This is a genomic window from Flavobacterium geliluteum, assembly GCF_017948595.1.
GTDB classification, from domain to species: Bacteria; Bacteroidota; Bacteroidia; order Flavobacteriales; family Flavobacteriaceae; genus Flavobacterium; species Flavobacterium flavipigmentatum.
Window position 1 is genome coordinate 1 of record NZ_JAGFBV010000012.1, and the last position, 57,671, is coordinate 57,671.

At 34.9% G+C, this 57,671-nt stretch carries 54 protein-coding genes and 3 tRNA genes (1 of these 57 running past the window's edge); 30 read left to right on the forward strand and 27 right to left on the reverse strand.

Going from position 1 to position 57,671, the window contains the following annotated elements; all coding sequences use genetic code 11:
* A partial coding sequence (locus J3495_RS08830) for an ISAon1 family transposase (RefSeq protein WP_210666195.1) occupies positions 1-819 on the forward strand: 819 nt, incomplete at its 5' end.
* 172 nt (positions 820-991) lie between these two features.
* Here the strand turns inward: J3495_RS08830 and rpsT are convergent.
* The 5 genes from rpsT to proS all read right to left on the reverse strand — a co-directional run bounded on the left by rpsT (position 992) and on the right by proS (position 3,262).
* A complete protein-coding gene (gene rpsT / locus J3495_RS08835; RefSeq protein ID WP_041517133.1) occupies positions 992-1,243 on the reverse strand; it encodes a 30S ribosomal protein S20 in 252 nt (83 codons plus the stop codon).
* A 155-nt stretch (positions 1,244-1,398) separates the two neighbouring features.
* A tRNA-Glu gene (locus J3495_RS08840) sits at positions 1,399-1,470 on the reverse strand.
* 43 nt (positions 1,471-1,513) lie between these two features.
* Positions 1,514-1,585: transfer RNA gene (locus J3495_RS08845), tRNA-Glu, on the reverse strand.
* A gap of 48 nt (positions 1,586-1,633) precedes the next feature.
* Positions 1,634-1,705 (reverse strand) — tRNA-Glu (locus J3495_RS08850).
* A gap of 78 nt (positions 1,706-1,783) precedes the next feature.
* Positions 1,784-3,262 carry a proline--tRNA ligase gene (gene proS, locus J3495_RS08855; RefSeq protein ID WP_210666196.1) on the reverse strand — a complete coding sequence of 493 codons (1,479 nt, stop codon included), beginning with the start codon at positions 3,260-3,262 and terminating at the stop codon, positions 1,784-1,786.
* A 101-nt stretch (positions 3,263-3,363) separates the two neighbouring features.
* Between proS and J3495_RS08860 the strand changes: the two genes are divergently transcribed.
* From J3495_RS08860 to J3495_RS08880, 5 genes are all read left to right on the forward strand, one after another.
* A complete protein-coding gene (locus J3495_RS08860) occupies positions 3,364-4,374 on the forward strand; it encodes a hypothetical protein (RefSeq protein ID WP_210666197.1) in 1,011 nt (336 codons plus the stop codon).
* A gap of 47 nt (positions 4,375-4,421) precedes the next feature.
* Positions 4,422-5,927: an OmpP1/FadL family transporter gene (locus J3495_RS08865; protein ID WP_210666198.1), complete on the forward strand. Its 1,506-nt coding sequence runs from the start codon at positions 4,422-4,424 to the stop codon at positions 5,925-5,927.
* Between the two features lie 216 nt (positions 5,928-6,143).
* On the forward strand, positions 6,144-7,457 hold the full coding sequence (rimO, locus tag J3495_RS08870; protein ID WP_210666199.1) for a 30S ribosomal protein S12 methylthiotransferase RimO: 1,314 nt from the start codon (positions 6,144-6,146) through the stop codon (positions 7,455-7,457).
* Between the two features lie 41 nt (positions 7,458-7,498).
* Positions 7,499-8,035: a hypothetical protein gene (locus J3495_RS08875; protein ID WP_210666200.1), complete on the forward strand. Its 537-nt coding sequence runs from the start codon at positions 7,499-7,501 to the stop codon at positions 8,033-8,035.
* A 35-nt stretch (positions 8,036-8,070) separates the two neighbouring features.
* Complete coding sequence (locus J3495_RS08880; protein ID WP_210666201.1) at positions 8,071-8,976, forward strand: N-acetylmuramoyl-L-alanine amidase; 906 nt, start codon at positions 8,071-8,073, stop codon at positions 8,974-8,976.
* A 281-nt stretch (positions 8,977-9,257) separates the two neighbouring features.
* On the opposite strand, the gene J3495_RS08885 is transcribed toward J3495_RS08880, so the two are convergent.
* Together J3495_RS08885 and J3495_RS08890 are read right to left on the reverse strand one after the other, a co-directional pair.
* Positions 9,258-10,325 (reverse strand): outer membrane beta-barrel protein, encoded by a 1,068-nt coding sequence (locus J3495_RS08885; RefSeq protein ID WP_210666202.1) that lies wholly within the window; start codon positions 10,323-10,325, stop codon positions 9,258-9,260.
* A 679-nt stretch (positions 10,326-11,004) separates the two neighbouring features.
* Positions 11,005-11,418, reverse strand: coding sequence for a DUF1573 domain-containing protein (locus J3495_RS08890; RefSeq protein WP_210666203.1), 414 nt, complete (start codon positions 11,416-11,418; stop codon positions 11,005-11,007).
* 162 nt (positions 11,419-11,580) lie between these two features.
* On the opposite strand from J3495_RS08890, the gene J3495_RS08895 reads away from it, so the two are divergent.
* Genes J3495_RS08895 through J3495_RS08905 form a run of 3 tightly spaced genes read left to right on the forward strand, consistent with a single transcriptional unit; the run spans position 11,581 to position 14,344 of the window.
* Positions 11,581-12,843, forward strand: a complete 1,263-nt coding sequence (locus J3495_RS08895) for a sensor histidine kinase (protein WP_210666204.1) — start codon at positions 11,581-11,583, stop codon at positions 12,841-12,843.
* Complete coding sequence (locus tag J3495_RS08900) at positions 12,840-13,526, forward strand: response regulator transcription factor (RefSeq protein WP_210666205.1); 687 nt, start codon at positions 12,840-12,842, stop codon at positions 13,524-13,526. The genes J3495_RS08895 and J3495_RS08900 overlap by 4 nt, the downstream gene beginning before the upstream one ends.
* Positions 13,527-13,579: 53 nt before the next feature.
* Positions 13,580-14,344, forward strand: coding sequence for an MBL fold metallo-hydrolase (locus J3495_RS08905; protein ID WP_210666206.1), 765 nt, complete (start codon positions 13,580-13,582; stop codon positions 14,342-14,344).
* Here J3495_RS08905 and J3495_RS08910 read toward each other — a convergent pair whose 3' ends face one another.
* A complete protein-coding gene (locus tag J3495_RS08910) occupies positions 14,345-16,549 on the reverse strand; it encodes a B12-binding domain-containing radical SAM protein (RefSeq protein WP_210666207.1) in 2,205 nt (734 codons plus the stop codon).
* Positions 16,550-16,682: 133 nt separating this feature from the next.
* Positions 16,683-17,960 carry an MFS transporter gene (locus J3495_RS08915; RefSeq protein ID WP_210666208.1) on the reverse strand — a complete coding sequence of 426 codons (1,278 nt, stop codon included), beginning with the start codon at positions 17,958-17,960 and terminating at the stop codon, positions 16,683-16,685.
* A gap of 111 nt (positions 17,961-18,071) precedes the next feature.
* Between J3495_RS08915 and bshC the strand changes: the two genes are divergently transcribed.
* Positions 18,072-19,661 carry a bacillithiol biosynthesis cysteine-adding enzyme BshC gene (gene bshC / locus J3495_RS08920; RefSeq protein ID WP_210666209.1) on the forward strand — a complete coding sequence of 530 codons (1,590 nt, stop codon included), beginning with the start codon at positions 18,072-18,074 and terminating at the stop codon, positions 19,659-19,661.
* Positions 19,662-19,771: 110 nt separating this feature from the next.
* Positions 19,772-20,191 (forward strand): nucleoside-diphosphate kinase, encoded by a 420-nt coding sequence (locus J3495_RS08925; protein ID WP_035640013.1) that lies wholly within the window; start codon positions 19,772-19,774, stop codon positions 20,189-20,191.
* A 91-nt stretch (positions 20,192-20,282) separates the two neighbouring features.
* On the opposite strand, the gene J3495_RS08930 is transcribed toward J3495_RS08925, so the two are convergent.
* Both J3495_RS08930 and J3495_RS08935 read right to left on the reverse strand, forming a co-directional pair.
* Positions 20,283-20,579 (reverse strand): DUF721 domain-containing protein, encoded by a 297-nt coding sequence (locus J3495_RS08930; RefSeq protein ID WP_210666210.1) that lies wholly within the window; start codon positions 20,577-20,579, stop codon positions 20,283-20,285.
* Complete coding sequence (locus J3495_RS08935; RefSeq protein WP_210666211.1) at positions 20,560-21,000, reverse strand: lipocalin family protein; 441 nt, start codon at positions 20,998-21,000, stop codon at positions 20,560-20,562. The genes J3495_RS08930 and J3495_RS08935 overlap by 20 nt, the downstream gene beginning before the upstream one ends.
* 264 nt (positions 21,001-21,264) lie before the next feature.
* On the opposite strand from J3495_RS08935, the gene J3495_RS08940 reads away from it, so the two are divergent.
* Complete coding sequence (locus tag J3495_RS08940) at positions 21,265-22,329, forward strand: serine hydrolase domain-containing protein (RefSeq protein ID WP_210666212.1); 1,065 nt, start codon at positions 21,265-21,267, stop codon at positions 22,327-22,329.
* A 106-nt stretch (positions 22,330-22,435) separates the two neighbouring features.
* On the opposite strand, the gene J3495_RS08945 is transcribed toward J3495_RS08940, so the two are convergent.
* The 11 genes from J3495_RS08945 to J3495_RS08995 all read right to left on the reverse strand — a co-directional run bounded on the left by J3495_RS08945 (position 22,436) and on the right by J3495_RS08995 (position 30,683).
* Positions 22,436-22,615: a hypothetical protein gene (locus J3495_RS08945; RefSeq protein WP_210666213.1), complete on the reverse strand. Its 180-nt coding sequence runs from the start codon at positions 22,613-22,615 to the stop codon at positions 22,436-22,438.
* A 7-nt stretch (positions 22,616-22,622) separates the two neighbouring features.
* Positions 22,623-23,576 carry a signal recognition particle-docking protein FtsY gene (gene ftsY / locus J3495_RS08950; RefSeq protein WP_210666214.1) on the reverse strand — a complete coding sequence of 318 codons (954 nt, stop codon included), beginning with the start codon at positions 23,574-23,576 and terminating at the stop codon, positions 22,623-22,625.
* 270 nt (positions 23,577-23,846) lie between these two features.
* Positions 23,847-23,999 carry a DUF4295 domain-containing protein gene (locus J3495_RS08955; RefSeq protein WP_072961632.1) on the reverse strand — a complete coding sequence of 51 codons (153 nt, stop codon included), beginning with the start codon at positions 23,997-23,999 and terminating at the stop codon, positions 23,847-23,849.
* A gap of 70 nt (positions 24,000-24,069) precedes the next feature.
* Entirely contained in the window at positions 24,070-24,252 is a 183-nt protein-coding gene (rpmG, locus tag J3495_RS08960) for a 50S ribosomal protein L33 (protein ID WP_007805817.1), read from the reverse strand.
* A gap of 27 nt (positions 24,253-24,279) precedes the next feature.
* Positions 24,280-24,516 (reverse strand): 50S ribosomal protein L28, encoded by a 237-nt coding sequence (gene rpmB, locus J3495_RS08965; protein ID WP_007805815.1) that lies wholly within the window; start codon positions 24,514-24,516, stop codon positions 24,280-24,282.
* A 71-nt stretch (positions 24,517-24,587) separates the two neighbouring features.
* Positions 24,588-25,841, reverse strand: coding sequence for a CinA family nicotinamide mononucleotide deamidase-related protein (locus J3495_RS08970; RefSeq protein WP_210666215.1), 1,254 nt, complete (start codon positions 25,839-25,841; stop codon positions 24,588-24,590).
* A gap of 213 nt (positions 25,842-26,054) precedes the next feature.
* Complete coding sequence (locus J3495_RS08975; RefSeq protein WP_210666216.1) at positions 26,055-26,399, reverse strand: Hpt domain-containing protein; 345 nt, start codon at positions 26,397-26,399, stop codon at positions 26,055-26,057.
* A complete protein-coding gene (locus tag J3495_RS08980; RefSeq protein WP_210666217.1) occupies positions 26,399-27,010 on the reverse strand; it encodes a fumarylacetoacetate hydrolase family protein in 612 nt (203 codons plus the stop codon). Before J3495_RS08980 ends, J3495_RS08975 begins: the two co-directional genes overlap by 1 nt.
* An 86-nt stretch (positions 27,011-27,096) precedes the next feature.
* Positions 27,097-27,867: a 3'-5' exonuclease gene (locus J3495_RS08985; RefSeq protein WP_210666218.1), complete on the reverse strand. Its 771-nt coding sequence runs from the start codon at positions 27,865-27,867 to the stop codon at positions 27,097-27,099.
* A 218-nt stretch (positions 27,868-28,085) separates the two neighbouring features.
* Positions 28,086-29,435, reverse strand: coding sequence for a dihydrolipoamide acetyltransferase family protein (locus tag J3495_RS08990; RefSeq protein WP_210666219.1), 1,350 nt, complete (start codon positions 29,433-29,435; stop codon positions 28,086-28,088).
* An 84-nt stretch (positions 29,436-29,519) separates the two neighbouring features.
* Positions 29,520-30,683 carry a glycosyltransferase family 2 protein gene (locus tag J3495_RS08995; RefSeq protein ID WP_210666220.1) on the reverse strand — a complete coding sequence of 388 codons (1,164 nt, stop codon included), beginning with the start codon at positions 30,681-30,683 and terminating at the stop codon, positions 29,520-29,522.
* 203 nt (positions 30,684-30,886) lie between these two features.
* On the opposite strand from J3495_RS08995, the gene J3495_RS09000 reads away from it, so the two are divergent.
* Entirely contained in the window at positions 30,887-31,861 is a 975-nt protein-coding gene (locus tag J3495_RS09000) for a T9SS C-terminal target domain-containing protein (RefSeq protein ID WP_236025424.1), read from the forward strand.
* Between the two features lie 66 nt (positions 31,862-31,927).
* On the opposite strand, the gene J3495_RS09005 is transcribed toward J3495_RS09000, so the two are convergent.
* Positions 31,928-33,562 (reverse strand): T9SS type A sorting domain-containing protein, encoded by a 1,635-nt coding sequence (locus tag J3495_RS09005; protein ID WP_210666221.1) that lies wholly within the window; start codon positions 33,560-33,562, stop codon positions 31,928-31,930.
* 481 nt (positions 33,563-34,043) lie between these two features.
* On the opposite strand from J3495_RS09005, the gene J3495_RS09010 reads away from it, so the two are divergent.
* The 3 genes from J3495_RS09010 (at position 34,044) to J3495_RS09020 (ending at position 37,285) form a co-directional block, all read left to right on the forward strand.
* On the forward strand, positions 34,044-35,906 hold the full coding sequence (locus tag J3495_RS09010; RefSeq protein WP_210666222.1) for an ABC-F family ATP-binding cassette domain-containing protein: 1,863 nt from the start codon (positions 34,044-34,046) through the stop codon (positions 35,904-35,906).
* Positions 35,907-35,971: 65 nt separating this feature from the next.
* The gene (locus J3495_RS09015) at positions 35,972-36,436 is read left to right on the forward strand and encodes an FKBP-type peptidyl-prolyl cis-trans isomerase (RefSeq protein ID WP_210666223.1); all 465 of its coding nucleotides are present in this window, start codon (positions 35,972-35,974) and stop codon (positions 36,434-36,436) included.
* A 69-nt stretch (positions 36,437-36,505) separates the two neighbouring features.
* Positions 36,506-37,285 (forward strand): O-methyltransferase, encoded by a 780-nt coding sequence (locus J3495_RS09020; protein ID WP_210666224.1) that lies wholly within the window; start codon positions 36,506-36,508, stop codon positions 37,283-37,285.
* 51 nt (positions 37,286-37,336) lie between these two features.
* Here J3495_RS09020 and J3495_RS09025 read toward each other — a convergent pair whose 3' ends face one another.
* Positions 37,337-37,993: a DUF6565 domain-containing protein gene (locus J3495_RS09025; protein ID WP_210666225.1), complete on the reverse strand. Its 657-nt coding sequence runs from the start codon at positions 37,991-37,993 to the stop codon at positions 37,337-37,339.
* A 312-nt stretch (positions 37,994-38,305) separates the two neighbouring features.
* Between J3495_RS09025 and J3495_RS09030 the strand changes: the two genes are divergently transcribed.
* The 7 genes from J3495_RS09030 (at position 38,306) to J3495_RS09060 (ending at position 47,998) form a co-directional block, all read left to right on the forward strand.
* Complete coding sequence (locus J3495_RS09030) at positions 38,306-38,992, forward strand: ABC transporter ATP-binding protein (RefSeq protein WP_210666226.1); 687 nt, start codon at positions 38,306-38,308, stop codon at positions 38,990-38,992.
* 130 nt (positions 38,993-39,122) lie between these two features.
* Positions 39,123-39,692 (forward strand): cob(I)yrinic acid a,c-diamide adenosyltransferase, encoded by a 570-nt coding sequence (locus J3495_RS09035; RefSeq protein ID WP_210666227.1) that lies wholly within the window; start codon positions 39,123-39,125, stop codon positions 39,690-39,692.
* Between the two features lie 174 nt (positions 39,693-39,866).
* Positions 39,867-40,088, forward strand: a complete 222-nt coding sequence (locus J3495_RS09040; RefSeq protein WP_007138072.1) for a DUF2795 domain-containing protein — start codon at positions 39,867-39,869, stop codon at positions 40,086-40,088.
* 87 nt (positions 40,089-40,175) lie between these two features.
* Positions 40,176-43,517, forward strand: a complete 3,342-nt coding sequence (secA, locus tag J3495_RS09045) for a preprotein translocase subunit SecA (protein WP_210666228.1) — start codon at positions 40,176-40,178, stop codon at positions 43,515-43,517.
* Positions 43,518-43,683: 166 nt separating this feature from the next.
* The gene (locus J3495_RS09050) at positions 43,684-44,061 is read left to right on the forward strand and encodes a hypothetical protein (RefSeq protein WP_236025425.1); all 378 of its coding nucleotides are present in this window, start codon (positions 43,684-43,686) and stop codon (positions 44,059-44,061) included.
* A 100-nt stretch (positions 44,062-44,161) separates the two neighbouring features.
* Positions 44,162-46,321 carry a TonB-dependent receptor gene (locus J3495_RS09055; RefSeq protein WP_210666229.1) on the forward strand — a complete coding sequence of 720 codons (2,160 nt, stop codon included), beginning with the start codon at positions 44,162-44,164 and terminating at the stop codon, positions 46,319-46,321.
* Positions 46,322-46,411: 90 nt separating this feature from the next.
* Positions 46,412-47,998 carry a PepSY-associated TM helix domain-containing protein gene (locus J3495_RS09060; RefSeq protein ID WP_210666230.1) on the forward strand — a complete coding sequence of 529 codons (1,587 nt, stop codon included), beginning with the start codon at positions 46,412-46,414 and terminating at the stop codon, positions 47,996-47,998.
* 62 nt (positions 47,999-48,060) lie between these two features.
* On the opposite strand, the gene J3495_RS09065 is transcribed toward J3495_RS09060, so the two are convergent.
* A complete protein-coding gene (locus tag J3495_RS09065) occupies positions 48,061-48,738 on the reverse strand; it encodes a TrmH family RNA methyltransferase (protein WP_210666231.1) in 678 nt (225 codons plus the stop codon).
* Positions 48,739-48,856: 118 nt separating this feature from the next.
* Between J3495_RS09065 and J3495_RS09070 the strand changes: the two genes are divergently transcribed.
* The 4 genes from J3495_RS09070 to J3495_RS09085 all read left to right on the forward strand — a co-directional run bounded on the left by J3495_RS09070 (position 48,857) and on the right by J3495_RS09085 (position 53,972).
* A complete protein-coding gene (locus tag J3495_RS09070) occupies positions 48,857-49,378 on the forward strand; it encodes a GNAT family N-acetyltransferase (protein ID WP_210666232.1) in 522 nt (173 codons plus the stop codon).
* A gap of 4 nt (positions 49,379-49,382) precedes the next feature.
* Positions 49,383-50,072, forward strand: coding sequence for an SIR2 family NAD-dependent protein deacylase (locus J3495_RS09075; RefSeq protein WP_210666233.1), 690 nt, complete (start codon positions 49,383-49,385; stop codon positions 50,070-50,072).
* A gap of 79 nt (positions 50,073-50,151) precedes the next feature.
* Positions 50,152-51,498, forward strand: coding sequence for an adenylosuccinate lyase (gene purB, locus J3495_RS09080; RefSeq protein WP_210666234.1), 1,347 nt, complete (start codon positions 50,152-50,154; stop codon positions 51,496-51,498).
* 236 nt (positions 51,499-51,734) lie between these two features.
* Positions 51,735-53,972: a cation:proton antiporter domain-containing protein gene (locus J3495_RS09085; RefSeq protein ID WP_210666235.1), complete on the forward strand. Its 2,238-nt coding sequence runs from the start codon at positions 51,735-51,737 to the stop codon at positions 53,970-53,972.
* A gap of 71 nt (positions 53,973-54,043) precedes the next feature.
* Here the strand turns inward: J3495_RS09085 and J3495_RS09090 are convergent, their stop codons facing one another.
* Both J3495_RS09090 and J3495_RS09095 read right to left on the reverse strand, forming a co-directional pair.
* Positions 54,044-54,682: a peroxiredoxin gene (locus J3495_RS09090; protein ID WP_210666236.1), complete on the reverse strand. Its 639-nt coding sequence runs from the start codon at positions 54,680-54,682 to the stop codon at positions 54,044-54,046.
* 111 nt (positions 54,683-54,793) lie between these two features.
* Positions 54,794-55,705, reverse strand: a complete 912-nt coding sequence (locus tag J3495_RS09095) for an AEC family transporter (protein ID WP_210666237.1) — start codon at positions 55,703-55,705, stop codon at positions 54,794-54,796.
* Positions 55,706-55,821: 116 nt separating this feature from the next.
* Here J3495_RS09095 and J3495_RS09100 point away from each other — a divergent pair, with 116 nt between their 5' ends.
* From J3495_RS09100 to meaB, 3 genes are all read left to right on the forward strand, one after another.
* Positions 55,822-56,229, forward strand: a complete 408-nt coding sequence (locus J3495_RS09100) for an Rrf2 family transcriptional regulator (protein WP_210666238.1) — start codon at positions 55,822-55,824, stop codon at positions 56,227-56,229.
* Between the two features lie 56 nt (positions 56,230-56,285).
* A complete protein-coding gene (locus tag J3495_RS09105; RefSeq protein WP_210666239.1) occupies positions 56,286-56,927 on the forward strand; it encodes an NAD(P)-dependent oxidoreductase in 642 nt (213 codons plus the stop codon).
* A 144-nt stretch (positions 56,928-57,071) separates the two neighbouring features.
* Positions 57,072-57,671, forward strand: partial view of a methylmalonyl Co-A mutase-associated GTPase MeaB gene (gene meaB / locus J3495_RS09110; RefSeq protein ID WP_394369566.1) — the 5' portion only. 516 nt of this gene lie beyond the right edge of the window; only the first 600 of its 1,116 coding nucleotides appear in the window; its start codon is at positions 57,072-57,074; the stop codon falls past the right edge of the window.

A 57,671-nucleotide genomic window follows, 5' to 3' on the forward strand; every position in this document is an offset into this window, starting at 1 on the left:
TTATCCATAGATGAAACCTCCCTTTCCAATGGCGAGCTCTATACTATTTTAACCAACAAATCCGGTAAAGGTAGAAAAGGCGCCATAGTGGCTATGGTTGCAGGAACTAAAGCAGAAACAGTGATTGCCGTTATTGAAAAAATGCCTCTTCAACAACGAAATCTAGTCAAAGAAATCACTTTGGATATGGCCGGAAACATGGGATTGATAGCTAAGAAGTGTTTTGTTAATGCTACCCGGGTTACAGACCGATTCCACGTTCAAAAGCTAGCTACAGAAGCCCTGCAGGAAATCAGGATTAAATATCGCTGGGAAGCCATCGATCAAGAGAATGATGCTATTGAAAAAGCCAAAAAGTCAAAAGTAAATTTCGAATCTAAAATACTCTCAAATGGAGATACCCTTAAACAATTACTAGCCAGAAGTCGCTATTTCTTGTACAAAACCAAATCGAAATGGACTCAAAATCAAACAGAACGGGCTGCATTATTATTTGAATTGTATCCCGATATTCAAAAAGGATACAATCTAACTCAAGAGCTCCGTGGTATCTTCGAGAATACAAAAGATAAAATCATTGGTTTTGCAAAATTGGCCAAATGGCATGAAAAAGTAAATCAATCCGGGTTTAAGTCTTTCGGTACAATCTCTCGTACCATTATGAATCATTATCAAACGATATTGAACTATTTTGACAACAGAAGTACTAATGCTTCTGCAGAATCATTCAATGCTAAAATAAAAGCATTCAGATCAAAATTCAGAGGTGTGAGGAATGTGGAATACTTCCTTTTTAGACTCACTACTATTTATGCATAATTTTTATAACTCCACAGGTTTTCGTGTTGATCCCAATTAGACATCTAGCAATCAATTAAACAATGAAAGCCGCTATTGCTTTCACCATTTTCTATTAAAATATATCAGTTTTATACAAATAAAAAAAGTCCTCAAAAAGAGGACTTTTATATATTTAGGAAATTGTAATTAATTACAACTTAGCAACATGTTTTGTTAACTTAGACTTCAAATTAGAAGCTTTGTTATCATGAATGATGTTCTTTTTAGCTAATTTATCAATCATAGAAATTACAGTTGATAATTTTGAAGCAGCATCAGATTTATCAGTAGCCAATCTTAATGCCTTGATAGCATTACGAGTAGTTTTGTGTTGGTATCTGTTTAATACTCTTCTTTTTTCGTTACTTCTTATTCTTTTTAATGCTGACTTATGATTTGCCATTTCTTTTTAATTTTAGATGTAATAATTATTATAAATACTAGTTAAAAAAGAAAAACCTCCCACAATTGTATAACAATCACTTTGGTTTTAACTAATAAAACAAAAACAGAGACACCAATTTTTATTTTACAAAACTTATTTACAACTAATTTCAGTAGTCCGTAAGGGAATCGAACCCCTGTTACCAAGACGAAAGCCTGGAGTCCTAACCCCTAGACGAACGGACCATTCTCGTTCTAAGTTTTCTTCAAACTAAATAATTGAAGATAGTAGCCCGTAGCGGAATCGAACCGCTCTTACATGGATGAAAACCATGCGTCCTAACCGATAGACGAACGGGCCATTTTTTTAAACATCAAGTTAAATAACTTAATTTGCAATAGAAATTAGTAGCCCGTAGCGGAATCGAACCGCTCTTACATGGATGAAAACCATGCGTCCTAACCGATAGACGAACGGGCCCTGCTTCTCTAATGCGGATGCAAAGATACATCTATTTTTAAGATGCACAATAGCTGATGCAAAAAAAATTATTTTTTTTTAATACGCCTTAGCAAACAACACTCTTTTTGAAGAAGGATTACCAGTAAATACACAGGTTCCCACCTCTTCAACACCATCCAAAGGAATGCAACGAATGGTTGCTTTTGTCAGGTCTTTTATCTTTTCTTCGGTAGCAGCCGTACCATCCCAATGAGCCGATACAAAACCTCCTTTTCCATCCAGAATTTCTTTAAACTCCTCAAAACTATTTACTTCGGTAACGTGAGAATTACGATATTCTAAAGCTTTATTAAACAAATCTGCCTGAATCGTTTCCAGCAACTCGTTTACATAATTTACAATTTCTTCTTTAGAAACCACTTCTTTTGATAAAGTATCACGTCTCGCAACCTCAAAAGTTCCGTTTTCTAAATCTTTTGGACCAACCGCAATTCGAACAGGAACCCCTTTCAATTCCCATTCAGCAAACTTGAATCCTGGTTTTTGAGTTGTTCTGTCATCATATTTGACCGATATTTTTAATTTTTTCAATTTCGCTGTCAACTCATTAACTGCAACAGTAATTTCGGCCAGTTGCTCATCCGTTTTATAAATAGGAACAATGACCACTTGTATCGGAGCTAAATTTGGAGGCAACACCAATCCCTGGTCATCAGAGTGCGTCATTACCAAAGCCCCCATTAAACGAGTCGAAACACCCCATGAAGTTCCCCAAACGTGTTCTTGCTTTCCTTCGGCATTAGCAAACTTTACATCAAAAGCTTTTGCAAAATTCTGTCCTAAAAAGTGGGATGTACCCGCCTGTAATGCTTTTCCGTCCTGCATTAAAGCTTCGATACAATAGGTTTCATCAGCTCCAGCAAAACGCTCCGTTTCGGTTTTTATACCTTTTACAACCGGAATCGCCATAAAATTTTGTGCAAAATCAGCGTAAACATTCATCATCTTTACAGATTCCTCAAGTGCTTCGGCTTTTGTTGCGTGTGCCGTATGCCCTTCCTGCCATAAAAACTCGGCTGTTCTTAAAAACAAACGCGTACGCATTTCCCATCGCACAACATTCGCCCATTGATTAATCAATAAAGGCAAATCTCTGTATGATTGTACCCAACCTTTGTACGTTGACCAAATAATAGCCTCACTTGTTGGGCGAACAATAAGTTCTTCCTCTAATTTAGCATTTGGGTCAACCATCAATTTTCCGGGTTTATCAGGGTCATTTTTTAATCTGTAATGCGTTACAATAGCACATTCTTTTGCAAATCCTTCGGCATTTTTTTCCTCAGCTTCAAACATGCTTTTTGGCACAAATAAAGGAAAATAAGCGTTCTGATGTCCTGTTTCTTTAAACATTCTATCTAACTCTGCTTGCATTTTTTCCCAAATAGCATAACCGTATGGTTTTATGACCATACAGCCTCTAACTCCCGAGTTTTCAGCTAAATCTGCTTTTACAACCAGCTCATTATACCATTTTGAATAATCTTCGGATCTTGTAGTGAGGTTCTTGCTCATATTGAATAGTTTGGCACAAATTTTGTTTTAATAATTTTAACTAAATAGTTTGACAAAACTAACTATTTTTGTAATGTCCAACAATAAAAAACACCACAGATATGAAAACTTATACTTCTCTCCGCCAAAATTCATCTCATTTGTACATTATTGTATTAGTGAGTTTTTTAGTAACGTCATGTGGTTCTTATCAAAATACTTCATACTATGATAGTGACGGTGTTTACGGAGGAACAACAAGGACCTATGCTCAAACAACGACCAATAAAAACGACCAATACACAGACTATTTCAGATCGTTGCAAGACGAAGAACAACCAACGGAAATTTTTACAGACGTAGACAACTATAGTAATTACAATGCCGAAAATGACAGCACAGTAGTAGCTAAAAGCTACCCGGCTTGGGGAAGCAGCAATACCGAAGTTGTCATAAATACATACCCAACCTCTTCATGGTCATGGGGAATGTCTATGGGATGGGGATTTCCTGGTTATGGCTTCGGCGGATGGGGATATCCTGGTTACGGATGGTACGGTGGCGGAAACTGGGGTTACCCTGGTTTTTGGGGACCTGGATACGGCTGGGGCTGGGGTTATAGTGGTGGATTTTACGGAGGTTATTATGGAGGCGGTTACTATGGAAGACCAGGTTATGGGTACGGCTACAATAACTATTCATACGCGACAGGCCGAAGAGGTTCAGCAGGATATTACGCAGGAAGAAACTATTCTTCTAACAGAGGCACTGTAAGCAACAGAAGTTACACTTCTAACAGAAGCAGTTATACTACCAACAGAAATTACACATCTAACAGAGGTTTTACTGACAGAAGAGGATCTGGTATGGATAACAGATCAAGTAATTCAACTTTTACCAACAGAAGAAGCACTGGTCAGGGACAAAATAGTACTTATGATTATTCTAACAGAAGATCATCAAACACAACTACAACAAACAGAAACTACAACAATAGCAGCAATAGTAATTCTTCCAGAACCTACTCTCCTAGCCCATCGCGCTCTATGAATAGTGGCGGCGGAGGCAGCATGAGATCATCAGGTGGCGGCGGTGGCGGAAGATCATCAGGCGGTGGTGGTGGAAGAAGATAATTTTTCCCTTTTGTGTAATACCATAATTAAAATTAAAACTTAGCCAAATGAAAAAAATATTTCTCCTTATTGCAACAGGACTAACTTTTAGCGTGTCTTATTCTCAAGAAGTTTATGATGCTGTACGTTATGCGCAAGATAATTTAACGGGAACTGCCCGATTTAGAGCCATGAGCGGTGCATTTGGAGCTGTTGGCGGAGATTTATCCTCTACAACGGTCAATCCCGCTGGTTCTGCTATATTCAACAATAACCAGTTTGGACTTACACTTAGCAACCAAAATACCAAAAACAACTCTAATTATTTTGGCACGAACACAAGTGACAAAGACAACTCGTTTATATTGAATCAAGCAAGTGGTGTTTTTGTTTTTCACGACAGCAACCCAAGTAACAGTTGGAAAAAAATTGCTATTGGAGCCAGTTACGAAAACACAAACAATTTTAATAATAATGTTTTTTCTGCCGGTACAAATCCTACCAATTCTATTGATGATTATTTTTTAGCTTTTGCTGATGGAGTTCCGCTTGGGGTAATTAAAAATTCGTATTACGATGAGCTCAACTACAAAGAACAACAAGCGTACATGGGATATGAAGGTTTTGTTATTAACCCCGTTGCTCCACTTGACAATAACAACACTCAATACAACTCTAATGTACCAGCAGGAGGAAATTACTATCATGAAAACGAAATTTATACCAGAGGTTATAACAGTAAATTAAGTTTTAATATAGCTACTTCTTATAAAGACCGTCTTTACTTTGGAGCGAATTTAAATGTTCATATTACCGACTACAGAAGATCCAGTAGTTTTTACGAAGACAATAACAATCCGTTAACTCCAGAAGAAACTATTTCTAATTTACGTTTTAACAATGAATTGTACACGTACGGTAATGGTTTTTCTTTTCAATTAGGAGCTATTGCAAAAGTTACAGAATCATTTAGATTAGGATTGGCATACGAGTCAAATACTTGGTACGAACTTTTTGATGAAACTTCGCAAACTTTATCTACCACAAGACAAGCAGATGGCGGACAACCTATAAACAAATTTGTAAATCCTAACGTAATTAACGTATATGAATCTTATACTTTGCAAACTCCGGGAAAAACCACTTTTAGTGCGGCTTATGTTTTTGGAAAATCTGGCTTAATTAGCATTGATTACGCAATAAAAGATTATGGAAACACCAAATTTAAACCCACAAGCGATGAAGGTTTTAGAGGAATCAACAATCAGTTAAGTAATCAATTGACAAGCAATGGCGAACTGAGAATTGGTGGAGAGTACAAAATAAATAAATTGAGTTTGCGTGGTGGATATCGTTTTGAAGGAAGTCCGTACAAAAACGCCACAACAAGTGGAGATTTGACCGGTTATTCTGGCGGTTTAGGATATAGTTTTGGAGCTACAAAACTAGACTTGGCTTATTCGTATGCCGAAAGAAAATCGAATGAAGGATTTTTCGCGACTGGATTTACAGACGGTGCTAACATAACCTCGAAGCTTACGAATGTTTCGCTGACATTATTATTTGAATTGTAATTAAGAATAAATAGATGAATGGAAATTTCCGCTTAGTGTTGCTTAGCGGATTTTTTTTAGCCCTGATAGAAGGGAAAATCCTTTTTTATTGCTTTTTCTGCAATAAAAAAGATTGGAATGATAGCAGGAATAGCTCCTGAAAAAAACACTAAAACAAACCTAAAGGAGCGGTGTTTGAATAAAAAAGCGTAATTTTGCACTCCAATTTATAAAAGTATGAGAACCAAGTCTTTAAAAAAGAACAAAATTAACGTAATCACTCTTGGGTGTTCGAAAAATGTATATGATAGCGAAGTCTTGATGGGACAACTTCGTGCCAATGGAAAAGAAGTAACACACGAGGCACCAGCTGCAGAGGAGGGAAATATTATCGTAATTAACACATGCGGGTTTATTGACAATGCCAAAGCAGAGTCTGTAAACATGATTTTGGAATATGCTGATAAAAAAGAGAAAGGACTGGTTGACAAAGTTTTTGTAACCGGATGTTTATCTGAGCGTTACAGACCTGATTTAGAAAAAGAGATTCCGAATGTAGATCAATATTTTGGCACAACAGAATTGCCTCAATTATTGAAAGCTTTGGGAGCCGATTATAAACACGAATTGTTAGGAGAACGTTTAACTACGACTCCAAAAAATTACGCTTACCTAAAAATTGCCGAAGGTTGTGACAGACCTTGCAGTTTTTGTGCTATTCCGCTGATGCGCGGTAAACACGTGTCGCAGCCTATTGAAAAATTGGTTAAAGAAACAGAAGGTCTGGCAAGAAACGGAGTTAAAGAATTGATTTTAATTGCGCAGGACCTTACTTATTACGGTCTTGATATTTATAAAAAGAGAAATCTGGCAGAACTTCTGGAAGCTTTGGCAAAAGTAGAAGGAATTGAATGGATTCGTTTGCATTATGCCTACCCAACTGGGTTTCCGATGGATGTACTTGAATTAATGAAACGTGAGCCTAAGATTTGTAATTATATTGATATTCCGTTGCAGCATATTTCAGACTCTATTTTGAAATCGATGCGTCGTGGTACTACTCAGGCCAAAACCACACAATTATTGAAAGATTTTCGTGCTGCTGTTCCCGGAATGGCCATTAGAACGACTTTGATTGTAGGATATCCTGGCGAAACACAAGAAGATTTTGAGATTTTGAAAGATTTTGTTCAGGAAATGAAATTTGACAGAATGGGATGTTTTGCATACTCTCACGAAGAAAACACACATGCTTATTTATTGGAAGATAATGTGCCAGATGATGTAAAACAAGCCAGAGCCAATGAAATTATGGAATTACAATCTCAAATTTCATGGGACTTGAATCAAGAAAAAGTAGGTCAGATTTTTAAATGTATTATTGACCGAAAAGAAGGCGCTCATTTTGTTGGCAGAACCGAATTTGATAGTCCTGATGTAGACAATGAAGTATTAATAGATGCCTCGAAACATTACGTAAAAACGGGAGAATTTGTTAATATTAGAATAATAGAAGCAACAGAATTTGATTTATACGGAGAACCTGCTTAAATTTACGATAAAGAATAGCTAATCAACATAAAAACGCAATTATGAAACCAATTCAATCACTATTTCTTCTTGTTTTTGCTTTGTTGAGCATCAATACAGTTTGGGCTCAATATGGAAATGGCTATAATAATAATGGCTACGGAAGAGGTGGCGCAATGGGAATGGACAGAAGCATGATGCAGGGACAACAAAGTGCGCCAAGCAAGCCTAAAGAAATTCCTGCTGAAGAAACCGCTGCTAAAATTGTAGAACAAATGAAACCAGAGGTAAATCTTGATGAATTGCAAGCAATTGCCATTACCAATGTTATGGCAGACAGCATGAGAGAGCAAGGCATTCTTTTGAAAAATGAAAGCAGCACCCAAGATCAAAAATTAGAGCAAATCAATGCTCTTAGAGAAGAAACTAATAAAAAAATAAATGCTTTCTTAAATCCTGACCAAAAAGAGAAATTTACTGCATTTATGGCTAATTTTAAAGAAGTAAAAAAGCCGAAATCTAAAAAGAAAAAAGACTCTAAAAAAGATATAAAAGAAGATATTAAGGAAGTTAAAGATGCAACCAAAGAAACCGAATAATTGCTACTTACTCACTTAAAAAAAAATGTATAAACATGACAAAACATTTTTATTACCTGATTACTGCACTTATTATCACTTCGTGCGCAACAAAAAACCCTCATAAAATTACCGAAAAAGTATACGATCAGCAACTTAAAACTTTAGAACAACAAATAACAAGCAAAGAAGTTCAACCAATACCTGCTGTGGCGCCGCTTAGCATAGATTCTCTTTACGCACAACAGCTTCATATTGTGCGAGATTCAATTTCGAAGACAGGATCGACCGCTTTATTAAATGGTATCAGTACAGAATGGATTGGAACCGTTAATTTTAATTTAAGAAAACCAAGTTTTGTCATCATTCATCATACTGCTCAGGATTCTCTAGAGCAAACCATCAATACTTTTACAAAAGTAAAAACACAGGTTAGTGCGCATTATGTAATTTCTGAGAATGGTAAAGTGGTACAAATGCTAAACGATTATTTACGAGCTTGGCATGCCGGAAACTCGACTTGGGGAAAAACAACCGATCTTAATTCGACTTCTATCGGGATTGAATTGGACAATAATGGATTTGAGCCTTTTTCTGAAGCACAAATAAGCAGTTTGGTAGCTCTTTTAACGAAATTAAAAAAAGATTACAACATTCCGACTCAAAATTTTATTGGTCACGCCGATATTGCTCCCGGAAGAAAAACAGATCCGAGTGCTTTGTTTCCGTGGAAAACTTTGGCCGAAAAAGGTTTCGGAATTTGGCAAGATGACGTTTTAGAAGAAGCGCCCTTTGATTTTAAAATTGAGCCTGCTCTACGTATTATAGGTTACAACACAAAGAACCTTACTGCAGCAATTATGGCTTTTAAATTGCATTACATTCAAACTGATACTACTTCAGTATTAGATAGAAAAACAATCGATACCATCTATTCTATCTACAAAAAGCAGCTTCAATAAAACGTACTAAAAAATATAAAAAACACCTTTCTAAATTAGATCAGAAAGGTGTTTTTTTTTTACGAAACATCTAACTTTTACTTTTTGTAAATTCTGACTCAAACAACCTAAAATTCTATAAGTTTACGTCATTACATCATTCTTTTCGGGACTCTTGATCAAACAAAATTCACTACCAATCTATTTTGGTCACTTTACAATTGATGTCAATAAAAAAGCTGCCTAAACATTATTATGTTTCGACAGCTCCAAAAAAAAAAAAAAAATATCAATCTTTGTCTCTAGAAAGAGTATGTTGTTGCAAGTAATCCGAAAAATGATCCGCCAGCTGGTGCACTATCAGTATCTAAAAAGATATCTTCTGAAGCAGCATCATAACGTAACTCAGGGATTATTGTTAATTTACCTACTTTATAATTTAATGATATTGTATTCGCAAAAACACTGGAACCATCTAATGTGCCTAAACCAATAGCATCTTTTCCATCAAAATATTCTGCTCTGTAAGCCAAACTTAAACTTGGTTTGAAAGCATAGCTGGCATATCCTACTACTGAAAACCAATCGCCATCTAACTCACTGTCAAAATCATTTTTAGTTTTTGCATAAGTTGCATTAAAACCTAATGAAAATGCATCTGTAATAGTTTTTGAAGCCACAAAATCAAACTGAGTTTTGTTGTCATCAAAAGCCGGATTACCGCTTCCTGTTGTAAAATTCAGATAAGCACTTCCTGTCTCACCAATATACCCGATTTGCCCCACATACGTTTTTTGTTTTGTACCGGCATCCATCGCCGACTTAAAATCGGTTGGATTTGTAATACCCAACATTGCTGTAAATTTGCCCGAAGTATATTGTGCTTTTATCCCCGTATTAAAAAACGGACCGTATGAGAATGCGTACGACATACTATAGTTTTTGTTATCTACTGCATCAACTAATTCGTACCCAATATGAGTGCCAAAACTACCCGCTATTACTTTAAATTCATCAGAAATTTGATAAGTGAAATATAATTGTTTTATTAAAAATTTTGCATTGATATCTTTATCTGTTGTTTCATTATATGAAAACTCTCCTGCTCTTTTTCCAAAACCCAAATCTACAAATACAGATGCTTTTCCAAATGTGTGTGATGCTTCTATAGAAGCCATTCCTAGTTCAAAAGAATCTTGTGAGTTTGTAAAACTCGTCAAACCATTCATTTGTTTGGCAAAATCATACTTATAGTAGGCATCCGCAGACCCTGCAAAAGTGGTCGCTGGCGAAACTGCCGTTTCTTCTTCTTGGGCGATAGCAAAAGAACTTGTTAACATCGCGGCAAAAATGTGTAATACTTTTTTCATGTTTTAATTGGTTTTTAGTTAATATTGGTTCTGGTTAGTTAATCCTTCTTATATCTAGTGACAGTATAAATCATTATTTAAAACATTATTTTTTATTCCTAAAAACACCACCATTTTCATTAGCGAATTTATTAACTTTTGTATCATCACAAGAATCCAAAAGTACTTTTTTGATGATTTGATGCAAGAATTATGGATTACAAAAATTTAGTATTCAATAATCGTTATTTCATATTATTTAGGATTTGTTTTTGAAAATTCAATAACTAAATTTCATAAAAAACATATAAAAATTTAGGGTTATAATTAAAAAATAAGATTATTTAAACACAAAAAAGCCTTTTTAAAATTATAAAATTCCATTTTACCCTAAAAAAATATGGGGTATAATTTTAATTAATAAAAAATTGATTAAAATAAAACAGATTTAATTAAAACATAATTTACATTTTACCGAAGTTAAAATTCTTACAAAAAAATATCCTTCAAATTACAAAAAAAGGATCCTTAATTAGTACTATACAAATTACCAAAAACAAAAAAACTGCTCTAAACAGAACAGATTTCGTTTTAACAAAATGCAAAGCACATTTTGAAGATTACAATAATTTAAAATCAAAAAAACTCCGAACGCATAACGCATCCGGAGTTTTCACCTTTATATAATCAACCTTATATCTTAGATTACGGTTCCTTTTAGAGTAAGCACTTTGGGCGTAGCCTCTGCATTTGTAGTAACTGTAACTGTTTTTGTAAAGGCACCCTTATTTGCTGCATTGTAAGTAGCCGTGATTTTTGCTGTTTTTCCAGGAAGAATCGGTTCCTTGGTATAATCTGTCGCCGTGCAGCCGCAAGAGCCAACCACATTGGTCACTACAATCGCTGTATTTCCAGAATTCTTAAATTCAAAAACAATAGCTTTTGGTTTTCCTTGCGGAATTTCACCAACATCAACACTTTCTGTTTTCCAGACAATAGCTGTACCCAAAGTTGTGTTATTCTTCTTAGCAATCAAATATTCTACCGGTGAGATTGTCGCAAAAGACATTAATCCCAAGGCCAAAGCCAACATTGTAATCTTGATCATTTTCATAGTTATTTATTTAATGGTTAAAGTTCTTGTTATTCTCTATAGCAAAAGTACTTATGACCTTCTACAATCGCTGTTAACCGCTTTCAAATGTTTGTTAATGACTTGTTAATGGGAGTTTTTAAATCTATTTTTGATTAATATTGCACTTCTAAATCCTTTTGTTTGAAAATAAATAAACTCAATAGCATCATTATTCTCGGACTTGTAGCCATCATAGGAATATTGATTGCACAGTTATTGTGGACAAAAGAGGCTTTTACTTTAGAGCAAAAAAAGTTAAGCCAGAAAACACATATTGCTTTGCTGGAAGTTGCCAAAAAACTATACGAAGGCACTAATCATGAATTACCCGCACAAAATCCGGTGCAAAAAATAGCCAATGACTACTATATTGTAAACATCGACAATGATTTTGAACCTGATATTCTGGAATTTTATCTAAAATCTGAGTTCAAAAAAATGAATATTACGACAGATTTTGAATACGCCATGTACAACTGTCAAAGCGACGAAATGATTTATGGCAATTATATTTCGCTATCCGAAAAAAGCAAAGCAAAACAGTCTGTTTATTTTCCAAAACATCAAAATTTGATTTATTATTTTGCTGTGCGATTCCCAAACGAAACAAGTTATCTTTTTAGTTCGATGCGTTTTTGGTTTGTACTTTCGATCATGCTTATTTTTATTCTGTTAATTTATGTGTACTCCATTTTTACGCTTTTGCAGCAAAAAAAATACTCGGAATTGCAGCGTGATTTCATCAATAATATGACTCATGAGTTCAAAACACCTTTATCTTCTATTCTCATTGCCTCTAAATACTTGATCGAGCAAAATCCGATTAAAGAAGATAAAAAATTGCATACTTATACGGACATTATTATCAATCAGAGTAATAAATTGAATAGTCATATCGAAAAAATTCTGAATGTTGCCAAATCAGATTATACAGCATTAGAATTAAAAATCGAAAGCGTCCTGATCGTACCAGTTCTCGAAGAAGCCATTCAAAACATTCAATTAAAATATCCTGACGCTAACATTACAATCGAATCAAATACTGATGATCATCAGATAGCAACCGATATTTTTCATTTTTCCAATTTAGTGTATAATTTACTCGACAATGCCGTAAAATATTGTGATTCTCAACCCGAAATTTTGATTCGGATTACAATCGAAAATCAAATTTTAAAATTAGAATTCATCGATAACGGGATCGGAATTACAATTAAAAATATTCCGTTTATATTTGATAAATTTTACCGCATTCAAAACTCAAAAAGCAACGAAGTCAATGGATTTGGACTCGGTTTGTACTATGTAAAAAAGATTTGCACCTTACAAAGCTGGAAAATTGCGGCCTCAAACAACAGCGTAAACGGAACTACGATTACTTTATCAATTCCTTATAAAAAATGAAAAAAATCAGAATTCTTTATGCCGAAGACGATGAAACGTTATCTTTTTTAACCAAAGACATTTTGGAGCAAAACAATTATGAGGTTGTACATTGCTGCGAAGGAAAATCAGCTTTCGAAACTTTTAAAAAAGAAGATTTTGACATTTGCATTTTTGATATTATGATGCCAAAAATGGATGGCTTTGAATTGGCAACCGAAATTAGAAAACTCGATAATTATGTCCCTATTATTTTTCTATCAGCTAGAACTTTAAAAGAAGATCGCATAAAAGGATTGCGTTTGGGCGCCGATGATTATCTCGTAAAACCTTTCAGCATTGAAGAATTGCTCTTAAAAATTGAAATCTTCTTAAAAAGAGTGCAAAAAAATATTACTCTTGAAAAATCGCTTTATGAAATTGGAAAATACCAATTTGATACTAAAAATTTTATTCTTTTTAATGATCATGAAAAAATTGGCCTCACTCAGCGCGAATCAGAACTCCTCAAATTATTTCTTGACAACAAAAATAAAGTTTTAAAAAGAGAACAGATTCTGATGTCATTATGGGGAACTGATGATTATTTTATGGGACGAAGTCTGGATGTTTTTATTTCACGTTTACGAAAAATTCTAATTAGCGAAAGCGGAATCGCAATAGAAAACCTGCACGGAATTGGATTTCGATTTTCAATGGTGTAATAATTTTTCATTATCACTATTTTTCGTAAATTTAATATCTAATTATTTCAAATATGAAATTACATCATTTACGAAACGCTACTTTAATCATAGAAACAGAAGATCACGTAATTTTGGTAGATCCAATGTTGGGAAAGAGAAAAACGATTGCTCCTTTTACATTATTTCGCTACCCACCTAAAAGAAACCCTTTGGTGATGCTGCCTCGCAATAGCAAAGATATCCTAAACCGTGTCACACATTGCTTGATAACTCATTTACATCCTGATCATATTGACAAAAGAGGAGAGATTTTTTTAAGGAGAAAAAACACTCCAGTAATCTGTAGTACCAAAGACGAAAAAGCGTTACTAAAAAGAGGCTTAAACATCTCTCAAACCTTAAATTATGGTGAAGAACAATTTTTTTTAGAAGGTAAAATTACAGGAATTCCAGCCATTCACGGTTATGGATTTATTGCAAAATTGATGGGCAATGTGATGGGTTTTTATATTGAATTGCCTAACGAAAAATCAATTTATATAAGCTCCGACACCATTTTTACAAAACATGTAGAAAAAATTTTAATCGAAAAAAAACCAGACATTGCTGTTGTCGCCTGCGGAACAGCAAGACTTGACATCGGACAACCTCTTTTAATGAAAATGGATGATATCTTAAAATTTGTAGCACTGGCACCCAATAAAGTGCTTGCAAATCATCTCGAAGCTCTCAACCATTGTCCCACAACCCGGGAAGAATTGAAACTGGCACTTGAAAAAAACAATCTTCTCGAAAAAGTTGCCATTCCGCTTGACGGAGAAAGTGTTGATTACTAATTATAAAACCAGCAAACCAAATTCGCGTAACGTATTAATGGGTTTCGAATACCAAAATAGTTCGAAATCCTCTAATTGCATTTCAAAATCATTTTTTACTTCTTGAAAAGTATAATTTTTTGTATTTGAAATAGCAGTTTTTTGTAAAATTTGAACCAGCCATTCACCCTCACTTTTATTGGTTTGAATAACAAAACTTTCTTTTTTATCATGAAAAGTCAGCGCCATCATTTCCCAGGTTTGACCTTTTTTTGATTTTGTAAAATACTCAACAAGTGGCTTTCCGCCCAGCCAAACCACTTTTGTATTTGGTTTTGTGTCGAAGTGGTTTTGTTCTTCAAGCGCATTAAAAATAAAATCGGGATGAATTTTAGTCTTTGGAATTTTAAAATCAAACCAATCTTGCAACTCATAATCAAAACAGATACCGTGCATGAAATTAAAAAGTGATTTTTTTAGTCCGAAACTAAATTTATTGTGGTCAATACCAGTAGCATCGGTATAATCAATATCATTATTGGCAAAAGTTCCGATAATTTCGGTTGTTTTTGTCACGCCAAATTTCTCCGGATACAACCCAACAGGACTGTGCGCTGTCATTGCAAATTGATGCCAAAAACCAGATTGCAAAACGCCCGCTTCAAACAACTGACGCACCATTTCGAGACTATCTACCGTTTCCTGAACCGTTTGTGTCGGATAACCGTACATTAAATAAGCATGTACCATAATCCCTGCTTCTGTAAAATTGCTCGTCACTTTTGCTACTTGTTCAACTGTAACACCTTTGTCAATTAATTTCAGTAAACGATCAGAAGCTACCTCTAAACCGCCCGAAACAGCAATACAACCGGAAGCCTTTAAGAGCAAACACAGATCTTTAGAAAAGCTTTTTTCGAATCGAATGTTCGTCCACCAGGTTACCGCTAATTTTCGACGAAGAATTTCCAGAGCCAAGGCACGCATCAAAGCTGGCGGCGCTGCTTCATCGACAAAATGAAAGCCATTTTGTCCCGTTTGAAGCATCATTTCTTCTATGCGATCGCAAAGCAAATTGGCTGCCACGGGCTCATAAACTTTTATGTAATCGAGCGAAATATCGCAAAAAGTACATTTTCCCCAATAACATCCGTGTGCCATTGTAAGCTTATTCCATCGGCCGTCACTCCACATTCTATGCATCGGATTTACGATTTCGATAACAGAAATATATTTATCCAAAGGCAAACCTGAATAATCCGGAGTCCCGACTTGTGATTGTTTGTAATCCTGTTTTAAAGAATTATTTTTATAGACAACACTGCCATTTTCCAGTAGAAAAGTTCTTTTATAAGAATTAGCATTTGAATTTTCTAAATTAAAGATTAACTCTTCTATTGGTACTTCCCCATCATCCAAAGTAATAAAATCGAAAAATTCGAAAACACGAGAATCAGAAAGAGAACGCAATTCGGTATTCGGAAAACCGCCTCCCATCGAAATTTTAATATTCGGATGATGCTTTTTTACCCATTGTGCACATCGAAAAGCGCTGTATAAATTCCCTGGAAAGGGAACAGAAATTAAAAACAATGTGGGTTTTATTTCCTCAATTTTGACTTTTAAAAGCGACATTAAAATTGAATCAATGTACGTTAGTTTTTGTTGTAAAGCGCTGTACAATTCATCAAAAGAATTGGCACTTCGCCCCAAACGTTCGGCATATCGGCTAAAACCAAAATTTTCATCGACACATTCTACAATAAAATCCGAAATATCTTCTAGGTACAAAGTTGCCAAATGCTTGGCTTTGTCCTGCGTCCCCATGGTCCCAAAAGCCCAATCGAGTTCTTCGAGCTGCGCAAAACGAGAAGCTTCCGGCAAAAAATCTTCCTGACAAATCTGCAAAGCCAAAGTTGGGTTTTTTCCCTGCAAAAACAGAATTACAGCATCAATGCTCTTGATGTATTCATCCTGTAAAGCAAAAATACGTTTCGAATTATCGGAGACTTCAGGATTTGAAACTTCAAATTTGGAACTTGAAACCTGAAACAAATCAATCAACCCTTTCTTCGAAAACAATTCTAATATCACATCAATACCTAAATCCGCCTGAACCGATTCAATATTTTTTGTATTTAGAAATCCTTTTATATACGCTGTTGCGGGATACGGCGTATTCAATTGTGTAAAAGGAGGCGTGATGACGAATAGTTTGGTTTTCAAAAGAAATATTTTTTGCAAAAATACGGGATATTTGGATGATTTTGAAGAAAAGATTTATATCATACAAAATCTCAAACCTTTAAAAAAATAACTCTGAAAGGTTTGAGGGGTTTTAAAAATAGAAATCAGTATTTTAAAACTTATGTATTTTTTTAGACACAAATAAAAGTGCCAAAACTGTAATTACTGCAGCAATTGACAAATAATATCCAACATAAGTTAAACCGTAATGGGTAGCAAACCAAATGGCAATCATAGGTGCAAATGCTGCACCTATGATTCCGGCCAAATTAAATGTTAGAGAAGCACCGGAATAACGCACTTCGGTTGGAAATAATTCTGAAAGAAAAGTTCCAAGTGGTCCGTAAGTCAAGCCCATCAAGGTCATTCCAAGACATAAAAAAATCGTGATAAAAGTTACGCTTCCGGAATCTAAGAAAGCTGCAAACAAAAATCCAAAAAAAACAATGGCTATCGACACCGCTATCAAAACTTTTCTTCTTCCAAATTTATCTGCAATTATAGCCGAAATCGGAATCGAAAACCCAAAAAACAGAACTGAGAAAAGCTGAATTATCAAAAAATCACGTCTTGCAAATCCGAGATTGGTGGTCGCCCAACTCAAACTAAAAACAGTCATTAAATAAAATACCACAAAAGTAGTTACCGCAGCAAATGTGCCAAAAATTAATTCTTTTTGATATTTTTTTAGAATGGTTACAAGTGGAATTTTGACTTGTTCTTTGGCTTCAACAGACTGAACAAACGATGGCGTTTCCGTAATTTTCAATCGGATATAAAACCCTACAACTACCAAAACAGAACTCGCAATAAACGGAATTCTCCATCCGTAGTCAAAAAATTGTTCGTTGGTCAAAACATCTCCTAAAATCAAAAATGTGCCACCAGAAAGCAACAATCCGATTGGCGCACCTAATTGTGGAAACATTCCGTACCAAGCACGCTTGTTAGGAGGAGCGTTTTCGATGGCCAATAAAACAGCGCCACCCCACTCGCCACCTAAACCCAGTCCTTGACCAAACCTGCAAACCGTCAATAAAATGGGTGCCAAAATGCCGATACTGGCATAAGTAGGCAATAAACCGATGCAAACCGTAGAGACTCCCATAGTTAATAAAGCCACGACCAAAGTAGTTTTTCGACCAATTTTATCACCATAATGACCAAAAACTGCCGAGCCTATAGGTCTTGCAAAAAAAGCAACTGCAAACGTAGCGAGCGATTCTATTACCGAAGTGGTCGAATCTGAACCAGGGAAAAAAAGTTGCGGAAAAACCAATACTGCCGCATTGGCGTAAATATAAAAATCAAAAAACTCAATGGTAGTACCGATTAAACTGCCAAAAAGAACATGCTTTAGAGAGTTCTCTTGCTTAGGATTATTTTTCATGTGGTTCGAAAAGATTTAGTAAATAGATCTTAAAAGTCTATTTTATTTTTGAAAGTAACAAATATTTAGTTCCGCTTTTTTTTGGTAATTTAGCAACAAATAAAAATCAATATGCCAACCGACTGTATCAGCTATCAAAACTCTGGATATTTCTCGACTTTGATACACGATTATTTAGAGCAAAAATCAGATTTAAACTCCCTATATAATCATTTTCCAACACTGGAAAACTTTGAAAAACAAATCGCTGAAAAGCAAAATAATTTCGATAACTCGAATCGAATTCCTTTGGTTGAAACCTTAAAAAAGCAATACCAGAATATCAAAATTTCAGATTCGACCCAGCAAAATATCGGACTATTAGAGCATTCCAATACTTTTACCATTACCACAGGTCATCAGCTGAATTTGTTTAGTGGGCCTTTGTACTTTTTATATAAAATTATTTCGACAATCAATCTTACCAAAGAATTAAAATCGAAATATCCTGCTCATAATTTTGTTCCCATTTACTGGATGGCGACTGAAGATCATGATTTTGAAGAAATTAATTATTTTAATTTTAAAGGAAAAAAATTCCGTTGGCACAAAGAAAGTACGGGGCCTGTAGGAAGGCTTTCTACTGAAGGTTTAATCGAGTTTTTTGAGATTTATTCTAAAGAATTAGGCGCCAGTACCAATGCGAATTATCTAAAAAAATTATTTGAAGAAGCCTATTTGCAACATGAAAATTTAGCCGATGCCACCCGTTTTTTAGCCAATAGTTTGTTTGCCGCGCAAGGTTTGGTCATTTTGGATGCTGATGATGCACATTTAAAAAAAGCCTTCATTCCTTACATAAAAGAAGAATTAATAAAACAAACTTCTTTCAAAACGGTTCAGAAAACAATCGAACAACTAAAAAACTATACGGTACAGGTTAATCCTCGTGAAATCAATTTATTTTATATCGAAGATACTTTGCGTGAACGAATTGTTTTTGAGAATAACAAATACATCGTCAACGGTACTACAACATCGTTTTCAGAAGAAGAAATTCTACATTTAGTAGAAAATCATCCAGAGAAATTCAGTCCTAACGTAATCATGCGTCCGTTGTATCAGGAAATCATTCTCCCTAATTTGTGCTACATTGGCGGAGGTGGAGAAATTGCTTACTGGCTGGAATTAAAATCTTTTTTTGACGCCATAAACATTACTTTTCCGATGCTTTTGGTGCGAAACTCAGTACTTTTAACCACAGAAAAACAAGTAAAAAAAGCAGACAAATTAGGTTTAAGCTGGCAAGATTTATTTGCCAAACCAGCCGATTTGACCAATGCAATTACACATAGACTATCACCATTTGCAATTGATTTAACGCCTCAAAAAGAAATTTTAGCACAACAATTTCAGCACCTTTTAGCATTGGCGCAACAAACCGACAAATCTTTTATTGGTGCTGTAAAAGCGCAGGAAGTCAAGCAAACAAAAGGCTTAGAGAATTTGGAGAAACGTTTATTAAAAGCACAAAAAAGAAATCTAAGCGACCAATTACAGCGTGTTATCGATCTGCAATGCGAATTGTTCCCTAATAAAAGTTTGCAGGAACGTCAAGCGAATTTTTCAGAATTTTATCTCGAAAAAGGCGAGCAATTGATTCCGCTTTTATTGCAAAAACTCAAACCTTTGGCAACTAATTTTGACATCATCACCATTTAGTTTTGTATTTATTTGCTAAAACATCAATTCGTGAAGTTTTAATTATGAATTAATTAAAAACAATTCATAAAAAAGTCTATTTTTGCACAAAATTTAAAAATCGCAAGAAAATGGCAACAAATAGAACTTTTACAATGATTAAGCCGGATGCTGTAGCAAACGGACACATCGGGAATATCTTAGCAATGATTACAAACGGAGGTTTCAAAATCGTTTCTTTAAAATTAACACAATTAACTGTAGCTGATGCTCAGGCATTTTATGCAGTACACGCTGCAAGACCATTCTACGGAGAGTTGGTTGAATTTATGTCACGCGGACCAATCGTTGCTGCAATTTTAGAAAAAGAAAACGCAGTAGAAGATTTCAGAACTTTAATTGGAGCTACAAATCCAGCTGAAGCTGCTGAGGGAACTATTCGTAAAGCATACGCAACTTCTATTGGAGAAAATGCAGTACACGGTTCTGATAGCGACGAAAATGCCGCTATCGAAAGCGCATTTCACTTTGCTGGTAGAGAGCAGTTTTAATCATTTTAGATTACTGAACTTAACAATCACAAAAAAAATCCATTTCGATTGAAATGGATTTTTTTTATTGAAAATTTCGAAAAATCTAAAATTACCGTAACACCACATCCTTAACCACATCACGACCCAATTCTTCGTTGATCATTTTTACAATTTTAGACTTTCCGTGACTCAGTTCTTCCCTCAAAACAGCCGAACCCAGTTCTACATACAGCGTACTTCCCTTCAACACTATATTTTTAGTATACGTATTTACACCGTTTCCCATCAATTGTCGCCAAGCTTCCTTCACATCAATCTGATCCATACCAGGTTGCAATTTGTTTACCTGAATGATTTGTTGCAAAACCGCTCCAATCGTACTTTCATTATTTAGTCTTTTCGCCATCTTTTAGTAAATTTATCGGTCCTGCTTTTTTATAATGATATTCTTTGTTTTCTTTATTTTTAGCTACAAATTCTTTATCAGAAATTGCAATTATTTCCTCACTCCACTTGGCATACGCTGTTTTATAATCCAGAAAAGTTTTTTCTCCGTCAAAACGTACCGTGACATTTTCGAAAGAATCACTTGTCAAAAAAGTTCCGTCAAATTGTGGCATAACTTTCTTCCTTAATCCTTTATTATTCTTGATTTCAAAATAATCAAAACTCTCATTCATACCGTAATTCTTCTCTTCACCCTTCTCAAAAACTACTTTTTCAATTTCCCAATAACCATTTAGTTTTGCAATATCCTCCGACTTAATTTCCTGCTTACAGCTTATCATCAAAACTGATACAAACAAAATTATAAACGATTTTTTCATGTTTTTATTTTTTTAAATTTAGACCTTCTCGCACCAAATATCTAAAGTATCAGGAGCTATTTCCTGCTGTCCGACTCTATCTTTTGTGGCGAACCCCGCCACAAAAGGATGCCGCTCCCATCAGGGCTAGGGCTCCAGTTTTCAGAATATTATTTTGCAGACTACAAAGTTAACCTTATAAAATTCAAAAGAAATAAAAAAACACCAAACACATTAAACTATTTTGCATATTTTTGGTCAAACCCCAAACCAAAAACAAAAACCATGACCAAAAACATTTGTAAAATCCTGATCCTGTTCACGTTCTTTAGCTGTAGCAAAGAAGACAACGACACAACCACAACCACCAATCAAACCATGTATTTTCCACCTTTAACAGGAACTACTTGGGAAACGCAATCAATTTCCGACCTCAAATGGAATCAAAATGCTGTACAACCGCTTTTAGATTATCTCGAGCTTAAACATTCCAAATCATTCATTGTTTTGGTCAACGGCCGCATTGTTTTAGAAAATTATTTCAATGGTCATACCGCCAGCACCAACTGGTATTGGGCAAGTGCCGGAAAAACACTCACCTCGACCGTGACAGGAATTGCACAACAAGAGAATTTACTCAACATCAACAATAAAGTATCGCAATATATTGGTACCGGCTGGACAAGCGAAACTTTGGCCAAAGAAAACCTCATTACGTGCAAAAACCTGCTCACCATGACTTCAGGTCTGGACGACAGCACTGACGAAGTTGACCCAGCAAGTTTGATTTACAAAGCAGATGCTGGAACACGCTGGGCATATCATAATGTCTATGTAAAACTACAGGATGTAGTCGCTCAGGCAAGCGGACAAACTTGGGGGAATTATTTTAACACCAAATTACGAGACAAAATCGGAATGAACGGCAATTGGGTTCAGATTGACGTAAACAGTGTCTACATGAGCACCTCAAGAAGTATGGCGCGTTTTGGCCTCCTAATGCTCAATAAAGGAAAATGGGACAACAACACAATCCTTAATGAAACTTTCTTTAACGAAGCAACAAATACTTCGCAAAACATCAATTTAGGATATGGTTATTTGTGGTGGCTCAACGGAAAAAGCACGTATCATTTACCGCAATCACAACTTACGATCCCGGGAAGTATTATTCCGACTGCACCAAACGATATGTTTATGGCGCTAGGCAAAAACGATCAGAAAATATATGTTATTCCGAGTAAAAAAATGGTAATCATCAGAATGGGAGACGCTGCAGATGATGTGAATCTTGCCTTATCTGATTTTGACGAAACTTTATGGGAGAAAATTAGTGCTTTGTACAAGTAACTTTGTATAAATTATAAAAAATAAATCCCAAATCCCAACTTTAAAATTGGAATTTGGGATTTAAAAATATTGATTTTTTTATTATAAAATCTTTATTCGATTAATTTTATCGCTTCGTACGGATTCTTTTTAGCATTCCGATAAAAAAGAAAATCAGTCCTAAAACCAATAAAACATAATAAAAAGACAAACTTTTGCCTTTAAGAACATTGGCCAAAACAAAACACACCACACTTGCAAAATAAAACGTAACTGGTGTTAAATTTTTTAAAGAAGAAAAACTCATTCTACAATTATTTAAAGAAACTATCAACAAATTCATATTTATTAAAGACCTGTAGATCTTCAATTCCTTCACCAATACCAATGTATTTTACAGGAATCTGAAACTGGTCAGAAATACCAATAACAACACCACCTTTTGCTGTTCCGTCTAATTTTGTCACGGCAAGAGAAGTAACTTCAGTAGCGGCAGTAAATTGTTTGGCTTGCTCAAAAGCATTTTGACCCGTAGAACCATCCAAAACCAGGAGCACATCATGTGGTGCATCGGCCACCACTTTTTGCATTACACGTTTTACTTTGGTCAACTCGTTCATCAAATTGATTTTATTATGCAAGCGTCCGGCAGTATCGATAATCACGATATCGGCATCTTGAGCCACCGCAGATTGCAAGGTATCAAAAGCTACAGAAGCAGGATCGCTACCCATATTTTGTCTTACAATAGGCACATCCACACGATCAGCCCAAACTTGTAATTGATCGATCGCTGCGGCACGAAAAGTATCTGCAGCACCCAAAACCACTTTATAACCCGCTTTTTTAAACTGATACGCCAGCTTACCAATAGTAGTCGTTTTACCGACACCATTTACACCAACGACCATTAAAACGTATGGTTTTTTATCTTTCGGAATCTCAAATTCGGTGGCTTCGCCTCTGTTGGTTTCAGATAACAAAGCACCAATTTCGTCACGAAGTATTTGGTTTAATTCTTCTGTTCCTAAATATTTATCATCGGCAACACGTTTCTCGATTCGCTTAATAATTTTAAGTGTCGTGTTTACGCCAACATCTGAGGCAACCAAAATTTCTTCTAGGTTATCCAGAACATCGTCATCGACTTTAGATTTTCCGGCAACTGCCTTGCTTAATTTTGAAAAGAAAGTAGTTTTTGATTTTTCGAGACCTTTGTCTAAAGTCTCTTTTTTATCAGTAGAAAATAATTTTTTAAAAAAACTCATTTTTTGTAGATTAATTAAGATTGGAGACTTCTTATATTTCTAAATAATCCGAAGCCCGAAAATTGAAAAAAAGCACCATTGTTTTAGACTAGCCCCGACAGTAGCGATATCCTTTGTTTGCCTTCTTTAGGCAGACAAAGATATAGCGGATGGCGGGAATCATGTTTAAAAAAAGCCAATTGCTGTGCTTCTAAAAAATTTTAGACAAATATAAAAATAAAAAAGCTACTTTCGGAATGAAAGTAGCTTTTCTATATAATGTGATTGTTATTATTTCTTTTTCAAGAAAGTGTCCACTTCTTCAGGAGCCATAATAGATTCTACGAATGTATAAGCGCCAGTTTTAGGAGATTTCACCATTTTGATGGCTTTTGATAATCTCTTAGAAGCTGTTTGTAACGATGCTACGGTTTTCTTTGCCATGATTCAAATGTTATTGAAATTAATAAAAAACCAAATGTTTCCATCTGAGATTTTATCAAACCTCTAATTATTACTTAATTTCTTTGTGAACAGTTACACGCTTCAAGATTGGATTAAATTTTTTAATCTCTAATCTGTCTGGAGTATTTTTTTTGTTCTTTGTTGTGATGTATCTTGAAGTCCCTGCAACACCAGTAGTCTTGTGCTCAGTACATTCTAAAATTACCTGGATTCTATTACCTTTCTTTGCCATCTTGCTATCTATTTATTTAGGAAAAGATTATTTGATAAATCCTTCTGACTGCGCTTTTTTCAAAACAGCAGAAATTCCATTTTTATTAATTGTTTTTATCGTAGATGCTGCTACTCTAAGAGTAATCCATCTATCTTCTTCTGGAAGATAAAAACGCTTCTTAACTAAGTTTACAGAAAATTTTCTCTTAGTTTTGTTCATAGCGTGAGAAACGTTATTTCCTACCATCGCTCTTTTACCTGTAAGGTCACAAACTCTTGACATTATACTTATCTTTTATCGTTATTCAAAATCAGGGTGCAAAGAAAAGAAAAATAAACGATTGAAACAAAAAATTAATGCACATTTTTTAAAATTTCTTTCTGTAATATTTCAAAACTCTTAAACGTTGCTCTATCTATCACTTTTTCACGTGGTTGACCAAAATTAAATTCTTCTACAATTATATCATTTGGGGTTGCAATTGCAAGAAAAACCGTTCCGATTTCGGCATCTGAGTCTCCTTTTGTAGGTCCTGCATTACCTGTTGTGGCAATTGCATAGTCGGTTTTAAGTATCTGTTTCACATTCAAAGCCATAGCCTTTGCAACCTCAGCACTTACCACCGAATATTTGTCAATCAAATCTTGCGAGATACCGAGAACATTCACTTTTATCTCTGTTGCATACGAAACCACCGTACCTTTGTAATATTTTGATGCTCCAGGAACAGCTGATAAAACAGAACCAATTTTTCCGCCTGTAAGGCTTTCTGCAGTCGAAATAGTTCTATTTTGTTTGGCCAACATTCTTCCTACAATGACTTCGATCGTTTCGTTTTCTTCGTAACCTACTATAATATCGTTAATTATAGCATCTAGTGATTGTATATTGGTTTCAAGAGCTGTTTCTAACATTTCTTTGTCTGTTCCTCGGGCAGACAGACGCAGACGTACCCTTCCCGGGCTTGGCAGATATGCCAGTTTGATAAAATCGGGCAAATTATTTTCCCAATCTTCTATACGTTCTGCCACCATACTCTCGCCTTGACCATACGTTAGAATAGTTTTATGAATGATATAAGGGCGTTTGTATTCGCGAACAATTTTTGGAATTATTTCGTTTTCGACTAGATATTTCATTTCGTACGGAACCCCCGGAAGAGACACAAAAACGGTGTTTTCTTTCTTCATCCACATTCCGGGCGCGGTACCTACCTGATTGTGCAATACAGTACAAGTTGAAGGAACAAGAGCCTGATCTTTATTTAATTGTGAAATAGGACGTTTGTAAAAACCTTCTATCAATTGAGTGACATGAGCTAAGACCTCCGGATTGACTACTAATTTGTCATCAAAGTATTCGCAAAATGTTTTTTTGGTCACATCGTCTTTTGTTGGCCCTAATCCTCCGGTTACGATAACAACATCTACTTTGTTTTGCAATTGCGCAAAAGTATCCAGAATATGTTTTTTATCATCGCTTATCGAAATCATTTCTATGACTTCTACGCCTATTTTGTCGAGTGATTTGGCAATAAAGCCAGAATTTGTATCAATAATTTGGCCTATTAAAATTTCGTCTCCGATAGTAATGATCGTTGCTTTCATGTGCGTGCTATTTTTTTCTGACCCGATTATAAGCCATTATTTAAGATGAATGTGATCGTGACAAATTGCGTGAGGGGTTGAAGCGGCATCCTTTTGTGACGGAAAAAACGTCTGGACAACCAAAAAATGCTGTGGAACAAAAGATACAGCAAAAAACCCGACCCTATTTTTGACCTGATTTTTATCGGGCAAAAATAGGGTCACGCCCAAATGCTAAAGATCAAAGTCTTTTTTGATTTCTTTGATCGCTTCTTTTACTTGTATTTTGATACTTTTGAAAGTCTCGATGATCTCTTTTTTCTTGCCCTCTGCTTTTGTCCAGGCTTCTACTTGCAGAATCTCTTCAAAAGCAACATTTAGACCCATTAAATCCAGAGTAGGTTTTACCTTGTGTGCATAAGCATAAGCATGTTTATGGTCTTTTTTCTTTATTCCTTCTCTGATTTCTTTTAGGTCTTCAGGAACTTCGGTAACAAATAATGTCAGGATATCTTTTACAAAATCCGGATCATTATCTGAGAGTGCGTATACTTTTGAAAGATTGTATTTTAAAGCCATTATTTTACTTGTATTCTAAATAATTTTTTATCTTCTAAAAAGCCTTCTAAAACATCGTTTGGTTTTACAGCGGCAACACCTTCGGGGGTTCCTGTAAAAATAATATCGCCAATTTTGAGTGTAAAATACTGCGATACATACGAAATAAGCTCATCTATTTTCCACAACATTAGGCTTGAATTTCCTTTTTGAACTATTTCAGAATTATTCGTTAATCCAAATGTAAGATTTTCCATCGAAGCAAAATCAGTTTTGGGTAAAAAATCACCAATAACCGCAGAACCATCAAATGCTTTTGCTTTTTCCCAAGGCAATCCTTTTTCTTTTAGTCTGGCTTGCAAATCTCTGGCTGTAAAATCGATTCCTACGCTTATTTCGTCATAATATTTATGTGCAAACTTAGGTTCGATGTACTTTCCAACCTTACTAATTTTAACAATAATCTCGATTTCATGATGTACATCCTGCGAAAATTCGGGAATTACAAACGGATGTTGTTTTAGTAATACAGCAGAATCCGGTTTCATAAAAACCACCGGTTCAGCTGGTCGCTCATTTTTTAATTCTTCAATATGATTGGTATAATTTCTACCGATACAGATGATTTTCATTCTTTTTATGAGTTACTAAGTTACTAAGCAACTAAGCTTCTAAGAAACTAAAACTTAGCATCTCAGAAGCTTAGTCACTCAGCACCTTATTTCGTATTTAATTTTCTTAATTTAATTGCCGTCAGGACTTTTTTGGTATACAAAGGAAAATCAGCATTTTGAATCCAGCTAAAATATCCTGGTTCGGTTTGCAGCACTTTGTCTACTTTTGCGCCTTTGTGTTTCCCAAAAGTAAAAATTTCTTCGTTATCATTATCAAAAGCGATCATTCCTGCAAAATCGGCGATCTTTTTTCGGGTTGTAAATTCTGACAAGGATTTCATATCATTTTCCAATTCAGGATAACGATCTAATTGTGCTTTTAAAATCTCGTAAGTCGCCATTGTATCAGCTTCTGCCGAATGCGCATTTTCGAGGCTTTTTCCGCAGTAAAATTTTAATGCAGCACTCAGCGTGCGCTCTTCCATTTTATGAAAGATCGTCTGCACGTCGACAGAGACTTTATTTTTCATATCAAAATCAACTCCGGCACGCAGTAATTCTTCTGCCAACAACGGAATATCAAAACGATCCGAATTGAATCCGCCCAAATCGCTGTCTTTAATCATATTATAGACTTGCGGAGCCAACTCATTAAAAGTAGGTTCATTGGCTACTTTTTCATCTGTAATACCGTGCACAGCCGTTGTTTGCGGCGGAATTGGAATAGTCGGATTCACCAACCATGTTTTACTTTCTTTATTTCCGTTTGGAAAAACTTTCAATATCGAAATTTCTACTATCCTATCTTTTCCAATATCAATTCCGGTTGTTTCAAGATCAAAAAAGCAAATTGGTTTGTTGAGTTTCAGTTCCATTTTTTATTTTATAAGATTACAAATGTAATTTTTAAAGCCGAATTTTTCCTATTTTATTCACTTTTTTTGGTCATAAAATCATTTGATTTTACTTCAAAACTCACAAAAAAGAATCTTCAAATCTAATTTTTTCAGAATTGTTTTACTTTTTAAACAAATAAAAAAACCCAATAAACTCTACTGAATTTATTGGGCGATATTTTTAAGTATAAAACTTTTTAGAAATCTCTGTCTACATCAAAAGCTTCCAGATATTCTGCTACTCTTTTTACAAAACTTCCTCCTAAAGCACCATCTACCACTCTGTGATCATAAGAGTGCGACAGGAACATTTTCTGGCGAATTCCGATAAAGTCACCTTCCGGAGTTTCGATAACCGCAGGCACTTTACGAATAGCACCCAAAGCTAGGATTCCCACCTGAGGCTGATTGATAATTGGGGTACCAAACACACTGCCAAATGTCCCTACGTTTGTTACGGTGTAAGTTCCGCCTTGTGTATCGTCTGGTTTAAGTTTTCCTGCTTTTGCACGATTACCTAAATCATTTACCGCTTTTGCCATTCCAACCAAATTTAACTGATCCGCATTTTTAATAACAGGCACAATTAAATTTCCGTTGGGTAAAGCAGCCGCCATACCTAAGTTAATATTTTTCTTTTTGATGATATATTCGCCATCAACAGAGATATTCATTCCTGGAAAATCTTTTAATGCTTTTGCAACAGCTTCCATCATAATAGGCGTAAAAGTAAGCTTCTCGCCTTCTCTTTTTTCAAAAGCAGTTTTTACTTTATCTCTCCATTTTACGATATTCGTTACATCAACCTCTATAAAAGATTGCACGTGAGCCGATGTTTGTACCGAAGCGATCATGTAACCTGAGATTAATTTACGCATTCTGTCCATTTCGATAATCTCGTCACCTCCGTTTACAGAAACCGGAACCGCTTGTTGACTTTTTTGAACCACTGGCGCTAGCGCTTTAGGAGCTGCCTCCTCAATTTTTGGCGCCACTACCTCAACTTTTGCAGCCGTTTCTACTTTTGGTGCGATATTACCAGCCTTGCGATCCTCAACATATTTAAGAATATCCTCTTTTGTCACACGTCCGTCTTTTCCTGAACCTGCAATATTTTCTAATTCGGAAACAGAAACGGCTTCTTCTTTTGCAATATTTTTTACTAATGGAGAATAAAATTTATCAGAACCTGAAAAATCTTGTGGAGCAGCAATCACTTCTTTTGCCACTTCGATGTTTTTTTCAATCTCAACAATCGCAGCAGGAACTACAGTCTCTGTAACCACTTTCGTAGTAGGAGCATCACCATCTGTTTCGATAATTGCGATGGTTTGACCAACCTGAACCAAGTCATCTTTACCAAATAATTGCTCAACCAAAATACCCGATACTTCGCTTGGCACCTCGCTATCAACCTTATCAGTTGCAATTTCAAGTACCGCTTCATCAGCTTCAATTTTGTCTCCTACTTCTTTCAACCAATTTGTAATAGTTGCTTCAGCGACACTTTCTCCCATTTTAGGAAGTTTTAATTCAAATCTTGCCATATTATTAACCTAAAAGGTGATTTTGATTTTCAGATTGCGAAATTACTGAATATTTTAAATATAAATTACATTTAATATAATTTTTTACTTGATTTTTATAATTTGCCCCCTGTCATTTCTTGAATCACTTCCAATAACAAAATTGGCGTTTTTGGGGAAAATTTTAAAAGTAATGCTCTTATCTTTAAGAGTTTCTATGATTTTGATACATTTTTTGAATGAAACATATTGATTATCTAAAATAATCTCTACCCTTTTACCTCTAAAAATCAGTGACGAATTTACCATTTTTTCTTTTTTGAAATCGATAATAGCTACTTTATTTTTAAAAACAAAGGACAATTTTTCAGTCAATTTTAGATCCGAAGAGTACAAAACATAACTTTCGGGCACTGGTTTTGACTTTTGTTTTCCCTGAAACCATTTTGCCACAGAAAAAAACACAATTCCAATTTGAATAAAAAAAGTAAAAAACCATGATTGCTTAAAATGCTTTTTATAAAAAAAACGCATAGCCTGCTGAAAATGGCTCACGTATTTTTCGTCTTTTACAGTGCTTTCACCTTTGTAATGAATGACTGTGGTTTCATGAAAATAGTAATTGTTTTTTTGATTTTGCAACACCCTGTAAGACAAATCTATATCATCTGCATACATAAAACATTCTTCATCAAAACCCTTCAAATCAAGATACAAATTACGTTTCATTAACATAAAAGCACCCACTAAAATTGCTGCTTTTCCGGTTTCGTTTTTACCTAAATGCTGTGCATAATACTGGTTGAAAAGTCTATGGTTCGGAATTATTTTATACAACCCGAAAATCTTCGTAAAAGCCACCCACGGAGTTGGAACCCCACGCTTGCTTTCTGGTAGAAAAGCGCCCGTACCATCGACTAATTTGCAACCCACAATTCCTAAATCGATCTGCCTTTCGGCGAAAGCCAGAATTTTAGTAAAAGTATCTTCGGCTACAACCGTATCCGGATTTAAGATGCAAATGTATTCTCCTTTTGCATGCTCTACTCCTATATTATTGCCTTTTGGGAAGCCAAAATTTTCTTTGTTTTGAATAAGTTTCACTTTCGGAAATCGCTCCTGCATCATCAAAACACTATCATCATCCGAATTATTATCAACTACAATGATTTCCGCATCAAGCGAAATAAGCGCTTCCTGAACACTCAAAACACAGAGTTCCAAAAAATAACGCACATTATAATTAAGGATAACAACAGATAATTGCATAAAAAATTTAACTGATTTTTTTTTGTGAAGTTAGAAATTTTCGACCAAATCCAATCTCAAAGTACAATCGTTTTTGGCAAAACTTCTCCCCTTTCTATATTCTTATCACAACCTACAAAATGATTCTTGCAGATTTAAAGTTTTAATCTAAAACAAAAACCAATATGAAGTAAAATACTGAAGGAATGTGTTATTTTTGAAATATGAAAAATCTGAAAAACACTCTTTTTCTACTGCTTTTTTGCATGAGTGCTGCTTACGCTCAAATTTCGGGCTGTACCGATCCGCTTTCTAAAAATCACAATTCAAATGCGACCGTAAATAACGGAAGTTGTGAATATAAAAATTTTAAAATAAAACCAAAATATTCTATAAAATTGAGTGATTCGATAAAAGAAACTTCTGGATTAATTGCTTTTGATAATTTGCTTTGGACACATAATGACGATCATGACACGACAATCTACGGCATGGATAGCAAAGGAAAAATTCGTAAAAAAATTATTTTAGAAAAAGTAAAAAATAACGACTGGGAGGAAATTTCGCAAGACAGCAGCTATTTGTACATAGGCGATTTTGGCAATAATGCAGCTGGAAACAGAAGAGATTTACATATTTTAAAAATTGAGAAAAAATCATTTTTGGATAGAAAGCCGATCATCGATACTATTTCGTTTACGTATTCTGATCAAACCGATTTTTCGAAACAAAAAGGAAATAATACCAATTTTGATTGTGAGGCTTTTGTCGCGACAAAAGACAGTCTTTATTTGTTTACCAAACAATGGACCGCTTCTAAAACCAGTATTTACAGCCTACCCAAACAATCTGGAAATCATACTGCGCAACTAAAAAATACGCTTGACACACAAGGTTTAATCACTGGCGCTACTTATTTTGCCGCTAAAAAACGAATTGTACTTTGTGGTTATTCAAAAACTGGAAAACTATTTTTATACCTATTATATGATTTTAAAAACAATGATTTTTTGTCTGGAAACAAAAGAAGAATTGACCTTAAACTTCCATTTCATCAAATAGAAGGTATCGCAACCGAAGATGGATTGTATTATTATCTGACTAATGAAGCGCTGATGCGAAAACCAATTTTGAACATACAGCAACAAATTCATCGTATAGATTTAAGTTCTATACTAAGCTCGTACCTTAATCAATAATTCACAAATAGCAGTATAATACCGTTTACTCTACAAAAAAGTTATGTTTTGTAAAACATTTACATCTTATAATTTAACAAATTTCAGAGATAATGATGGGTTGTTTTTTAAACGAATAAAATATATTCCGCTAGTAAATTTAGAAACATCTATTTTATCATTATTTGATATTGTTGCTATTTTAACTAGTTGTCCAACTGAATCATATATTTGAATTTCTTCTTTTTCAGAACTATTTAATTGAATTTTAATAAAATCAGATGCAGGGTTTGGATAGATTGATAAATTATTTTTAAAGGAAAAATCCTGCATTCCGAGTGTATTTAAGTTAACTGTCTGCAATAAATTATTGTATCCTGTTGCTGATTCCCAAGTGCCATTATTTGCAAATTGAATACTATAATCTGAATTTGAAGATAAGAGAGATTCTTTATCGGGCATCCAAAGATACAATTGAAATACTCCAGTTATTCCCGGATTAAAATTTTGTGTAATTGAAATTGAATTTTCCCATGTTCTAATATCAGTATTTAATAAACGAGTTGTTACTGAATTTGTTGCTGTATTTTTCATTATCAAATAAACATCTCTTTGCTTAAAAGGTCTTGCGTTACCAACATTTGTAATATTCAATGTCAAATTAAAGTTTGAACCATTTGATTGTACCGTTGAAGAATTCAAAACAAATCTATAACCCAAGTTTTTAAGTATTTTATCATATTGACTTGCATTAATTTGATTCCAAAAATCAGGATGATAATCCCTGTTCAAAGTTGTCCAATTAGTCAAACCCATTTCATATATAGCATTATCGCCTTTAGTTCTATAACCATTATCGCAAGTGTTTAATCCGTTAGTTTCTCCGGTCATTGGCAGATAATTCGTCTCATTAGATAAATAATTATAGTCTGGCGTACCAACCGGATTAGTACATTCATCAGCACTGAATGTTCCCATGTCACCATAATTATTTAAAAAAGCATCATTATAAAATCCTATTCTTGCATTTGCATTTTGTTGATAAGCTGTAGCAGGGGTTAACTGAGTTGTTCCGTACATGGTCTGTTTTATGCCAACATATCTAACTTGAATTGGTATTTCAATTGGAGTCATGGCTAACATTGCGTCTATTATCTCTTTTCTATTGCCCCATTGGATAGCCGATATGGCGCCATCTGTTCCAAATTCGTTTGAGTTTGTATAATACCATTCACCCCAAGTGCCAATAAATCCTGCCTGAAGCGAAAAAATAACATCTTTATTATTGGTTAATAAAGAAGAAAGCTGAGAAATATGCGTTAATATTTGTGCTTTTGTGGGCTGCTGAGCAACTGTTCCTTCTGAATTAGAGTAAGCAAATCTGACAATAACTTTAAAACCTGCTGATCTTATATTATTAAAATCAGTTTGCATATTATTCAAAAAAGTCGAATTGATGTTTGAATTCATAAAAGCATCCAACAAATAATAGCGGTATACAACAGTTACTTTGTCAGTGCTGTTTTTCCAACTATTTAAAGTTGCAACTGGGAGATTATTTGCGCCAACTGTTGTTGCATAGTTAGTTCCACTTATAGAATATTTTTGTAAACCTCTTTCTGGATTGGCAATTACACTTGTAGAAGCTGTATAATTAACGGTTTGCCCCATTACAGCTACTTGGCTGATTATTAAAAAAAGAAATAAAAAAGTTTTTTTCATTATTCTTGTTTTGAAATTTTGTTAAATTTTAAGCTTGCTGTAGTTGTTATGCAAATGGTCAAATATAATAAAAGTAAATATTAAAAACAGTATCTTTTTATAAGCTTAATCATATAATAAAGAAAGAGTTCAGACCAAAACACGTTATCAGTTTCATTACAAAGCTTTATTTCAGAAGCTATTTTCTTAGAATAGTAGATTAAAGCATCGATTTTTGATTTCTTTATAAAATCGACCTCGAAATATTACGAATAATAAGTACAAGAGAGTATTTACTAATTGTGTTTTTCAAAATCTATTTGATCTTAAAAGTCACCTTATCTTTTACAATTGAACGTTACTGTAAAGCTATTTTTTTCTTTGATTCAAAAAGGTATCTTTGCACGGTCTAAATTAAACTCCTATTTAAAATTAGAGACCTAATTGCAGACCTCTTAGTTTTAAATAAACAAAAAAGCCCTATTTTAGGCACTATTACAACATGAATTACCTATCTGTAGAAAATATATCGAAGTCATTTGGTGAAAGAACACTTTTTGACAACATCTCATTCGGAATCAATAAAGACCAAAAAATTGCTTTTATTGCCAAAAATGGCTCAGGAAAAACGACCATTATGAGCATTATCAACGGTTTGGATGAGCCTGATACCGGACAAGTGGTTTTGAGAAAAGGAATCAAGATGGCATTTCTCTCTCAAGACAATAACTTGCAGGAAGAACTTACTATCGAAGAAAGTATTTTTGCATCGGATAATGAAACTTTAAAAGTAATTGAAGCGTATGAAAAAGCGCTCGAAAATCCAGATGACGGAGAAGCTTATCAGAAAGCTTTTGACGGAATGGACCAGCATAATGCCTGGGATTTTGAGACGCAATACAAACAGATTTTATTCAAATTAAAACTGGAAGATTTTAAATTGAAAATAAAAAATCTTTCTGGTGGACAAAAAAAACGTCTTTCACTAGCTATTATTCTAATCAATCGCCCCGATTTATTGATTTTGGATGAGCCAACCAATCACTTAGATTTGGAAATGATTGAATGGCTTGAAAGTTATTTTGCCAAAGAAAATATTACGCTGTTTATGGTAACACACGACCGTTTCTTTTTGGAGCGTGTTTGTAATGAGATTATCGAATTAGACAATGGAAAACTTTACCAATACAAAGGAAATTACTCTTACTACTTAGAAAAAAAAGAGGAAAGAATTACCTCTGAAAATGCGAGCGTTGACAAAGCCAAAAACTTATTTACAAAAGAATTAGAATGGATGCGTCGCCAGCCAAAGGCGAGAACTACCAAATCAAAATCGCGTCAGGATGATTTTTATGTCATTAAAGAAAAAGCACAAAGCCGCCGTCGCGAAAACAAAGTCGAACTCGAAATCAATATGGAACGCATGGGAAGCAAGATTATCGAGCTTCACAAAATTTCCAAGAAATTTAAGGATCATGTCATTCTCGACAACTTTAGTTTTGATTTTCAGCGCGGAGAACGCATCGGAATTATTGGTAAAAACGGTACCGGAAAATCTACTTTCTTAAACCTTATTACAGGAACACTTCCGCTGGATAGTGGCCGCGTTGTAAAAGGAGAAACCATAAAAATTGGTTATTATACGCAATCTGGAATCAATCCGAAACCGAATCAGCGTGTAATTGATATTATAAAAGAATACGGCGAATTTATTCCGCTTTCAAAAGGGCGCATGATTTCGGCTTCACAATTGCTGGAGCGTTTTCTTTTTGATGCAAAAAAACAATACGATTTTGTAGAAAAACTGAGTGGTGGTGAGTTAAAACGTTTGTATTTATGTACCGTTTTGATTCAAAATCCTAACTTTTTGATTCTCGATGAGCCTACCAACGATTTGGATATTGTAACGCTAAATGTACTCGAAAGCTTCCTACTCGATTATCCAGGATGCTTATTGGTAGTATCGCACGACCGTTATTTTATGGATAAAATTGTCGATCATTTATTTGTTTTCAGAGGAAATGGTGAAATCGAAAATTTCCCAGGAAACTACTCTGATTTCCGTGCTTACGAAGACAGTGCAGACGTAGCGCAGAAGGAAGAAAACAAAGCCGAAAAGAAAGACTGGAAACAAAATAATCCGACTGGAAACCTAACTTTCAATGAGCAAAAAGAATATCAAAAACTAGAAAGAGAAATCAAAGATCTGGAAATTGATAAAACCAAAATAGAACAACTGTTCTCTGACGGAAAAATTGCCGACGCCGATATCGAGAAAAAAGCAAACGAATTGCAAAACATCATCAATAAAATAGACCAAAAAGAAGAGCGTTGGTTTGAGCTTTCGGCTAAAATTGAAGGGTAAACGATATTTCATTCACAAAAAATAATGCTTTCTATTATATTTGATCTTTTAAAAATTAATTTCTAATGAAACACATTTTAACGACTTTAGTAGCTTTAACTCTTTTTATTTCTTGTTCGAATGACAAACAGGCTCCTCAAAAAACGGACTACACTGCTGAGAATGAAAAAGAAATTACAGATTATATTGCTAAAAATAAATTAATAGCACAACGAAGTGATTCTGGTTTGTATTATGTAATAAATGAACCCGGAACTGGTACCCAACCAACAGCAACCTCTAATGTAACCGTTGCTTATAAAGGATATTACACAAACGGAAACATTTTTGATCAGAGCAAAGCTGAGGGAATTTCTTTTGGGTTAAATCAAGTTATAAAAGGCTGGACAGAAGGTATTCCTTATTTTAAAACCGGAGGAAGCGGTATTCTTTTAATTCCTTCTCATCTCGGATATGGAAGTTATGATTACAGCGGAATTCCCGGAGGTTCTGTTCTTGTTTTTGATGTAAAATTAATTTCGGTTAATTAAAAAAAGTCACGGTTTGAGTTTTCAATTGCAATAAACAACTGAAAACTCAAACTGAAAACTGAGACCAAAATGTTATTTCAAATAAAATCATACTTAAAATTCCTTTGGCATTCTAAAAACGAACACGCCGTACACTCTCCTTTTGTCTTTAATTTACTGACAAAATGCTTTTACGATAAAAAACCTAAAACCGAATATTCGATTCTGAAAAAGTACCGAAAATCACTTTTAAGAAATAAAAATTTTATCGAAGTCACCGATTTTGGTGTTGGTTCAAAGGTTTTTAAATCGAATAAAAGGCAAATCTCTAAAATAGCTTCGACTGCAGGAATTTCTCCAAAAAGAGCCGAACTGCTTTTTAGGATAACTAATTATTTTCAGCCAAAAAACATCTTAGAAATAGGAACTTCATTAGGCTTAGCAACTTCTGCAATGGCATTGGGAGATAAGAATTCGTTTTTACTTAGTATTGAAGGTTGCCAAAACACACTTTCAGTTGCGGAAAATTTATTTAACGAGCAATTTCCAGATTTTAAATTTGAATTTCTAAATGTAGAATTTAGTGAATTTTTGAAAAATTCTGCAGATATCTGCGATTGGGATTTAATCTATTTCGATGGCAATCACTCAAAAAAAGCGACCTTATTATATTTTGACCTTTTATTACCAACAATTACAAATGATACTGTCTGGATTTTTGATGACATTCATTGGTCTGAAGAAATGGAAGAAGCCTGGGAAACGATTAAAAATCACTCAAAAGTAAAAGTAACCATCGATACTTTTCAGTGGGGATTTGTGTTTTTCAGGCATGAGCAGGAAAAAGAACATTTTGTAATTAGAGCTTAAAAAAAAATGACAACCATTGCTGATTGTCATTTTTGTAATTATTGCTTTTTTTTATTTTTTAGCCTCAGCTGCTTCTTCAGATTTAGCTCCCATTCTATTTAGAGTATAGATAGGTCCAAATTTAATTTTTAAACCAGCGATTTTTCTGTTATCTTCAGAAGTAAGACCTTCTTTTTCTACTGTATTTTTTCTGCTGTCAAGCGCTTCATACATTAGTTTAATCTCATCCCAATCTTCGCGAGAATAGCTGTCTTTATTGTTTTCTACCGTATGTACAAATTGTTGGTACACATTGTGAATATTTTGAGCATTTACCCAATTAAAGCTCATATCTTCACCAATTTTTCCTTCACCAAACAAAGCATTACGCAATTGTTGTTTAGGAGTTAGTGGTGGAGCAAGAGTTGCTGCCATACTATTTTTAAATTCTTCGTATTTAATTTTGCTATTATTAATTTTTTCGGTTTGTACAGTATTGTCTTTAATATCTGCCAATGCTAATTCTGCATTTGCAGCTCTTCTATCATATTCAGCTTCCACATCTTTCCAATTTTCTTTCAAATCGTCCGCAGCAACATTTTTTACAGAATCTACATACATTACGTATGATTCGACTGTTTTTTCTGCTTTCTCTTGTTTTTCGTCTTTACATGAGGTAAAACCTAAGGCCAAAATGGCAATTCCTGATAAAATTTGTATGTTCTTCATAATTTTTAATGTTTAATATTATATGTCAAATATAGTTAAATTTTAGATATATTATTAAAAATTACATAAAAAATTAAAAAATATTTAATTAAAATTAAAAAATATGACAATTATGTAAAAATAATTTAAAATAATATAACGCCCTTTTAAAGAATAAGAATATAAAATAACAAGTGTTTAAAATTTTCTTCTTTTTGAGAAAAAAGTTCAGTCGGTAAAACACTCCTTCTACTGTAACAAAAATCAATTGTGGGCTACTTATCAATTATTGAAAAGTGTTTTGTACTTTTAAATCCAAAATTGTAAAATAAAATGGCAAACCCATTAATTAAAATAACTGATATTAAACGAAACTTTGTTTTAGGCAACGAAATTGTTTATGTCTTAAAAGGTATCGATTTAGAAATCAACAAAGGCGAATATGTTGCATTGATGGGCCCTTCGGGTTCAGGAAAATCGACTTTAATGAATTTATTAGGTTGTTTGGACACACCAACTTCGGGATATTATGTTTTGAACGGAAAAGATGTCAGCCAAATGAAAGATGATGAATTGGCAGGAATTCGAAACAAAGAAATTGGTTTTGTGTTTCAGACTTTCAATCTTTTACCCAGAACTACAGCATTAGATAATGTTGCTTTACCCATGATTTATGCCGGACATTCTAAATCTGATAGGAATGCACGGGCAACCGAAGTATTACAGCAAGTAAATCTTGCCGACAGAATGGATCACCAACCGAATCAGCTTTCTGGAGGGCAACGTCAGCGTGTGGCGATCGCACGTGCTTTGGTCAATAAACCTTCGATAATCCTTGCCGATGAGCCAACAGGAAACTTAGACAGTAAAACATCTGTAGAAATCATGAAGCTTTTTGGCGATATTCATGCACAAGGCAACACCGTAATTTTGGTTACTCACGAAGAAGATATTGCTGCGTATGCACACCGTATAATTCGCTTGCGTGATGGCGTGATCGAAAGTGACACCACAAAATAATTTCTAAATAATTGAACTGTTTATTTGTTGAATCTTTTAATCGGAAATAAAAAAACTTAATTCTTCAGAAGCATAGCAGCTTATAAAAACTCAGTTTCTCAACAACTTAGAAACTTAGCAACTCAAAAAAATGAAAGTATATACCAAAACAGGAGACAAAGGCACCACATCGCTTTTTGGAGGCACCCGAGTTCCTAAAGACCACATGCGAATTGACAGTTATGGTACTGTTGACGAATTGAACTCCTATATAGGATTGATTCGTGATCAGGAAATCAATCCGAATTATAAATCAATTTTGATCGAAATTCAGGACCGACTATTTACTGTTGGCGCTATTTTAGCCACTCCGCAGGAAAAAGAAGTTTTGAAAAACGGTGAACTCCGATTGAAAAATCTGGGAATCATAGATACTGATATTGAATTATTAGAAAACGAAATAGACAAAATGGAAGAATCGCTTCCGCAAATGACACATTTTGTTTTACCCGGAGGCCATCAAACCGTGTCATATTGTCATATTGCACGCTGTGTTTGTAGACGTGCAGAGCGTTTAGCGGTACATTTAAGCCATAATGAGCATGTCCCAGAAATTGCAATACAGTACCTGAACCGACTATCTGACTACCTTTTCGTCTTGGCACGGAAGTTGTCCTCAGACTTAAAAGCGGAGGAAGTAAAATGGATTCCGAGGAAATAAAAATTTTAGATTTTAGAATTAAGATTTTAGATAATGTAACGCTTTAATAATCTAAAATCAACAATCTAAAATCTGCAATTATAGAGACGTTCTTAAATTTTATTAAAATAAATCAAAATTTACTTGTCTTTTTCAGTAAAAAATTTATTTTTGCACAAACTAAACAGATAACAGATGTATTGGACATTAGAATTAGCATCTTATTTAAGTGATGCGCCATGGCCTGCTAACAAAGACGAACTTATTGACTACGCTATTAGAGCTGGTGCTCCGTTAGAAGTAGTAGAAAACCTTCAGTCGATTGAAGATGAAGGAGAGATATATGAATCAATGGAAGAAATTTGGCCTGATTATCCAACAGACGAAGATTATCTTTGGAATGAGGATGAATATTAAAAAATAAACCAAAGGAAAAAGTCTCATCACAGAGGCTTTTTTTTTGGTTGAAATACACATTTAGATAAAATAGAAATACAATAAATCATGAGTTTCATAAACAGTATCATAAAAGTCTTTGTAGGTGATAAATCTCAGAAAGATGTCAAAGCTTTACAACCTTATTTAAACAAAATAAAAACATTCGAAACTAGCTTAATGAGTTTGTCTCACGATGAATTGAGAGCCAGAACGGTGTTTTTTAAAGAAAAAATAAAAGAAGCCAGAGCAGACAAAGATGCTAAAATTACTTCGCTTAAAGCGGAAGTTGAAAAAATCGAAGACATCGATAAAAGAGAAGACTTATATGAAGCTATTGATGCGCTTGAAAAAGAAGCTTACGAAATCTCAGAGAAAACACTTTTAGACATCCTTCCGGAAGCGTTTTCTGTTGTAAAAGAAACCGCCCGTAGATTTAAAGACAACGAATTTATAGAAGTTACCGCTACTCCTAAAGATAGAGAATTCTCTGCTGCAAAAAGCTACATCACTATTGACGGAGACAAAGCAATCTGGGCCAACAAATGGAATGCGGCAGGTAAAGAAATTACCTGGGACATGATACATTATGATGTGCAGCTGATTGGCGGAATGGTTTTGCACGAAGGTAAAGTTGCCGAAATGCAAACGGGTGAAGGTAAAACTTTGGTGGCTACTTTGCCTCTTTATTTAAACGCTTTAACTGGAAACGGTGTTCACTTAGTAACTGTGAATGATTATTTGGCTAAACGTGATAGCACCTGGAAAGCACCTTTGTTTGAATTTCACGGTTTAACGGTTGATTGTATTGATAATCACCAACCAAGTACAGAACAAAGAAAGAAAGCCTACGATGCTGATATTACTTACGGAACCAATAACGAATTTGGTTTTGACTACTTAAGAGATAATATGGCGCACTCGCCAAACGATTTGGTACAAAGAAAACACAATTATGCTATTGTCGATGAGGTCGACTCTGTATTGATCGATGATGCAAGAACACCATTGATTATTTCAGGACCGGTTCCACAAGGAGATCGTCATGAATTTAATGAATTGAAACCAAAAATCGAAAACTTAGTAAGCCAACAACGTCAGTTGGCGAATGGTTTCTTAGCTGAAGCTAAAAAATTAATCAAAGAAGGCAACACTAAAGAAGGTGGATTCTTATTATTGAGAGCTTACAGAAGTTTGCCTAAAAACAAAGCATTAATTAAATTTTTGAGTGAAGAAGGAATCAAACAATTGCTTCAAAAAACCGAAAATCAATACATGCAGGACAACAATCGCGAAATGCACAAAGTAGATGAAGCTTTGTATTTTGTAATTGAAGAAAAAAACAATCAAGTAGAATTGACGGACAATGGTATCAAATACCTATCGGGTGACACTGATGCCGACTTTTTCGTACTTCCAGATATCGGAACTGAAATTGCAGCTATCGAGAAGCAAAAATTAGATAAAGATGCAGAAGCGGAAGCAAAAGAAAGATTATTTCAGGATTTTGGAGTAAAAAGTGAACGTATTCATACTTTAACGCAGCTTTTAAAAGCGTATGCTCTTTTTGAAAAAGATGTAGAATACGTAATCATGGACAACAAGATTATGATTGTCGATGAGCAAACAGGCCGTATCATGGATGGTCGTCGTTATTCTGACGGTTTACACCAGGCGATTGAAGCAAAGGAAAATGTAAAAATCGAGGCTGCTACCCAAACTTTTGCAACTGTTACATTACAGAATTATTTTAGAATGTACAGCAAATTGGCAGGTATGACGGGTACTGCAGTAACAGAAGCGGGAGAGTTATGGCAAATCTACAAACTAGACGTTGTAGAAATTCCGACCAACCGAGGCATCGCAAGACAAGACAAAGAAGATTACATTTATAAAACAACCCGCGAAAAATTCAATGCTGTTATCGAAAATGTAACAGAATTATCAAATGCAGGAAGACCAGTATTGATTGGAACAACTTCTGTTGAGATTTCAGAATTATTAAGCCGAATGTTAAAAATGAGAGGTGTTACACACAACGTTTTGAATGCTAAAATGCACAAGCAAGAAGCACAAATTGTTGAAGAAGCCGGTAAAGCCGGAGTGGTAACGATTGCAACAAACATGGCAGGTCGTGGTACAGATATTAAATTATCTCCAGAAGTAAAAGCTGCCGGAGGTTTGGCAATCGTGGGTACAGAACGTCATGATTCCCGTCGTGTTGACAGACAGTTACGTGGTCGTGCAGGACGTCAGGGAGATCCAGGAAGTTCTCAATTTTATGTTTCTCTTGAAGATAACTTAATGCGTTTATTTGGTTCTGAAAGAGTTGCTAAAGTAATGGATAGAATGGGATTGCAGGAAGGCGAAGTAATTCAGCATTCTATGATGACCAAATCTATCGAACGTGCTCAGAAAAAAGTAGAAGAAAACAACTTTGGTGTTCGTAAACGTTTATTAGAATATGATGACGTAATGAACTCTCAACGTGAAGTGGTGTATAAACGTCGTCGTCACGCTTTATTTGGTGAGCGTTTAAAATTGGATATTGCCAATATGTTGTATGATACTTGCGAGTTAATCGTGAGTCAAACCAAACCATTTAATGATTTCAAAACTTTCGAATTTGATTTAATTCGTTATTTCTCGATCACTTCTCCAATTTCAGAAGCAGATTTTTCTAAATTAACAGATGTTGAAATCACAGGAAAAATTTACAAGGAAACTTTGGCATTCTATACAGAAAAAACAGAAAGAAGCGCCAGAGAAGCTTTCCCAATCATTAAAGGAGTTTACGAAGAACCAAACAACCATTTTGAGCGTATCGTAGTTCCGTTTACTGACGGAATCAAAACATTGAATGTTGTAACTGACTTGAAAAAAGCATACGAAACAGAAGGAACGCAATTGATCGCTGATTTCGAGAAAAACATCACACTTTCTATTGTAGATGAAGCTTGGAAAAAACATTTACGTAAAATGGATGAGTTAAAACAATCTGTTCAGTTGGCGGTTCACGAGCAAAAAGATCCGTTGCTTATTTACAAATTAGAAGCTTTTAATTTGTTTAGAGGAATGTTGGAAAACGTTAATAAAGAGGTTATTTCATTCCTATTCAAAGGTGATTTGCCTGCTCAAAACGTCCCTGAAATTCAAGAAGCTAGAGAAGTGCGTCAAAAAGAAAATTTCAAATTAAGCAAAGACGAAGTGGTAAACAGCGAAGACATCAATCGTGAAGCTGGAGAAACACAACAGCGTCAGGTTACAGAAACTATTGTGAGAGATATGCCAAAAATCAATCGTAATGACACCGTAACAGTTCAGGAAGTGGCTTCGGGTAAAACAGAAACAATGAAATTTAAAAAAGCAGAAACTTTAATCGCTTCTGGTGAATGGGTTCTTGTTAAATAATAAATTCTTTAAACCTGACAGGTTTTAAAATCTGTTAGGTTTCTCACATAAATATCTCCAGTTACTTTTGATAATTGGAGATATTTTTTTTTGTAAAATGACGAAAATCATACTCTTTAAAAATAATAAAAATGTATTTTTGCACTTGTAAACAACGAAACAACTCTTGAAAAAGTTATTGATCCTATTTCTCTCCTGTATGCTTTTGGTGCCGTCATTTGGCAGCTTCTTTGTTTATACTTCATTCAAATTAAATCAGGAAGAAATCTCAAAAACTATTTGTGTACAACGAAAAATGGTTTTTAATAGTTGTAACGGACGATGTGAACTTCAAAAAAGTCTAAAAAAATACGCAGATAACGAAAAGAGAATGCAAAACAATCTGAAAGAAAAAGCAGAGATTGTTTACATTCAAAATACACCTACAGCTAATTTCAAATTAGTAACACCAATCCAATCAGTAATAGCCCTTTTTGCTTCTTTTGACGCAAAACCAATATCGGTTTCAAATAGTACTTTTCATCCTCCATCCACTTTGGTATAAATTTTAGCTACACTTTTCAATTCAAAATTGAAATCATTTTTCCTTGTTTTTTTAAATCAGGGAAAATACCTGTTACTTTTTAAAATTTATATCATTTAAAATGAAAAATATCTATTTCGCCCTATTGATTGTGGGGCAATGCGTCTTGGCACAAAATAAAGCAGAAAAAGACACGACCCGAACTCAGGAACTTGAAAACGTTTTTATAACCGCCAACAGAACCGCCACTTTACGTAAAGAAACACCTGTGGCAATTAGCAAAATAACGGCTAAAACCATTAACGAGACCAAGGCCAATGCGGTTTACGAAATCATCAATAAAACGCCAGGGGTGTTGATGGTCAATTTAGGAAACGAGCAACACATGATGTCGATTCGCCAGCCGATGACAACTAATGCTTACTATTTATATCTGGAAGATGGCTTGCCAATTCGCCCGATGGGAATCTTCAATCACAATGCTTTGTTAGAAATCAATCAGTTCAATTTGCAAAGTATCGAGGTTGTAAAAGGGCCTGTTTCTTCTTTGTACGGACCGGAAGCTGTGGGAGGAACGATCAATCTAATTTCGCAAAAACCACCGGTTGATCCCGAATTCAAGTTTGGCGTTCAGGCCGACAATTACGGGTACAGAAGAATTCAGGCTGCAGGCGGAGCTACCGTAGGGAAAATTGGTTTTCACATTGCCGGAATTTCAACTTTGCAGAAAAACGGCTGGATGACCTATTCTGATTATAACAAAGACAATTTGAATGCCAGAATCGATTATAACATCTCTCCCTCTACCCGATTAATTAGTAATACCATGTATGGAAAATATTATTCAGACATGAGCGGAAGCGTTAATGAAGAAGCGTTTTACAACAGAAGCTACAAAAGCACGACCCATTTTACTTATAGAAAATCAGATGCTTTACGAACACGTTTAACGTTGGAGCACGACTGGAACGACAACTCAAGCAGTTACATCACAGGTTATTTGCGCGATAATAAATTGGGGCAAAATCCTTCCTACGGAATCAAATGGAGCCCGACTGTTAACCCAACAAAAGCAACTGGAGAAATCAATTCAAACAATTTCAAAAGTTACGGAGCAATTGGTCAGCACACTCAAAAATTTGATTTTCTGAACACTAAAATCGTTGCTGGCGCGCTCTACGATTATTCACCTGTAACCTATTGGTCGTATGTAATTGACTTAAAAGCCAACTTAAATCCGGGCGAAGCTGGAAAACAAACAGTTAACTCTTACGAAATTGTAGCTGAACGCCCCGACTCAAAATTAGCAGATTATACCGCAGATATTTTTAATGCAGCGGGTTATGCGCAATTAAGTTTCAATCCTGTCGAAAAATTAATTGTTACCATTGGCGGTCGTTACGACAATATGAAAATCAATTATGATAATGCACTTGATCAATCTACCGGAAGCAAAATCTATGACAAGGTAACTTTTAAGGCGGGAGCCAATTACAATCCGTTTGAATTTACAGGTTTTTATGGCAATTATTCACAAGGTTTTGCACCTCCCGGAATCACTTCAATCTTTCGAACAAAACCTGGAACTGGCGGTACGACAGGAGTAGTTGCCGATTTTTATTATAATCTAGAACCTGCAACTTTTAATAATTACGAAGTGGGCGGATGGTTTTCTTTTCTTCAAAATAAATTAAATTTTGATTATGCCTTGTATTATATGGAAGGTAAAAACGAATTATTAAGCATCAAACTTCTCGATAATTCTACAGATTATCGTTCTGCGGGAGCAACCCGCCATAAAGGAATCGAGTTTGGAGCCTCCTACCGACCTTCAAAACAATTCAACATTCGTATGGGCGGCACTTACGCCCAGCACGAGTATATCGATTTTAAACTTTCTGACAAACCCACTGACCCAGTTCAGGATTTAAACGGGAAAGAAATGCCAGCAGCACCAAAATGGTCTGGAAATTCTGAGGTGACCTACTACCCAAATTGGCTTCCTAATTTTAGAACTTCTATTGAATGGCAGTTGGTGGGTAGCTACTATCAAGACCAAATCAACACTGTAAAATACGACGGTTACAACTTGTTCAATGCCAGAATTGGCTACCAATGGAAAGCCTTCGAAATCTATGGTAATGTTATGAACCTAACAGACAAATTATACGCCTACAATGTTTCCAGAGCCAATACAACAAACGCACAACCCACCTATACGGCAGCAGCCCCCAGAACATTTGTATTTGGCATACAATATAATTTTTCATTAAAAAAATAATATTTAGCCACAGATTAAAGGATTAACACAGATTATAAAAAAATCATTTTAATCCTTAAATCTGTGGCAAAAAAACATAAGAATACAGAGATGAGCAAAGAAAAAAAATCCAAGAAAAAAGATTCCAAAATCGTCAAGAAAATCAAACAGCACATGTACAAGTGGCATCGTACCATTGGGATTCTCACAATCATACCCGTAATTTTCTGGACATTATCAGGTTTAATGCATCCTTTTATGGCGCATTTTTTTAAACCCGAAATTGCACACGAAAAACTGGAATTTCAACCTATTGATAAAAATAAATTGCAATTTTCAGTTCAGGAAGTTTTGCAAAAAAACAATATTGCCGAATTTAAAAATTTCAGAATTGTCGCTTTCGGCGATGCTACTTTTTATCAGGTAAAAAACATAACAGGTGATTTATTATATTTTGACACTTCGTCTGCTAAAAAGTTAGACAACGGAGACCAAAAATATGCAGAATGGCTTTCGCGTTACTTTTTAGACGACCAAAAAAGTGCCATAAAAAAGAGCGAAATAGTTACCGAATTCACTTCTCAATACAAATATGTCAATCGCTATTTGCCTGTTTACAAAGTAACTTTAGACCGTCACGATGCGATGCAAGTGTATGTAGAAACGTCTTCGAGCAAACTCGCAACTTACAATCCAACTTCACGACAATGGTTTATTTGGTTCTTTGACACTTTTCATAACTGGTCGTTTATCGATGCCATTACCAACAACAGCATCCGAATTATTACAATGATTTTTTTGCTTACCATTATCGGATTTTCTGCCCTTAGCGGAATTTTAATCTATGGATTACTTTGGAAACAATTTAAAAAAACAGATAGTTTAACGCCTAAAAAAGGCCTTCGAAAATACCATCGTCAAATAGGCATTTGGGTTTCGCTTTTTACTTTAACATTTGCTTTTAGCGGTGCATATCATGCTACTACCAAGTGGGAGCCGTATACCTTGTCGCAAATGATTTACGAACCTACTTTTACCGTAAAAGAAATCCCTCTTGCCAATACTAATTTAAATGTAGACTGGAGTCGTTTTCAAAACAGCAGTATCATTACCCTCAATGACACCGTATATTATCGCTGCCAACTAATTCAAAAAGAAAAATACAAAGCTTCAAAATCTGACTCCAATTCAAAATGGAACAAAAAAGAAGGTCCAAAGTCCGAAGTTATTTACATCAATGCAGCCACGAATAAAGCAGTTCAAAATATCGATTTAGAATATGCACAGTTTTTGGCTCATTACTTTACAGATGGAGCTCCCAAAGCGGCGTGTTGCGAAATGGTCGAGACGACTAATGAATCTAGCGCTTCTTTAGAAAACGCAAAATTAGTAGAATCAAAAGTTCTTACTGATTTTGAAAGCCGCGAATATGGTTTTGTCAATAAAAGATTGCCAGTTGTAAAACTGGCGTACGACACACCCGAAAAAACTACCTATTTTATAGAGACTTCGACTTCGCGATTGGCGGCTGTGGTCAAAACTTCAGATAAAGTTGAGGGGTACTCTTTTGCCATTCTTCATAAATTTTTATTCATGGATTGGGCCGGAAAAAACATTCGAGACCTGACCATGGTTTTGGCTGCCTTAACCATTTTGATTGTTAGCATTCTTGGGTTTATTTTGTTTTTGAAAAAATAATTTCAAGCTATTGAGATTCTAAGTTACTAAGGTTCTAAGTTTTTTCTTAGCAGCTTAGTAACTTAATCTTTCAGCAACTTATCGGGATTTTCCTCAAAATAACGTGCTTCTATTCTCTTGATATCTTTTATGGAACTTTTGGCCCAAGCCAAGCGTTTTTCTAAAATTTCATCTGCCGATAACTGCCAAGCGATATCAGAATTCCTTAATCTATTGGTTATATTTTGAATGATAATCGCCGCGGAAACAGAAATATTAAGACTTTCTGTAAAACCCACCATCGGAATTTTAAGAAAACCATCTGCTTTTTCCATAATTTCAGGAGATAGCCCGTCTCGCTCAGTACCAAAAAACAATGCGCTCGGTTGTGTAATATCAAAATCTTCCAGCAGGCAATCATTTTCATGTGGCGTAGTTGCAATAATTTGGTAACCCTGATTTTTTAAAGTCGAAATACAGTTTGTCACCGAATCAAACTGATTGATATCTACCCATTTTTGGGCGCCCATAGCAATTTCTTTATCGATTCTTTTACCGTAACGCTGCTCGATAATATTGAGTTCCTGAATTCCAAAAACTTCACAACTGCGCATTACTGCACTCGTATTGTGCATCTGAAAAACATCCTCTACTACAACTGTAAAATGTTTCGTTCGGGTCGAGAGCACTTTTAAGAATTTTTCTTTGCGATTATCTGTCAGTATATTTTCAAGAAAAGCGAGGTAATCTAAATCAATCATTTGAGTTTTATTTGTGACAAAAATACATTTTTTATATTTCTTTTTAATTGAGTTAAAAAAGAAGCCTTTCTTTTAACATCAGCAAAAGTTTAATTAAATTCGTGAATAAATTAAACGGATGGAAACAGTTGTAATCAAAAAAATTGGTCTTTCAGAATTAGAGAAACTACAGAAAATAGGCAAACAAACCTTTTCTGAAACTTTTGCCGCTATCAATTCTGAGGAAAATATGAAACAATACTTAACCGAAAAATTTTCTCTTGAAAAACTCACCGACGAACTGACAAATTCTAACTCAGAATTTTATTTCGCACTTCTTGACGAGAAAGTAGTCGGATATTTAAAGGTCAATTTCGCAGCAGCGCAGACAGAATTAAAAGACAAAAATGCCTTAGAAATAGAACGTATTTATGTTTTAAAAGAACACAAAGGCAATAAAATTGGACAACTTTTATATGAAAAAGCTTTACAGGTCGCACAAAAATCAAGTTTGAAATACATTTGGCTGGGTGTTTGGGAAGAAAATCATGGCGCTTTACATTTTTATAAAAAAAACGGTTTTATAGCCTTTGATAAACATATTTTTAGACTGGGCGATGACGAACAAACAGATTTATTAATGAAACTAACGTTAAAATGAACCCATGAAAAAGAAATTAGTTGTTTTAACGGGCGCAGGAATCAGCGCAGAAAGCGGTATCAAAACTTTTCGGGATAGCGATGGTTTGTGGGAAGGACACGATGTGATGGAAGTAGCAACTCCGGAGGGATGGAGAAAAAATCAAGAGTTAGTTTTGGATTTTTATAATAAAAGGCGCCAGCAACTTAAAGAAGTACAGCCTAATTTGGGACATCAAATTTTGGCAGAATTAGAACATGATTTTGATGTATACATTATCACACAAAATGTAGATGACTTGCATGAACGTGCCGGCAGTACAAAGGTTTTGCATTTGCACGGAGAATTACTAAAAGTACGCAGTATTCAAAATCGAAATGTTATTTTAGACTGGAAAGAAGATTTATTTACAGGTGATCTGGACGAAAACGGTCATCAATTGCGCCCTCATATTGTTTGGTTTGGCGAAGATGTTCCCGCTCTTGAGGAAGCCATCGAAATTACGGAATCGGTAGATTATTTTGCCGTAATTGGCACTTCATTGCAAGTATATCCAGCTGCAGGATTGATCGCCTATACGGATCATAAAACGCCTGTTTTTTATATCGATCCGAAACCAATTGCGATTCCGAATCTTCGAAATAAAGTAGTAATTATTTCTAAAATTGCATCTGAGGGAGTTGCAGATTTGAGAGAACATTTAAAATCGATTTAAAAACACAATTGCCTATTTTGATTCCTTTTAATCGCCAAATTCTGTTTATATTTGCAACTTTCGAACAAACAACATAACAATGACTACTTTAAACGAATTGAACGCTATATCGCCTATTGACGGAAGATATAGAAGTAAAACCCTTTCATTAGCACCTTATTTTTCTGAAGAAGCTTTAATCAAATACCGTGTATTGGTTGAAATTGAATACTTTATTGCCTTGTGCGAAGTACCGTTGCCGCAACTTTCTGATGTAAATCCAAAATTATTTGACAGTTTACGTGACATTTACAAAAAGTTCTCTACGGCAGATGCTCTTTGGATTAAAGAGACTGAAAAAGTAACCAACCACGATGTAAAAGCGGTGGAATACTTTATCAAAGATGCCTTTGAAAAACTAGGCTTATCACAATATAAAGAGTTTATTCACTTCGGATTAACTTCTCAGGATATTAACAACACTGCCATTCCGCTTTCTACAAAAGAAGCTTTTGAGCAGGTTTACATGCCATCTTTAATTGGTCTAATTTCCAAATTAAAAGAATTAAGTGTAGAATGGAAAGACATTCCGATGCTGGCTCGCACGCACGGACAACCGGCCTCTCCTACTCGTTTGGGCAAAGAAATCTTGGTTTTTGTAGAGCGTTTAGAAGAGCAAATGCGTTTGTTATTTAATATTCCGTTCGCAGCCAAATTTGGTGGGGCAACTGGAAATTATAATGCGCATCATGTAGCCTATCCCCAAATCGATTGGAAACAGTTTGGAAGCAAATTTGTCGAAACCGATCTTGGTTTGCACCACTCTTTCCCGACTACTCAAATTGAGCATTACGATCATTTTGCGGCCTTTTTTGATGCTTTAAAAAGAATCAACAATATTATTATCGATTTGGACAGAGACATTTGGACGTATGTTTCGATGGATTATTTTAAACAAAAAATAAAAGAAGGAGAAATTGGTTCGTCTGCAATGCCACATAAAGTAAATCCGATTGATTTTGAAAATTCGGAAGGAAATTTAGGAATGGCAAATGCTATTTTTGAGCATTTGGCGGCTAAATTGCCAATCTCTAGATTACAACGTGATTTAACTGACAGTACTGTTTTGCGCAATATTGGCGTTCCGATGGGACACACGATTATTGCTTTTGAAGCCTCTTTGAAAGGTTTGAATAAATTACTTTTGAACGAAGCGAAATTTGCAGAAGATTTGGAAAAAAATTGGGCCGTGGTAGCAGAAGCAATTCAGACTATTTTGCGCCGTGAAGCCTATCCAAATCCGTATGAAGCTTTGAAAGGTTTGACAAGAACCAACGAAGCGATTGACAAAAAAGCAATTCATAATTTTATTGCGACTTTGGAAGTTTCTGATGCCGTAAAAGCAGAATTAATGGCAATTACACCTAGTAATTACACAGGAATTTAAACAAAATACAAAATATTTTCTCAAAAAAAGCTATCTTTATCGATAGCTTTTTTTTATGAATGTTCTCGAGAGGTTAGCCCAGACTGAAAAGAAAAGCCTTTTGCGAAAAAAACTATATTTTTTTGTTGGAACAGAGCGACCAGAGGAAGCTCCTGAGACAACATAAAAAAATAAGTTTTTTGACCAAAAGCTTGGAATGAAAGGCTGGAATAGCTCCTGAAAAAATCAAAACTTTTATGATTGCCTTAAACGCCGTTGCCGAAACTACACATCATCTAAAACCACTTATTAGCGATTTAGGACTTATCTTGATTACCGCTGGAATTGCTGTATTGATCTTTAAAAAAATGAAACAGCCCCTTGTTTTGGGGTATTTGATTGCGGGTTTCTTAGCCGGAAATCATTTTGATTTTTTTCCGTCGATTACCGATATGAAAAGTGTGGAAGTCTGGGCTGAAATTGGAGTCATTATTTTACTGTTTAGTTTGGGGCTCGAATTTAGTTTTAAAAAGCTGATGAAAGTAGGCGGAACAGCTTCGATTACTGCCATTACCCAAATAATCACGATGGTCTCGATGGGATATCTGGTGGGGCAATGGATGGGCTGGTCACAAATGGATAGTATTTTTTTGGGCGTAATTTTATCGATTTCGTCTACCACAATTATCTTAAAAACATTTGATGAATTGGGCGTAAAAGCACAAAAATTTGCAGGAATTGTTATCGGATCACTGATTGTGCAGGATTTAGTGGCTATTTTAATGATGGTATTGCTGTCGACTATTGCGGTAAGTCAGCAGTTTTCCGGAACCGAATTATTGATGTCTGTTCTAAAACTAGTTTTCTTTTTAACCGTTTGGTTTGTTGGCGGCATCTTTTTTATTCCGACGCTTCTTAAAAAAGCAAAACATTTATTGACAGACGAAATGCTGCTTATTATTTCGCTTGCTTTGTGTTTGATGATGGTGAGTTTTGCTTCAAACGTGGGTTTTTCGCCTGCGCTGGGTGCTTTTATCATGGGGTCTATTATTGCCGAAACTACTCAGGCTGAACATATTGAACATTTGATAAAACCTGTAAAAGATTTATTTGGCGCCGTTTTTTTTGTATCGGTAGGAATGTTAATTGACCCAAATACACTTTATGAATATGCTTTACCCGTAGCAATTTTAACTTTTATTACGATCCTCGGACAGTCTGTAAGTTCTACTATTGGTGCACTTTTGGCAGGGCAACCCCTAAAACAATCTGTACAAACCGGGATGAGTTTGTCGCAAATTGGAGAGTTTTCTTTTATTATTGCCACTTTAGGAATGACACTCAACGTTACAAGTTCTTTTTTGTACCCTGTTGTGGTAGCCGTTTCTGCAGTAACTACGTTTACTACTCCTTTTATGGTAAAATATGCGGTACCTTTCTCTGACTTTTTAGAACGAAAATTACCCAAAAAATGGGTCAAAAACATCAACCGTTATAGCGTAAATGCTCAAGCCATAAAATCTGTGAGCATCTGGCAAAAAGTCTTAAATACATATCTTTTGCAAATTGTGGTTCATTCAATTATTGTGGCAGCTGTGATTTTATTATCGGCCAAGTTTGTCGCGCCCTTAGTTGCCGACACAAGATTCGGAAACACTTTGGCAGTACTCATTACACTAGTCATTATAGCTCCCTTTTTATGGGCGCTGTCGTTGCGCCGTGTAGCCGTAGAAGAAGTAGATATACTTTGGAAAGAACGTAAATATCGAGGTGCCCTTTTAATGCTGATATTAGTTAGAATAAGTCTCGGTTTATTTTTTGTTGGATTTTTATTAAACATCTTCTTCTCACCTCTAATCGCAATCGTTGCTTTGATCCTTGCTATCGTGGCTTATCAAATATTTCCTAAAAAACTAAACGAACAATATCATAAAATTGAAAATCACTTTTTGAAGAATTTGAATGACAGAGAAAATAAAAAGATAGACAGACGTTATGCCAACTTAATGCCTTGGGATGGTCACATGTCTATATTTGACATTGGAAAAGAATCTAATTTGGCTGGCAAAACATTAGAAGAAATGCGCATTCGCGAATTAATGGGTATTAATATTGCCTATATAAAACGTGGTGAAGTGATGATTCCTATTCCTACCAAAAACGAGCGTTTATTTCCTGGGGATGAAATCTCGGTGATTGGAACCGATGCACAGATTACAGAATTTACACAATATTTGAATCAGAACGAAATTGAAGCTCCAAAAACAATAGATGAATCTCAGGTTGTATTGCGCCAGCTAGAGGTTTCGGATGAAAATTTTGCTCAAAAAAGTATTGGAAAATTCAGAAATGAAACAAATGCAATGGTCGTGGGAATCGAGCGAAACGGAAACCGTATCCTGAATCCGGAATCTAACCTTATCTTGCAAAAAAACGATATTATTTGGGTTGTTGGAGACAAAAAGAAGATGATCGAATACATAAAAAAAGTATAATATCATGATGACATTATACTTTTCTTTATTTTAAAAACATAAAGTTATAAAAAAATTAGCCTTTATTTATTTTACTTGTTAGGCTGTGGCGTCATTCGCAAATAAGGCTTGATAGTCGTATGCCCTTTTGGGAATTTCCCTGGAATGTCACTATCGAGAACAGCCGGTGTAATCACTACATCTTCTCCGTCTTTCCAGTTAGCTGGAGTTGCAACACTATAATTGGCAGTAAGTTGCAAACTATCAATAACACGAAGCAATTCATCAAAATTTCGTCCTGTTGAAGCGGGATAAGTCAAAGTTAGTTTTATTTTTTTGTCGGCACCAATTACAAAAACAGAACGTACTGTAAATTTGTCACTTGCATTAGGATGCAGCATGTCGTATAAATTTGCAATCTTTTTATCTTCGTCAGCAATAATTGGAAAATTTACGGTCGTGTGTTGCGTTTCGTTTATATCTTTAATCCATTCTTTGTGAGATTCTAAACCATCAACACTTAAAGCAATCACTTTTGTATTTCGTTTTGTAAATTCCGGAAGATAATTTGCTACCGTACCCAATTCTGTCGTACAAACAGGTGTAAAATCTGAAGGATGCGAAAATAAAACACCCCAAGAATCTCCCAACCATTCATGAAATTTAATGGGTCCTTCTGTTGTCTCCGCCTGAAAATCCGGAGCTATATCGCCTAATCGTAATGTTGCCATAATATTCTTTTTTTTGTTCCTTTAAAGTTACTCAAAAAAAGCATAAGAAAAGTGCCAAATTTTTTAAAAAAAAGTTAAAATTCTATTCTTCCTATATAGTTAGTGTTTTAATTAAATAAAACCTACTACTAAATACCAAATGACTAAGGTTAAGAACGAAAGCGGAATTCCAAAACCAATCATCATGCTGCTTAATTTAGGTTTTAATCCGTAGGAAGAGGCTAAAATAGCTCCCGTAATCATGGGCGCCATCGCCATTTGCATGATCGTAATTTTAATTTCCTCCGAATGTTTATTCAATACAAAAACATATAAAAATAAAATGAGAGCCGGAGCAAAAATTAATTTGTAAAAAAGTCCCAATCGCAAAAATTTCCAGTGCCTGCTTTTTCTGTCAAACTGCAACTGCAAACCAACAGAGGTGAGCGCCAAAGGAGTTACAAAACTTCCTATTTTAAGCAATCCGTATTGAATATTGGTATCAAATTGATACTGCATAACATTCATCAGGCAAGCCGTTAGAAAAGCTAAAAAGGGAGGAAAAAGAAGTACTTTTTTAATGATTTCTGATGCATTTGGACTTCCTTTTGAATAAAATGCAGCCACAAATATGCCTAATGTCGAGACTACCACAAAAGTTCCCGGCTGATCGACCAAAATAGCCGTTTTCAGACCTTCCTTTCCATACAAAGCTTCAATAATGGGATATCCTAAAAAGGAAGAATTACTTAAACCTGCAGTCAAGATAAGACAACCGATGAGCTTATTTGACCATCCCATTTTTTTTCCCAGAAAATGAAAAAAAACAAAAGCCAGAACAAAAACAATCCAACCAGAAGCGATTGGAAACAATAAATTATTGTCCCACTTTATTTTAGGAATATGATATAAGGACAAAGCAGGAAGGCAAATATATACTACAATTTTATTTAAAATTTTGTAGATGTGGGTTGGAAACCGCTTAATATGCTGCAGAATGAGACCTGTAGCAAGAAAAATGAATATTAAAATAAAATTGTTCATAATCTGTAAAAAAGCAAAAATACTACTTTCCGAATTGACGTATTCAATTAATTTTTAGTTAAAATTATTTTTTATTCGATAAAAGACTTTATATTTGTAATATATTTTATTACAGTATGATTTCAGGTAAATTTGCCATAACGATTCACATTCTTACTTTGCTCACTAAATTCCCTAATGATTTTTTATCATCAGAATTTATTGCGGGGAGTATCAACTTGAATCCCGTTTTGGTTCGAAAAGAAATTGCCAACCTAAAATCACATCGACTGGTAGAGAGTAAAGAAGGTAAAAATGGTGGAACAAAATTGACTGTTGATCCGTCGAGTATTACTTTGAAAGCCATATTTGAAATGACTTTTGAGACTATCAATCTCGGCTATGCAAAAAATACTCCTAACCCGGAATGTCCTGTTGGAAAAAAAATCAATCAAAATTTAAGTAATTTATATACCAATATCAATCGTAAAATAAGCTTGCAACTGGAAGATATTACATTAGAAGATTTTTCTAATCAGTTCTAAACTATTTTTTTATTCAAAACTGTAACAATTTTTATTACTAATTAAATTATATATTTATGAAAATCGCTATTATTGGAGCTACAGGATTTGTGGGTTCCGCAATTTTAACAGAATTAACAAACAGAAATCACACCATTACTGCCATTTCAAGAAACCCAAAGGAAACTTCAAATGCTACTTGGGTAGCGGCAGATATTTTTGCTATTGATACTTTAGCCGACATTTTAAAAGGGAACGATGTGGTCGTAAACGCCTATAACCCTGGTTGGACAAACCCAAACATTTATGATGATTTTCTTAATGGTTCTAAAGCCATTCAAGAAGCTGTTAAAAAATCAGGTGTAAACCGTTTTATTACTATCGGAGGAGCAGGAAGTTTATTTGTTGCGCCAGATTTACAAGCGGTAGATACGCCAGATTTTCCAAAAGAAATTTATGAAGGAGCAAACGCAGCCAGAAATTATTTGAATATCATCAAGCAAGAAAAAGAATTGGATTGGGCTTTTTTTAGTCCAGCTTTTGAAATGCATGCAGGAACAAAAACAGGAAGAACAGGTAAATACCGTCTTGGTTTAGAAAATCCGGTTTTTAATGATGAGCAAAGAAGCATTTTGTCTGTAGAAGATTTAGCTGTGGTAATTGCAGACGAAATTGAAACACCAAAGCACCACCAAGTACGCTTTACGGCAGGTTATTAATCGCATTCAAATTGCATGAATTTTTATTGATTTTTTTATAATACTTTCGTTAAAAAAATCATGCAATTCGTGGCAACAAAACTCCAGCAGTTTCAAAAGGTCAATTGTCTTTTTGAAACTGTTTTTGTTTTCTGTACTTTTACGATGTCTAAAAGTAACATTTTGTCAAATTCAAAAAGCAAATCAAGCAGTTTACATGAAAAAGCTGGAATTTCACCTCCCGAAATCACCAACGTTTCGGCTATTAATGAAATTCAGAAAAAAAGGAAACTACAGCCGAGTTCAACAGAATTAGTTGACGGGATATTAAGTAGTAGTCGGACTGCTTTAAGTCGTGCTATTACGTTGATTGAAAGTACTAATCCAGAGCATCTGACAAAAGCTAATGAGGTAATAAAAGACTGCCTGCCACATGCGAATAACTCTGTTCGGATAGGAATTACAGGTGTTCCCGGTGTTGGAAAAAGCACTTTTATAGAAGCTTTTGGAAAATACCTTACGCAGTCAGGAAAAAAAGTAGCTGTTTTAGCCGTTGATCCAAGTAGTTCTCTGTCGCACGGAAGCATTTTAGGCGATAAGACACGAATGGAGGAATTGGTAAAAGACGAAAATGCTTTCATCAGGCCTAGTGCATCAGGTGCAACTTTAGGTGGTGTTGCCAGAAAAACACGCGAAGCGATTATTTTGTGTGAAGCCGCTGGATTTGACATCATAATTATTGAAACTGTTGGCGTTGGACAAAGC

Bases quoted from the DNA above. Each gene is read 5' to 3' on its own strand.
- rpsT (WP_041517133.1), bottom strand. From the start codon at position 1,243: ATGGCAAATCATAAGTCAGCATTAAAAAGAATAAGAAGTAACGAAAAA.
- proS (WP_210666196.1), bottom strand. From the start codon at position 3,262: ATGAGCAAGAACCTCACTACAAGATCCGAAGATTATTCAAAATGGTAT.
- J3495_RS08860 (WP_210666197.1), top strand. From the start codon at position 3,364: ATGAAAACTTATACTTCTCTCCGCCAAAATTCATCTCATTTGTACATT.
- J3495_RS08865 (WP_210666198.1), top strand. From the start codon at position 4,422: ATGAAAAAAATATTTCTCCTTATTGCAACAGGACTAACTTTTAGCGTG.
- rimO (WP_210666199.1), top strand. From the start codon at position 6,144: ATGAGAACCAAGTCTTTAAAAAAGAACAAAATTAACGTAATCACTCTT.
- J3495_RS08875 (WP_210666200.1), top strand. From the start codon at position 7,499: ATGAAACCAATTCAATCACTATTTCTTCTTGTTTTTGCTTTGTTGAGC.
- J3495_RS08880 (WP_210666201.1), top strand. From the start codon at position 8,071: ATGACAAAACATTTTTATTACCTGATTACTGCACTTATTATCACTTCG.
- J3495_RS08885 (WP_210666202.1), bottom strand. From the start codon at position 10,325: ATGAAAAAAGTATTACACATTTTTGCCGCGATGTTAACAAGTTCTTTT.
- J3495_RS08890 (WP_210666203.1), bottom strand. From the start codon at position 11,418: ATGAAAATGATCAAGATTACAATGTTGGCTTTGGCCTTGGGATTAATG.
- J3495_RS08900 (WP_210666205.1), top strand. From the start codon at position 12,840: ATGAAAAAAATCAGAATTCTTTATGCCGAAGACGATGAAACGTTATCT.
- J3495_RS08905 (WP_210666206.1), top strand. From the start codon at position 13,580: ATGAAATTACATCATTTACGAAACGCTACTTTAATCATAGAAACAGAA.
- J3495_RS08915 (WP_210666208.1), bottom strand. From the start codon at position 17,960: ATGAAAAATAATCCTAAGCAAGAGAACTCTCTAAAGCATGTTCTTTTT.
- bshC (WP_210666209.1), top strand. From the start codon at position 18,072: ATGCCAACCGACTGTATCAGCTATCAAAACTCTGGATATTTCTCGACT.
- J3495_RS08925 (WP_035640013.1), top strand. From the start codon at position 19,772: ATGGCAACAAATAGAACTTTTACAATGATTAAGCCGGATGCTGTAGCA.
- J3495_RS08930 (WP_210666210.1), bottom strand. From the start codon at position 20,579: ATGGCGAAAAGACTAAATAATGAAAGTACGATTGGAGCGGTTTTGCAA.
- J3495_RS08935 (WP_210666211.1), bottom strand. From the start codon at position 21,000: ATGAAAAAATCGTTTATAATTTTGTTTGTATCAGTTTTGATGATAAGC.
- J3495_RS08940 (WP_210666212.1), top strand. From the start codon at position 21,265: ATGACCAAAAACATTTGTAAAATCCTGATCCTGTTCACGTTCTTTAGC.
- J3495_RS08945 (WP_210666213.1), bottom strand. From the start codon at position 22,615: ATGAGTTTTTCTTCTTTAAAAAATTTAACACCAGTTACGTTTTATTTT.
- ftsY (WP_210666214.1), bottom strand. From the start codon at position 23,576: ATGAGTTTTTTTAAAAAATTATTTTCTACTGATAAAAAAGAGACTTTA.
- J3495_RS08955 (WP_072961632.1), bottom strand. From the start codon at position 23,999: ATGGCAAAGAAAACCGTAGCATCGTTACAAACAGCTTCTAAGAGATTA.
- rpmG (WP_007805817.1), bottom strand. From the start codon at position 24,252: ATGGCAAAGAAAGGTAATAGAATCCAGGTAATTTTAGAATGTACTGAG.
- rpmB (WP_007805815.1), bottom strand. From the start codon at position 24,516: ATGTCAAGAGTTTGTGACCTTACAGGTAAAAGAGCGATGGTAGGAAAT.
- J3495_RS08970 (WP_210666215.1), bottom strand. From the start codon at position 25,841: ATGAAAGCAACGATCATTACTATCGGAGACGAAATTTTAATAGGCCAA.
- J3495_RS08975 (WP_210666216.1), bottom strand. From the start codon at position 26,399: ATGGCTTTAAAATACAATCTTTCAAAAGTATACGCACTCTCAGATAAT.
- J3495_RS08980 (WP_210666217.1), bottom strand. From the start codon at position 27,010: ATGAAAATCATCTGTATCGGTAGAAATTATACCAATCATATTGAAGAA.
- J3495_RS08985 (WP_210666218.1), bottom strand. From the start codon at position 27,867: ATGGAACTGAAACTCAACAAACCAATTTGCTTTTTTGATCTTGAAACA.
- J3495_RS08990 (WP_210666219.1), bottom strand. From the start codon at position 29,435: ATGGCAAGATTTGAATTAAAACTTCCTAAAATGGGAGAAAGTGTCGCT.
- J3495_RS08995 (WP_210666220.1), bottom strand. From the start codon at position 30,683: ATGCAATTATCTGTTGTTATCCTTAATTATAATGTGCGTTATTTTTTG.
- J3495_RS09000 (WP_236025424.1), top strand. From the start codon at position 30,887: ATGAAAAATCTGAAAAACACTCTTTTTCTACTGCTTTTTTGCATGAGT.
- J3495_RS09005 (WP_210666221.1), bottom strand. From the start codon at position 33,562: ATGAAAAAAACTTTTTTATTTCTTTTTTTAATAATCAGCCAAGTAGCT.
- J3495_RS09010 (WP_210666222.1), top strand. From the start codon at position 34,044: ATGAATTACCTATCTGTAGAAAATATATCGAAGTCATTTGGTGAAAGA.
- J3495_RS09015 (WP_210666223.1), top strand. From the start codon at position 35,972: ATGAAACACATTTTAACGACTTTAGTAGCTTTAACTCTTTTTATTTCT.
- J3495_RS09020 (WP_210666224.1), top strand. From the start codon at position 36,506: ATGTTATTTCAAATAAAATCATACTTAAAATTCCTTTGGCATTCTAAA.
- J3495_RS09025 (WP_210666225.1), bottom strand. From the start codon at position 37,993: ATGAAGAACATACAAATTTTATCAGGAATTGCCATTTTGGCCTTAGGT.
- J3495_RS09030 (WP_210666226.1), top strand. From the start codon at position 38,306: ATGGCAAACCCATTAATTAAAATAACTGATATTAAACGAAACTTTGTT.
- J3495_RS09035 (WP_210666227.1), top strand. From the start codon at position 39,123: ATGAAAGTATATACCAAAACAGGAGACAAAGGCACCACATCGCTTTTT.
- J3495_RS09040 (WP_007138072.1), top strand. From the start codon at position 39,867: ATGTATTGGACATTAGAATTAGCATCTTATTTAAGTGATGCGCCATGG.
- secA (WP_210666228.1), top strand. From the start codon at position 40,176: ATGAGTTTCATAAACAGTATCATAAAAGTCTTTGTAGGTGATAAATCT.
- J3495_RS09055 (WP_210666229.1), top strand. From the start codon at position 44,162: ATGAAAAATATCTATTTCGCCCTATTGATTGTGGGGCAATGCGTCTTG.
- J3495_RS09060 (WP_210666230.1), top strand. From the start codon at position 46,412: ATGAGCAAAGAAAAAAAATCCAAGAAAAAAGATTCCAAAATCGTCAAG.
- J3495_RS09065 (WP_210666231.1), bottom strand. From the start codon at position 48,738: ATGATTGATTTAGATTACCTCGCTTTTCTTGAAAATATACTGACAGAT.
- J3495_RS09070 (WP_210666232.1), top strand. From the start codon at position 48,857: ATGGAAACAGTTGTAATCAAAAAAATTGGTCTTTCAGAATTAGAGAAA.
- J3495_RS09075 (WP_210666233.1), top strand. From the start codon at position 49,383: ATGAAAAAGAAATTAGTTGTTTTAACGGGCGCAGGAATCAGCGCAGAA.
- purB (WP_210666234.1), top strand. From the start codon at position 50,152: ATGACTACTTTAAACGAATTGAACGCTATATCGCCTATTGACGGAAGA.
- J3495_RS09085 (WP_210666235.1), top strand. From the start codon at position 51,735: ATGATTGCCTTAAACGCCGTTGCCGAAACTACACATCATCTAAAACCA.
- J3495_RS09090 (WP_210666236.1), bottom strand. From the start codon at position 54,682: ATGGCAACATTACGATTAGGCGATATAGCTCCGGATTTTCAGGCGGAG.
- J3495_RS09095 (WP_210666237.1), bottom strand. From the start codon at position 55,705: ATGAACAATTTTATTTTAATATTCATTTTTCTTGCTACAGGTCTCATT.
- J3495_RS09100 (WP_210666238.1), top strand. From the start codon at position 55,822: ATGATTTCAGGTAAATTTGCCATAACGATTCACATTCTTACTTTGCTC.
- J3495_RS09105 (WP_210666239.1), top strand. From the start codon at position 56,286: ATGAAAATCGCTATTATTGGAGCTACAGGATTTGTGGGTTCCGCAATT.